The following is a 57,508-nucleotide window of genomic DNA, read 5'->3' on the forward strand; positions in this document are numbered from 1 at the left end:
CCCAATCTTTGGTGTAGACCCACAAAAGGCTGACTCTCGAACTCTTGAGAATTGCTAAACGTTGAATTTCAACGATTTGTAAAATGGTGCGCGATACTGGGTTCGAACCAGTGACCCCCTCCGTGTCAGGGAGGTGCTCTACCACTGAGCTAACCGCGCTTTCCGTTAGCGCCCTTGCGGGCGGGCGAGAAGCTAGGGTGATGATGATGAGGGATGCAATCCCTTTTTTTAGTTTTTCTGCGATCTGTTTTGCAGCCGATGGGAGATCTTGCGCGGATGACGAAAAATGCAGCCCTGATAGGCTTTCAAGAGTTGCAGGCATCGGCAATGCGCAGGCCGTCCATGGCGGCGGAGACGATGCCGCCGGCGTATCCGGCTCCTTCGCCACAGGGGAATAAACCGGCGATTTCCGGATGCTCCAGGGTGTCGTCCCGGCGTGGGATTCGCACGGGCGAGCTGGTGCGGGTCTCGAATCCCAGCAGGAGTGCCTGGCTGCTGACATAGCCGTGCATTTGGCGGCCGAAAAGGGAAAGGCCTTCGCGCATGCGGCTGGTGATCCAATTCGGCAAAATCTCATGCAGGGGCGAGGATACCGCACCGGGGAAGTAGCTTGTTTCCGGAAGATCGGCGGAGATTTTTCCGGCAATGAAATCGGTGACCCGTTGGCCGGGCGCGACTTGGCCGCCGCCACCGGCGATTTTTGAGGCGCGTTCGAGTTCTTTCTGGAATGCCAGCCCGGCGAGGATGCCGTGTTCTTTTTGCAGCGGTTGCAGGTCTTCCGGTTCAACCGTGGAAACCATGCCGGAGTTGGCGAAAGGGGAGTCGCGGCGGGACAGGCTCATGCCATTGACCACCACTTCGTCGTTTTCCGTGGAAGCTGGGACGATCCAACCGCCCGGGCACATGCAGAATGAGTGAACGCCTCGATCGCGGATTTTGGTGGCGAGGCGGTATCGAGCGGCAGGCAGCAGGTCCGGCCGCGCTGAGTTTTTTGGCAGGTGGTATTGGACGCCATCGATGAATGGCTGCGGATGCTCGATCCGGAAGCCGACCGCGAAGGGCTTGGCTTCTAACAAAATTCCTTTGGCGGCGAGCAGTCGGTAGATATCGCGCGCCGAGTGACCGGTGGCGAGGATGACGGAATCGGCCGTGATTTCGTCACCTTTTGCGGTCACCACGCCGCGGATGCGGTTGCCGGTGAGGAGGAAATCGGTGACTTTGGTTTCGAATCGGACTTCGCCTCCTGCGGCGATGATCGATGCGCGGATGGATTTCACCACGTTCGGCAGCAGGTTGGAGCCGATATGTGGGTGGGCATCGGTCAGGATGCGTTCAGGAGCTCCGTGGGCGACGAGGATTTCGTAGACCCTGGCAACTGGTCCGCGTTTGGTGGCGCGGGTGTAGAGCTTGCCGTCAGAAAAGGTTCCTGCACCGCCTTCGCCGAAGCAGTAGTTCGATTCCTCGATGACGCGGCCCTCGCGTAGAATCGGGGCAAGGTCGAAGCGCCGGGCGCTGGCATCTTTTCCGCGTTCGAGAACGATGGGCTTGAGGCCGTTTTCAAGGCAGCGCAATGCGGCGAAAAGTCCGGCTGGGCCGCAGCCGATGATGATGACGGATTTCGCACCCGCAGGGAGGGCGGGGGCGCTCCAATGTGGCGCGGGTTCTGGCTCGAATGGTTGGTCGATTGCGACGTCGAGTCGCAGCTGGACCTTGATTTTCCGCTGGCGGGCATCGATCGAATGCTTGCGAAGCTTGGTATCGACGATGCGTTTTGGGGAAATGCCTAATTTTTTGGCGGCGGCATCGCGCCGGGCGGATTCAGTTTCGGATTCTTCAAGCGGAAGAATGATGTCGACGGTCTCGGTCATGGGGCCGGGCGAATCTAGCGATCTCAGGGCGCGGGCTGGATTTTCACTTTGTTGCCGGAGTCATCGACAGCGACGAAGGTCGAGCGGGTGGAAAAGATCGGGATTTTCTGATCTTTCTGCTGCTTGTCGAAAACTTCGACCGAGTAGGTGACGCTGGTATTGCCCTGACGGATGTTTTTGCAATGGATTGCAAGAATCGTCCCTTGGCGGACCGGATGGTGAAACTCCACGGTATCCAGGCCGATGGTGACGAACTTGTGGTCCGGATAATCCAGGCTGGCGGCGATCCATGCAGCCTCATCCACCCAAGCTAGCAGGCGGCCCCCGAACAGGAATCCGTAGTGATTGAGATCTCCGGGGAGGACGAGGCGATGATTTTCCATAACAGACCGGCGTTACCAGCGGCGGCGCTTTTTATCCTGATAAATGGCGGCGTCCAGTGAGTATTTGCCGGGGCCGGCAAGGATGATGACCACTGCGATGAGGAGGTAAAGCAATGCCGGTTCTTTGGCCGCAGGCGAAGTGGCACCTAAGAACAATGGCGCGTCATGGAGAACCTCAAACGCTGCCACCACCATGGCAAATCCGAGCACAAAGGCAGCGGGTCGTGTGGCCAGGCCAATCACGATCAAGGCGGCGGCACCTACTTCTGCACCGATAGTCGCCATCAGACTGATGGGTGGCGACATGAACTTGAATGGCAAGAAGTGAGGCACGTGCCAGTTGTCCTTCAATTTATCGAATTGGTGATACTTTCCCATGCCATGGCCCAGGAGCATCATCAGTCCGCCGGAAACGCGAAGCACCAGAAGTCCAAAGGAGGCGAGGGTATCGCGTGTGCCGCAATCAAAGAGAAGTCGTTTCATTCAGGAGAGACAGATTGGTTTTTCGCAGAAATGAGGATTCGCTTCAGCCGATCATCCCCGTCTGGCGAATGGGAAACCACATCCGGGTCTTCGACGAGAACATTGTGCACCAGACGGCGATAGTAGGCGTTGAGTGGTCGCATTTTGAAAGACTTGCCGGTGGATTTCACACGCTCGGCGATGCTGCGGACTTCCTCCTGGAGTCGGTCTTCCTGGATTGCGCGGAAGTGTTCGCAGTCGACCTTGACGCGGATTGCTTTGGAATCATGCCTACGGAGGATACGGTTGACGAGATATTGCAGATCATCCAGTCGATCGCCATCTTCGCCGATGATGGCTTCCTTTTCGCTGGAGTGAATCTGCAGGCAGGGACCGTCGTCGGTTTCCTGCTGCTCGATGGACGCGGTGAATCCAAGATGCCCCAGCATCGTATCGAGAATTTTGTTCGCAGTGTCCACAGTCGTCATGCTGGCGAATCTAGGTGCAATCAAGCATCGGGTCAATCTCTGGAGAAGGCCGAGGCGATTTCCTCCGCGTGCTTCGCGAGCTGCTGTTTTTCCTCGTCGGAAAAGTCGTAAGGCGTGTATTTGCCGACGCCGAGAGTGCCGATGACCTTGGCTCCATCGGCTGAGAAAATCGGCACAGCGAGGGAACCGGAGACCCCGGTCGCGCGTGCGCCAGCCTTTGCCACTCCTCCGAGATCTTGCTGCAGGTTGCAGAGCTCGACAGGTTCGCGGGTTTGTGCGGCAACCCCGGCAATGCCTTTGCCAAAGGGAATTCGGGTGACTTTATCCATCAATGATTCCGGGATTCCAACGGCTGCGACAAGATCCAGAAACTCACCTGTTAGATCGGTTTTATGAATGGTTCCGGATTGGCAGTCAAAGTGTTGGAGTGCCTTGGTAAGGTAGGATTGATAGACGGATGAATCGCTCATGGGAAAGGGGTAGCACGGGCTTGTCGATTCGTCACGCGGAGCCGGTTACGAAAATGGAGCTTGGCAACAGGGTGGGTTCGATTAGTAAAACCCTCCCACGCATGAAAACCCATTTACTGCTCATCCCGGCGATAGCTTTGGCTATATCCTCCTGCAAAGAAAAACCCGCAATGACTCAGGACAACGAGATCAAGGAAGAAGTATACGGAAAAATGCCAGACGGTCGTGAAGTGAAGATCTTCACCCTGAGCAACAAAAATGGCTATATCGCGAAAGTAACCGAATACGGAGCGATCCTCGTTTCCGTGGAAGCCCCCGATAAAGACGGCAATGTCGAGGACATCACTCACGGCTTTGACGATCTCAAAGGCTGGCTCGGCAACACACCGTATTTCGGCGCAACGGTCGGACGTTTCGGCAACCGCATTGCCAATGGCAAATTCACCCTGGATGGCAAGGAATACACCCTTCCAACCAATAACGAGCCTGGTGGCATTCCATGCTCACTTCATGGCGGTACGGAAGGATTCAACCAGAAGCTCTGGACCGGGAAGGAAACTGACGATGGCGTGGAATTCACCTACGTCTCGAAAGACGGCGAGGAAGGTTACCCCGGCACTCTCACGGTGAAGGTGACTTACAGCCTGAATGATGACAACGAATTGAAATGGCATGCGGAGGCGACCACCGATGCGCCGACGGTCATCAACATCGTCAACCACACCTACTGGAACCTTTCCAACGATCAGAATAGCAAGATTCTCGATCACATCGTGACCCTGAATGCGGATCATTATCTGCCAACCAATCCTGGTTTGATCCCTACGGGTGAAGTCGCTCCGGTTGCTGGCACTCCAATGGATTTCACCAAGCCGACCGCGATCGGAGATCGTGTCGAAGACGATTTTGAAGCGTTGAAACTTGGCGGTGGTTACGACCACGCCTGGGTCTTGAACAAAGGTGAAGGCGTTCGTTTTGCGGCGAAAGTCGAAGATCCGAAATCCGGTCGTGTGCTTGAGATCTCCACCGATCAACCTGCAATCCAATTCTATTGCGGAAACTTCCTGGACGGGACCGTGACCGGTAAAGATGGCATTGCCTATGGCAAGCGCACCGCGATGGCTCTGGAAACCGAAGGCTATCCGGATGCACCAAATCATCCTGAGTTCCCATCCTCGGTTCTTCGCCCTGGCGAAAAATACGAGCACACCATGATCTGGAAATTCTCCGTGGAGTAATTTGCCTTATTCGAGAGTCCTCAACTCAAGCGATTTCATATGATCATAAACCCTTGTGTGCAGTGGTTGGCCCAGACTACGCCAACGACAACCGGGCCGATGAGTACGCTTGATGTCGTACTTTTCCTTGTGGCCGTCATTGGTGTCATTGCGTTTGGCATTTGGCAGGGAAATAAAGAGAGCGGCGCCCCATCGGATGATGGTGCCGCTGGCTATTTCCTCGCCGGCCGCGGTCTGACTTGGTGGCTGGTTGGCTTTTCCCTGATTGCGGCGAACATTTCGACAGAGCAATTCGTCGGCATGTCCGGGTCTGCAGCCGATTGGCTGGGGATGGCCATCGCATCCTACGAATGGATGGCTGCGATTACGCTGGTCGTCGTGGCATTCGTTTTCCTGCCGAAGCTGTTGCGCTGCGGAATCTATACCATCCCGGAGTTCCTCGAATACCGCTACGGGCTGTTTTCCCGAAACGTCATGGCGATCTCGACTCTGGTCATCCTGGTCGGTGTGCCAACCGCGTCGGTGATTTACTCGGGAGCGAAAGTGATCTCGGTATTCTTTGCCGGATATCACCTGATGGGCATGGATCTTGGATCGATCACCGTTGGCTGCTGGATCATTGGCATCGCCGCTGCCATCTACGTTTTTGTGGGCGGCTTGAAAGCATGTGCCTGGACGGATTTGATTTGGGGTGCGTCTTTGATCGTTGGCGGCGCCATCGTCATGTTTCTCGCATTTGGAGTCATGCGCGATGCAGATCCTGCAGAGCTGATTCTGACGAAAGTTGAGAACTCAACCGCGACTCAGGAAGATATCGCAAAGGCAGGTCCATTTGAGCGCTTCATGTTGCTGAACAATGGCAAGCACGATGAAGCCAAGGCAGTAACCGGAGAAAACCTTTCCGGTGGCAAGCTTCACATGGTTCGTCCACACGATGATCCGACCATTCCATGGCCAGCATTGCTGCTCGGACTCTGGATTCCCAACTTCTTCTATTGGGGGCTGAACCAATACATTGTGCAGCGAACTCTCGGATCGAAGTCGCTGGCAGAAGGACAGAAGGGTATCGTTTTTGCGGCTGCCCTGAAGTTGATTGTGCCGTTCATCGTCGTCATCCCGGGTATCCTGTGCTTCAACCTGTATAGCAGTGATCTGCGTGCGCAGGGGGCCATGAAGAATTCGAAAACCCTGAAGGAAATGCGCGCGGCAAAGGACACGTCGATTTATCCATTCACGGAAAACTTCGCGCTGACCGAACCTGACTTGGCGCGTGAAGTAATCGCCCATAACGAGACGATTTCAGGACTGAAGGCAGCAACGCTCGCTCCAGATGCGAGTGCTGAATCCATCACAAAAGTGAATTCGGATTTGCTGAAAGCCGCAAAGGATAAAAAAATCATGATCAAAGGGAAAATGAAGAAAATCCCGACGGGCACGAAACTCCTGGGCTACGATTATGACTCAGCATTCCCGACCTTGCTGAAGAACCTGCTGAAGCCCGGATTTACCTGGTTCGTTCTTGCGGCGATCTTCGGAGCGGTCGTTTCGTCATTGGCTTCGATGTTGAACTCCGCATCGACGATCGCGACCATGGACATCGTTCGCAAATTGAAGCCGGAAAGTTCGCAGTCCAATTTGGTTGCCTACGGTCGTGGCTTCACGTTGCTGTTCGTGCTGATTGCCTGCGTCATCGCTCCTTCACTGGGGAGTCCGGCGTTTGGTGGGATTTTCAACTTCATTCAGGAGTTCCAAGGTTTCATCAGTCCGGGCATTCTTGCGGTGTATCTCTTCGGATTCCTCATTCCGCAGGCACCCAGATTCCTCGGATGGTTGGGCATCAGCATCAACATCGTGCTTTATGGTACCTTGATGTGGAAGCTGCCGGATATGGCATTCCTCAACCGGATGGCGATCTGCTTTGTAACAGTGCTCATCGTGTTGACCATCAGTACGCTAGCTAAGCCGCTGGATAAGCCGGTTGTCATGCCTACCACCGATTTGATTGTCCTCGAATCGTCAAAGGTCGCCAAGATCTGCGGCATCGCAGTCGTGATTTCGACTTTGATCCTCTATTTCATCTTCTGGTGATTTAAATCCGGATTCCGAAATTTCCAAAACGCTCCGTTCTCTATTGGACGGGGCGTTTTTTGTTTTCAATAATTCGGCATGAAGATCACGGCTTACACTGGCGGGTTTGCGCAAACGAATGCTTACCTGGTGGAAACCCCGGAAGGCACCTTTCTCATTGATGCTCCGGAAGGAGTGGCTGCATGGTTGGCGGGTAAGAATGTCCAGCCGGAGCATGTGTTGCTCACTCACCAGCACTACGATCACGTGCTCGATGCCGCAGCTCTGCAAGATGCAGGCGCGAAGCTGCATGCGTTTAGCGACTATTCTCAGGATTTGACTCTGGAAACCCTGATGCGTGCTTCCGGCGTGCCGATCTCGGTGGCACCGTATTCAGTGGATTTCAAACTGGATCCCGCAGATTCACCGTGGAGTTACGCTGGGGTGGAAATTTCTCTCACTCATCTGCCCGGCCACTCGCCAGACAGTGTGATCCTGCACGTTCCTGCGGAAAAGATCGTGTTTTCGGGGGATACGTTGTTCACAGGTTCGATTGGCCGGACCGATTTGCCTGGTGGGAGCCAACGCATCTTGCTGGATGGAATCGCCAAGCACTTGATGGTTTTGCCTTCGGAAACCCGTGTTTTTCCGGGCCACGGCCCTTCTTCGACAATTGGTGCGGAATCTGCGAGCAATCCGTTCCTGCAATGATTCGTCTGTCATTTTTGCGGTTTCGTGAAATCCGCTGGATATGCGACGTATTGTTTGGGACTTTTAGTCTGCAAATCCGAATGTTGGAGTTTGTCTGATTTTTTCCATGCCTGATCCATCCGCTCCTCTTGAATCCACAGTTGCCATTCCGGAGAGCCTCCGGAAGCAACTGGAGGAATTCCGTCGCGATCTTTGGCGGGTCAAGGTATTGGAAGCGATCATTGCCGGGCTGATTGGACTGCTGGCGTCCTTCCTGCTCGTATTTGTTCTTGATCGGTTTTGGACCACGCCGGGATGGGCGCGCCTGGTCATTCTCATTTCTGGAACTTCGCTGTTTGCGATTTTTGCACCGTTTTGGCTTCACCGCTGGGTTTGGCGGCATCGACGCGAAACGCAGTTGGCCAGGTTGATCGCACGCCGCTACCCCGGCCTGGGGGATCGACTTCTGGGCGTCATCGAGCTGCAAGGGCAGACGGGCAATGAAGATTCGCTCTCCCCACGACTTCGGGCCGCTGCCATGGAGGCTGTTGCTGCTGAAGCCGGGCGGCGGAAATTACGGGACGCATTGCCACCGCAGCGCTATCGCCGATGGGGCTGGATCGCCATGGTGCTGGTGATCGCTACCGGTGCGGTCTTGGTGATCGCGCCGCGAGCGGGCTGGAATGCGTTTCAACGTTGGGCAATGCCGTTGTCAGACACGGATCGATACACCTTTACCGTGTTGGATCATCCACCGAAGTCATTGGCTGTGCCATTTGGTGAAAGTTTCGAAGTCATCTTGCACTTGGCGGAGAGTTCGGAGCGCAAGCCGGCCGTGGCAGATGCGCGGTATGGCTTGCAGCCGATGATTTCCGCGAAGCTGGACCACCATGCCTATCGCTTTTCATTCCCCGGGCAACAGGAGCCTGGCACGGTGGTGTTCCGGGTTGGCGATGTGAAGCATCTCTTGCGGGTGGAGCCCGTGCAACGCCCGTCAATCATGAGCACCACGGTGCAGGTGACGCCTCCTGCTTATTTGCAAATTCCCACCAGTGAGAGCGATCTCAGCTCCGGAACCATTAGCGTGGTCGAAGGCAGTCGCCTGAAATTTATCCTCAAGAGCAACCGGGCGCTCGCGGCGGCGACCTACGGGCCAACTGTGGCCTCTGGCAGTCAAGATTCCGGAAAATTCCAGAGTGAATCAGGATCGCTGAGCCTCAAGGGTGATGCATCGACAACGCCTGAATTTACCATTGGCAAGGTGCCTTTCGAGATTCCATTTGAGTGGACAGACCAACTCGGACTTTCTGGCGCGGAAGGGTTCAAGCTTCGAGTCGATGCGCTGCAGGACGTCGCGCCGACCGCATATTTGCAAGGGATCGATCGGCAGAAAGTCATGCTGCCGGAGGAAACGGTCGATTTCGAAGTTCTCACGGAAGATGATTTTGGGGTGAAGGCGTGCGGCCTGGAATGGCAAGGCGAGTTCACCAAGCCAGCCCCGGGCAGTCCTGCAAAAGGTGAGATGTTACTGGCCAAGGGCGCACCAACCAATCGGCGACTTTCGAAGACCGCGTCGTTTTCACCTGCGGCGTTTGGCATTTCTCCACAGAAAATTTCACTTCGCGCCTTCGTGGAAGATTATTACCCGGAACGTGGACGTGTGTATTCCGAGCCTGTCACCATTTACGTCCTCACTCGTGAAGAGCATGCCCAGTTATTGAAGAGCCAGTTTGACCGGACCATCAGCGGGCTGGAGGATTTGGCGCGCAAGGAACTGGGCAACTATGAAGAGAATCAGCGCCTGGATCGGCAGGACGGCTCGAAGCTCCAGGAGGAGGAAAATCACAAGCGGATCGAAACTCAGGAACAAGCGGAGGCAGAAAACACCCGCCGCATGAAAGAGCTGACCGAAACCATGGAGAAGCTTTTCAAGGATTCGACTCGCAATGGTGAAATCGACAAGGAGACGATGAAAAAAATGGCGGAAGCCATGAAGCTGATGCAGGAGCTATCTTCAAAAGATATGCCGGACGTGCAGCAGAAGTTGCAGGACGCTGGCGATGCTTCCAATACGGAGGAGAAGACCAAACAGGACATGCAGGAGGCCGTCGAGCAGCAGAAGAAGGTGGTCGAAAAAATGCAGGAGGCGGTTGAAAAGGGCAGTGATGCGAGCAAAAACCTCGAAGCCGGGACATTCGTAAGTCGTCTGAAAAAAGCCGCGTCCGAACAGGATGGCATCGCCCGTTCATTGATTGATCGTTTCAGCGAGGTTTTGGGCGAGGCGAAGCCGGACTTGGACCCGGCCGATTCGCGTTCGCTGGATCTCGCCGTCCAGCAGCAGCTTTCGACAGCCTCGGACGTCCGTTGGATCCGGGAAGATTTGGAAAATTATTTCGCACGCACCGAGAAGCCGGTTTTCAAGGAAATCGCGGATGCGATGAATGAGACTCAAATCGACATGGGCTTGGAAGAAGTCCGTTCACGCCTTGTCGCGAACTATTCGTTCCGTGCCACCGAAGGTGCGAAGAAATGGTCAGACCAGCTCACTGCATGGGCGAAAAAGCTGGATGATGAAATCAAGAAAGACCAAGGCGGTGGCGGCGGCGATGGAGCTGGTGGCAGTTCGGAAGATGAGGATTTCGAGTTTATGCTGCGCGTCATGAAAATGGTCCAACAAGAACAGGATCTCAGGGCGCGGACGCGCACCCTGGAGCAGTTGAAACGTTCTCTGGAAGTTGAAAAGGAACCAACCCAACCATGAAATCGAATGCATTATCACTGATCCTTCTCGTTGGATTTCTAGGTCCGGTTCATGCGGAAGAGAAATCCACGGATGATTCTGCAAGCACGGAAGAAGTGTTGGAAAAACACTCCAAAGGCGCGGAGGAAGTGGCGAATGATCAAGACGAGTTGTCGGCGGATGTCCAACAGCTCGCGATGGAGCAAACCGATCCTAAGGTGATCGACCTTTTCAAGCAGATTGAGACGATCATGGACGAGGCGACCGACCAACTTCTTGAGCCGGACACCGGTGGCAAAACGATCGCCGCGCAAACCGAGATCATCGAGAAAATCCACGAGGCTGCAAAGGCGCGTCAAAACCAGCAAGGCAACAGCCAAGCGGGTGGGGCCATGATGGATATGTTGGAACGCATGATGGGACAGGAGCCCAATCAGCAGGGACAACCCAAAGACGGACAACAACCGGGCGACACTCCGGGGACCGGAAACAAGTATAACGAATCGGATGCGCAAAATCAGGCAAGTGGTGGCTTGTCCAACCAGGCAACTGAAGAACGGCGTGTCCCCAAGGCATCGGGTAAAGCCGGACACACCTTGCCAAGCGAATTTCAGAAAGCGCTGGATGCCTATAACCGGGGTCTTGAAAAAGTGAAATGAGACTCCTGAGTTACATCCTCTTTTGCATGTTGAGCGGTCTCATTTCCGCTTCATCGCAACCCATGCCTGGACGGCAAGATGATGTCATTCCACCGCAGGTTGAATTGATTTACGGGCGCGGCTTGGAATATCTGGCAAAATCTCAAAACGACCGGGGTTGTTGGAATGATAATACCGGCACTGAGCCAGGAGTGGTCGGCTTATGCGTAGCCGCGTTTTTAGCACATGGTGAGGATCCCAATACTGGACCCTATGCGGGGGTGATCGGCAAAGCATTGGAATACATTCTGTCCGAGCAAAACCAGACCAACGGCTACATCGGAAATAATATGTATAGCCATTGTTTCGCGACCAAGGCCTTGGCGGAAAGTTATGGCATGGTCGATAATCCTAAAATTGCACCAGCTTTAAGAAAGGCGATTGATTTGATACTTTCGGCCCAGAAACGAAATAATTTCAAGGCGTGGCGCTACACTCCGGAAAGCAAGGACGCCGATACCACCGTGACCGGAGGTCAGATGGTCACGCTCTTTGCCGCACGTAATGCCGGACTGGAAGTGCCTGACGAAGCGATCAAGAATGGTCTGGCATTTCTCAATAAATGCCGCACGGATGATGGATCGATCGGTTATACCTCGGCCATCGGCGGCAAGCCTTCACTGACTGCAATTGGTGTTTTATGTCATTGCCTTGCGAAGGAGCCGGTTACCAAGGGGTATGAAAAAAGCCTCAGCTTTCTCAAAAAGAATCTCGAATTCCGCGACCGCTATTACCCGTACTACTACGAATACTATATGTCGCAAGCGCTCTTCCATGCCTCCGATGAAGCGTGGCAGGAGTGGAACGCGTCTAACATCCGCTATATGGGTGCGCTGCAAACGCGGGACGGTTCATTTCCAGGAAATCAGGGCGAAGCATTCAGCACGGCGGGTGCTTTGCTGTCACTTGCTCTCAATTACCGATACCTTCCGATTTACGAAAAATGATTCGAGGTCTATTAGCACTAACATTTCTGCCTTGGCTTGCGATGACTGCGGTTTCCCAGTCGTTGAAGGATGAAACCAACATCGAATCAGAGTCGCTACAGCCACAGGATGATCTGCTGCGTTTCTCCAATGGAGATCTGTTGCACGGGACATTCAGTGGAATCGGTAATGGCACATCCATCGTCTGGCAGCGAGAGGATGTGAATGCACCGGTAGAATTCAAATCATCGGAGGTTCGCCAGGTTGTCTTGAGAGGCGGTCGTCCTGAAGCGAGTTTGCCTTCGCTTTCCAACATCACCTTGGTGAATGGGGATCGGATTGCAGGTGAGATCAAGCTTCTGGATTCCGATAAGGTAACAATCGACACATCGTATGCCGGTATTCTGCAATTTCCCAGAGCGAGTGTCTCAATCCTGGCGCCGTGTCCATTGGGTGGACGTGTGCTTTATCAAGGTCCATTCGCGAATGACGACTGGAAGCTGATCAATCCATCCGAAGAAAGCACAAAGGACGCAGAATCGGATTCGGAATCCCCCGGGTGGAAATTTTCTGGAGCCGCTTGGTATGGACAGAAGGAAAATAATGGGACGGCACTGGCGCAAAAGGAAGGCATGCCGGATCGGGCTCTGCTGCGATTTAACGTTGCCTGGCGCAATCGTTTCTCATTGGCCGTCGCTTTCCATGCGGATTTTGCGAAGCCGGTAAATGAGGATGAAGATGAGGAGGATGGACCCGGAAAAGTTCGCCGTGCCGGTGATGCCTCATCGTTTCCATGGATTTTTGGCAATAGCTATGTGATTCAGATTTCACAAAGTTATGCGATGCTTTATCGGTCAGGTTTTGATGCGGATGGCAAGCCGACACTCGATCCCATTCGCTCGATCAATTCCAACTTGAGATTGGATGAATCGGGCGAAGCGATTGTTGAAATCCGATGCGATCGTTCGACGGGAGAAATTTCATTATTTGTGGACGATCAATTTGTATCACAGTGGAGCGAGCCAACTTCTGAAGAGGATGATGGAAATGCTTACGGCGGAAAAGGGAGTGGATTCGGGTTTTTCGTGAGTCCGAACAATACCAAGGTTCGCATATCAGACATCGTGATGGCGGAGTGGAACGGCATGCCGGATGCCGCTCGAAGTTTACAAACGGAGGGATATGACATCGTTCTCCTCACCAATGGAACAGATCGCTTTTCCGGAAAAGTAACGGGTGTTGCGGATGGAAAGGTCAACCTGGAGGGGCGATATGGGCCATTTGAGTTTCCACTGGATGAGGTCGCTGAAATTCGCTTCGCGAAGAAGAATTTACAAAAATCAGAAGCTCCTTCGGGAAATCAACTTTCGATACGGATGAAACCCATAGGAAAAATTTCTGGGAAACCGATTTCGGGCGACGCCAATTCCATTCGGCTCTTACAACCATTCACAGGGGAAGTTCAGGTGGATTTGTCTTCAGTGGTGATACTCGATTTTAACCCTTCCGATAGCTTTTTGGATGATTGGGATGAACAATACTGATCGAATTGCAGCATATCTAACGATTGCAATGGCGGTTCTTCCGAACTTCGTCACGCGTGCTGATGTGATTGAACTAAAAGGGAGCGATCGTCTGGATGGGATTGTTAGAGGGATCAGTCCAGATGGAGTTGAACTCGAATCAGAACTTTCACCAAAGCCGGTCATGTTGCGCGGCGAAGCAATTCGCCGTGTAACATTTAGTTCCGAGGGGATGCCTGAAGACATTCCATCAAGCCAAATCGAATTGAGTAATGGGGATTTGCTGGCGGTAAATCTGGAGTCCCTCGATGGTGGTCACTTGATCGCCAATACGCCTTACGCTGGAAAAATTGATTTTCCCAGGTCTGTGATCCAAACGATGCAGATGGGCGTATTCCAGCAAAGTGTCATCTACTCAGGTCCGGGACCACTGAAGGAATGGCAGGGAGGAGCAAATCTCAGTACTGCATGGACATGGGAAACCGGAAGTTTGCACATGGAAGGACCTGGGATCATTTCCAAGGAGCTGGAATTACCGGATCAATTTGCGATCAAATTTGATCTCCATTGGCGAGATACGCCGAATATCGATATCAGATTTGCGGATCCTCTCGTGGAAGATGGCAAACCTTGTGATCGATATATTTTTCGCTTTGCAAGTAATGGGATCGAAGTTCGAAGGGAAGCTGAGTCAGGTAAGCGATATACCACCATTATTCCACTATTCCGGACGGCAGATTTTTATCCGGGTAACCAAATTGAAATTGAGATCCGCGTGGATCGCCCAAAAGCCATGTTATATCTCTTCCTAAATGGTGAGCGAGAAGGACGATATCATGATCCGGTGCCAAATGTGCCGAGTGGTAACGGTATATCGATCGATACCAGCCGGGCAGGAAGAAATGGAAGTCATGAACTGACAAACCTTCAGGTGCTTGATTGGAATGAACAAAGCGACCGGTACAGAACTGAGGAGCGTGGAAATGCATTGACTGATTCGATGATTGAGCGATATGGAGATCGATTCAGTGGCAAACTCCAATCAATTCAGGATCGGGGGCAGGGCATGGAATTCGTTTTTCAGACAGATTTTCAGTCGGCTCCTATTGTTCTGCCGGAACAAGATGTTTCGACCATTTTTCTCAAAGAGGAAAGTGGATCCACTTCCAAGCAGGAACAGGCTGACTACATCCTTCGATTGAAAACTGGAGGATTTCTCCATGTTACTGCCTGTAACTTTGATGGTGAGAAGGCAGTTGTTCAGCACCCATTATTAGGTGAATTAACGATCGATCGCTCCGGAGTTACTGAATTGGAAAAAATCGCAACTAGAACATCAGGAGGTAAAAGATGAAGAGATCGGTTTTCATTTTTTGGTCTATTGCTAGTTCAATGGTTCTGGCTGCAGAGGAGACTGCACCTGCCAATTCAATGCTCCGATTTGTCAATGGCGACCAACTCTCTGGTCACATGGAGAAAATAGACCACGACCAACTGGTGTGGAACGCTCCGATCTTAAGCCAATCGGTTCCGTTTTGGCTGAAAAAAGTTTTGGATTTGAAGCTCCCGTCGAAAATTCAGGATTCGGAGGGTAGTCACGAAGCAACCATCTTTCTGGCTCGCGGTGACTCGATTCGAGGTCAACTGGTATCTGCAAATGAAAACTGGGTGGAACTTCAAACTTGGTATGCTGGCCGATTGAAGTTCAAACGGGCTTGGATTAGAAAAATCACCATCGAAGAAAAATCGGAGTTAATCTATCGCGGGCCAAACAGCATGTCCGAGTGGACCAAAGCTCGAGAAGCATCCGCATGGAATTATGAAGAGGGATCATTGATCTCACGCAAGAGCGGTGGAATTGGCAAAGATTTCGAATTGCCCGATGAGTTTGAGCTGTCTTTCGATTTGGCTTGGCGGGGGAGCTTGCGATTTAATTTGTCGTTCTTTACTGAGGATGTTGAAACGATCCGTCCCAAAGAAGGCTACGAAATCATCTTCAATAACCGGAATTTGAATTTTCGCAGATGCAACGGCTCGGAATGGCTGAATGATGCGATCGTTCCTGAACTCTCTGAAAATGAGAAAGCACATATCAAGATACAGGCAAGCCGGAAGACAGGGACTGTCTGCTTCTATGTTGATGGACGTATCATTGGGGTTTGGAAAGATCGTGCCGTGGTAGGTGCAAAATTTGGGAAAGGTATTAACTTTTCTGCTCAGAATACGGCACCTTTGCGCATTTCTCGAATCGAACTTACTTCTTGGAATGGGCTGGTGACTGAACAGCCTACTCCTAACCTGGCTGGTATAGTCGGACGTGGGATGGCCACGAATGACGGGACCAAGCACAAAGATGACATGGATGTTGCCGAGTCTGAAGGTAGGATGCTGTTACGAAATGGTGATAGCTTGCTGGGTGAAGTTGAGTCGGTAAAAGATGATCAGATCACGGTGAAAACTCCATATCGAGAGGTAACGCTGCCGTTGAACCGATTCAAAAATATCAGTCTGAAAGAAGCAGACCTCGAAGAACCGAAACGCGAAAAGGGCGATATCAGGGCGTGCTTTTCAGATGGCACATCCATTGTCTTTCGAATGGAATCAATGAATGAGAAAACCATAACCGGCTATAGCCAAAATTTTGGAACAGCTGAATTTGATCTTTCCGCATTCAATAAAATCGAATTCAATATATACGATCAGAAATTCGATTCGATGAGGGTTAAATCCGAATGGTGACAGCGCAAAGTTTGTAGTTTGGCTGTCTTGAGTATGGGTCGAATGATGAGTGCGTGAGGGTATTGACCTGAGGATAATGCATCGGGATGAACAATTGCCCTGATTGAACGGTCGGAGCAATGTAGGCTTGGGCTACGATGCTTCCACGTCGTGAGGTGATGGTTATTTGTTGAAGGTCTTCAATGCCTAATCTCGCAGCATCTTTTGGATGGATTTCTACATAAGCCTCAGTGGGATAGAGTTTTTTGAGAATGGCGGATTTGGCGGTTCTGGTTTGGGTGTGCCATTGGCTACTCGTTCCGCGCCCGGTCAATAGCTGAAACGGATAGTCTGCATCGATAGGCTCCGGGTTTTCCGCTGGTGAGGAAAATAATAATTTGGCTTTTCCACTAGAAGTATAATATTTGCGATCCGCAAAAAGTCGCCGTTCCTGCTCTTGCTCGAGGCTGTCTTTTGGGTAGGGCCATTGAATCCCGCCTGCATCGTCAATCTGCTGGTAGCTCCTGATACCGGTGATGTCACAAGGTCGATCTTTGGTGAGATCGCGCAGCAAATGAAATGCTGATTCAGGATCCGTCCATTTCGAAAATAAATCCCCACAACCCCAGGCATGTGCGATGAGACGGAATATCCTAAAATCGGATAATGCCATGCCTGGTGCCTGATGGACGGCTTTGATCGTTCCAATTCTTCTCTCGGAATTGATAAAACATCCGTCCTTTTCGCCCCATGCAGCGGCAGGGAGGATGAGATCAGCAACTTGTGCTGACTCAGTCGTGCGATACATGTCCTGCACTACGAGAAAATCCAGTTTTTCTCTCAGACGAGCAAGGCGTCCTGAATCGATCCACGAGTGGAATGGATTCGTGGCAACAATCCAGAGCCCTTTGATTTTTCCCTCTTCTGCGGCTGCAAGAATTTCATCATATGCCATCGAGGCTTGGGCGGTTATTGAATCTTCCGGGATACCAAGGCCATGCGCGACTTTTCGGCGATGCTCAGGATTTTGAAAATCATGTCCGCCTACGAGGGATGTCGTATTCGAGAATAGCCGAGATCCCATTGCATTGCATTGCCCTGTAATGGAATTGGGTCCGGTTCCTGGCTTGCCGATGTTACCGGTAATGAGGCAAAGATTGATGATCGCCTGTGCGGTCCGCACTCCCTCATAAGATTGGTTTACGCCCATGGTCCACCACCATGAAACGCGTTTGCCAGGTTCTGAAACAAGTCGCGCTAATGACTCAATCTGCTCATTTTCGAGGCCTGTTTTTGCCGATACCTTCTCGGGGGCATATGCTCTGACAAACTCACGATATTCATTGATCCCTTCAGTCGCCGAGATTGAGTCTTTATCAATCCGTTCATCCCTGAGAATGCAATGTGCAAGGGCATGGAGAAGAGCGAGATCCCCTTTTGGTTTTAATTGAATGTGCTTGGTCGCAGCTTGAGCAGTTTCGGTGGAACGTGGATCGATGACGATGATATCAGGATTGCGTTTGTTCCGCATGACCCTCTGCCATAGGATAGGGTGAGCAATGCAGAGATTCGAACCGATCAAAACGATCACGTCTGATTCTTCGAAATCTGCATAGCATCCAGGTGGTGCGTCGAAACCGAATGATTGTTTATAAGCAGTCACCGCGGTTGCCATGCATTGGCGGGTGTTCGCATCTCCGTGGATGAATCCCATTCCAAATTTAAAGAGACAGCCCAAAAATGCCATCTCTTCGAAAGAAATTTGCCCGGTGGATAGAAAAGCTACCGATTCATTGCCATGCTTCCTTTGAATGCTCTTGAGGCGCTGGGTGAACTCAGAGAGTGCAATTTCCCAACTGATTTCGCAAAGATCGCCATTGGCGTTCCGTAGCAACGGGGTAGTGGCTCGATCCTCCGAGTGTAATACATCCAGAGCCTGCCAGCCTTTCGGGCATGCCATGCCCAAATTCACCGGATATTTTGACTGAGGTGTTAGATTGATGGCGTTTCCACCTTGATCGCGATGGATTTTTAATTGGCAGCCAGTAGCGCAGTATCCGCAGATGGAGGTTGTAGTGCTGGTTGGCTTCAATCTTGAGGGAACATTCCCAAGTCCAAAATTGCCCGGTTCCTGGACCAACTCGCGAGTTAATGGTCCGCTATGCTGTTTTAAGAATTGATGAATCATGGGGCAATTCGGTTAATGCGATTTTGACGGTCCAAAATTACCTGGCATCTTCGGCGCATAAACAGCTTGGAAAAATAGCTGTCGTTCCAGGATTTCAGAGATGCACAGGACAAGTGCAGTAAGCCAAGGAGAGATGATCGCTAGAGCAATAGCCACAAATGGGAGAATAATTCTTGCTGCTAGAATTTTTCTTAATGGGCCACATTGCACTTTAGCGCTGTGCAAATCAGGCGACCAGCTATCATGGCTATTCCAAGTGTTGCGGATGATTAGTAATTCCGGAATCAATTTCATCGAAACGATTCCTGTAAGCAGGAGAGCACTCAGCGCAGATGGAGTGATGATCAGAATGCCAGCAGCTGCGAAGGTGAAAAGTGTTCCGTAGAAACGCGCTGCAGTCAGCTGAATCCGCCAGGATATGCGGTGCGTATCCACATAAATCATCACACTGGTGAATATGGCAAGCAGACCAACTGGAAGGACAGAGTAACTAACTGCTAGATTGATCAAATCTTTGAATGGGAAATCAGGAGTCAAAAACAAGGCGCTGTAGATAACAGGGATGGGGGCAAACATCGAAAATGCGAGAATTTCGCGTGATAGCCAGGATGTCCGCAGCCCAAGGAAAAATCGCCAGGCCTTAAGTGGTTGACCAAGGTGGAATAGACTTGCAGCCATGCCTGCCATGAAAATTGCTGTTCCAGCCCATGCGAGAATAGGTGAATGATTTTTGCCGACCAAAGCAGAAGTTGATAATAAGCCGATTCCAGCTTGTGTAAGAGTAAGCATGAATATCAGAGGCCAATGAGCATGCTGTGGGGTTAAAGCTGACAAGTCAGCTGCTTTGATCCGATCGGGCAGATTTCGGCCAACATATCGAGTGGCCGGCCGGGTCACGCAGGAATTGGGAATACCCGATGGTAATTTGTAGTTTTTTGAAAATAGTGAGATTCGATCAGGTGCAAGAGGGGACTTTGTAGGCACCTTTACGATCCGGATCGCTTCTGTTGGACACGCTTGAACACAAGCCGGTGCTTCACCTACAGCAAGTCTTTGATGGCACATGTCACATTTTCTAACAATACCTCGTTTCTTTGAAAACTTCGGAACATCGTAAGGGCATTTCAAAATGCAATAGGAACAACCAATGCATTGGTCATCTAGGTGCCGGACAATTCCTGTGTCGGGGTTTTTTTCATAGGCGCCGACCGGGCATCCGTTAAGACAACCTGGATCTGCGCAATGATGACATGCAGTTGTAATGGTCTGCTGCCATCCAGAATGTTCTTCAGGTTCAAAGATGGTGCCAACGTCTCTCCATGATTCGTCATCATCGAGCCCATTCAAAGAATGACAGGCGGATACACACGATTTGCATCCCGTGCAGCGATCTAGTGATACCTCAAATGCGTATTGCTCTCCGAGCTGTGGTTTTGACAGTGGAATGAGTGATCGGTATTGCTCAGCTTGATCAGGATCAGACTCGTATACCTCAGCATATTTGGCGATAGGCGTTTGCAAGCGCTTCTGTTCCGCGAGTAGCGAATCGATTAACGTTCTGCTTCCTGAATTCGTCCCAAATTCTAAGGACTCCAGTGACGGACCCGTTGGTCGTTCGAGAATCGTTTTCAAGATCGTATTGGTTGAGGGTGGGAGACGACTATGCGGCGGATAAACCAAGCTCGATTTGAGAAGTCCAACTTTCAAAGGGATCATCATAGTCGACGTCACATTCGACAATTGGAGTAATCCGTTTAGCCCCAAGGGCAGCGAGGCGCTGATCGAAGTCGCGCCCGCATTTGCAAAATTCCGCGTAGGACGAATCACCTAGCGCTAGAACCGAATAGGCCAATGTGTTGAGTGGAGGAGCAGTTTCTTCGTGGAGTAAGCGGTGGAATGTGGCTGCGTTGTCCGGTGGTTCTCCGTCACCATAGGTTGAAGTAATTAAAAGAAGGTGTTCGATATTTTTGAGATCATCTGGCGTCATGCTGGCGAGGTCTCTTATCGAGGAGATGCAGCCCTTTGAATTGAGTTTTTTTGATAGTTTTTTGCTGAGTGATTCGGCCGTTCCAGTTTGGGATCCAAATGCAATCGTTATGGATTTTCCTGATGCTGTGGAAGGCTCTGTAAGCGAAGGCTGTGACGGATTGGATTGCTGTTGAATGGTCGAATTGATCCCGTCTAGAAATCCTTTGATCCACATTTTTTGTGAACAACTAAAGGGTGCATTTTCAGGTAATGTAAGTTTCATGGTGATAAACTTGAATTAGTCTGTAAGGGCGCGTAACTCGTCTTCCTCATGCCGGTTGGTGAATTGAGAAAAGGTTTCACTTGGCTTGCGTTTCAATTGATAAGCTCGCAGTAGCTTTTCGATCAGTGGAGGGACATCTGTGAATGCGATGCCTTTCCAGATTTCTCGAGCGATCGCCTGTGTGTCGTCGACGCCACCACCAAGAACAATATGATAACCATCGACGCTTTCGCCCGATTCAGTTTTAACGCGAACCCCCATCATTCCAATGTCGCCAATATAATGTTGGGCGCATGAATTCGGGCATCCTGTCAGGTGAATGTTGATCGGGGTGTCGAGTTCCAATTTTGAACTCAAATGATCCCCAAGTTGGATCGCACTGCCTTTTGTGTCGGCTGCTGCATATTTGCATCCACGGCTTCCTGTGCATGCGATGATGCCGCCTGTAACGGCAGCTGCCCGATAGTCTAGCCCTGATGCGATCACTGCAGCAGCTGCTGCTTCGATTTGTTCGTCGGGTACGCCCGGGATGATCAGATTTTGCCAAACTGTTAGACGAATCTCGCCACGGCCATATCGATCTGCAATCGAGCAAATCTGTTCGATCTGATCGCAACTCATTCTGCCAACAGGCGTCAAGATGCCGATATAATTTTTGCCGTCACTTTGTGGGTGAACTCCAAGATGTCCATGTTTTGACTTGGGACGGGATGGTTCACAGCCATCAAGCGGATAGCGGCGAAGTTTGAAAGTCAGCTTCTTTTCCGTTTCGGAGAGGGTTTTTTCAATACCCCATGCGTCTACGAGATACTTGAGTCGAGCTTTCTTGCGATTGGTTCGGTCTCCATTTTCAATAAAGACACGGATAAGAGCTGCGGCAACTGGTAGTGTTTCCTCAGGCTTCAAGAGAATTCCACTATCAGTCGCGAATTGTTTGTGACCGGTGATGCCACAGAGTTGCATCCTGAAGTAAACACCTTTCTCCAGGCCATCAATCGACTCTGCCAAACGGACTGCTTGAAATCCGATGTCGTTGGTGTCTGTGCAGGCAGAAACTGCTCCGCCTGAATCATAGGAGATGTTAAATTTTCTCGGCAAACCGTAGAGATCTCGGTTTTTAAGGATATAGTGATGCATTGCGCGGGCATATGGCATGACATCGATCAGTTCATCCGGATCGAATCCACTTGTCGGGCTTGCGGTGATGTTCCGAATATTGTCCGCACCGGATCCTTGTGATGTCAGTCCCAAGTCCGTCAATTTCATCAAGACATCCGGGCAGTTCTTTGGCATGAGCTCCCTGACCTGGATATTTGCTCTCGTTGTTAGATCAATACATGCATTTCCCCAGTCTGCTGCTATTTCGCCGATTCCTCTGAATTGGGAAGTTGTTAGTGAACCCCCAGCGATGCGGCATCTCAACATGATGCTTTCCTGAGCAGGGCTTACAAAGAAGAGACCATGGTATTTGTAGCGGAAAACATCTCCAGCTTCCGGGAATAGATTGTGTGCCGAATTTTCAAGAATGGCATCGTAGCAATCCAAACCATTCTTTTCATACTTAATGATCTCCTCCTTACAGAGATCATCAATCGGTGTTCCGAACACGGATTCTTCGACTGCCACGGCAGGATCATGGGTAAAGCGCCGTTCATTGTCCTGGCCAAGGAATGGCATTTGGCGTGACTGGAGAACTCCGGAGATGAATCCTGATAGATAATTTGTTTGATCTTCTGAGAAGCCTGAATTTTGAAAATTGACCATGGCGTCTTTGAGTTTGATTAGACTTATTTAGTAGCATCAACGAAACCATCTCAACTCGTCGTCCTCTTCTGAGGGGGAATCTTATCAATCCTGCTCATGAGTCTTGCTCATACCGCTGGTTGCTAAGGTTGAATCAGATTCAACTCATCAAGAACCAGGTGATTAGCCACCCTGTTAGGGCGGCAAATGCGAGAAGTTTCCAAAACAGTAGGGGGTTGCGCTGCGCAAATGGCAATGGCTCAGCTGTTAGATATTCTCGGTCAGGATGTTGTAAATTCTGATAAAAGGATGACATGGAATCCTGACGGTGCTCCGGCTGCACCGATAGCGCTTTTCTCAAGACGGCATCCATCCATAGAGGCACCATGGGGTGATGGGCTACTGCAGGTTCATATTTTAGATCGTAGAAATCACGTGCTGTCCGAGCCAACTCCCACGCTCTTCCATATGGATGATGCCCCCTCGTCAAGAGGTGGTAAGTGATTGCGGCGATTGAAAATAAGTCGGAGCGTGTCGTGGCTTTGCTTCCTAGCCGGTATTCCGGGGCCGAAAAATCGAGTGTTCCGAGTGCACTGCCACGATCATATGGCGCTGAGATTTCTTCGATTCCGCCGACACGACACGATCCATAATCGATGATTTTGATCACTCCCTTTTCATCGATCATGATATTGTCCGGCTTTAGATCCTGATGAAGCGTATCTTTGCGATGCAGTGCACGAACTCCAGCGACAATCTGGCCGGTAATCGCAATGACTTCCTCAATAGCCGGTCGAGATTTTTGCTCACACCATGTCCCAAGGGGAATTCCTTGCACCGGCTCCATGAGATAATAAAGAAATCTTTTTTGATGATTTCGCCGAACCGCCTTCGCGAGGTTCGGATGATCGGTGCGCAATCCGATCCATTCTTCGAGAATGAATCTTTCCAGATAAGCTGGGTCATTCTCAAAAGTAACTGATGGTGCCTTCAAAATGTAGGATTTTCCATCAACTTCATCGACCACTTCATATAGCTGCGAGTGCCTCGAAGCCGAAATGAGCCTCTCGACTTGCAAGCCATCGATTTTTTGCCCGGGAAGGAGATCTGGCGGGAAAGGTAGGGCGTTTAGCTCGCGGAATGCATCGTCGATGTTGCCATCAGGTAAATCATTGATATCGATAACGATGCATGATCGGTTGTCATTTGAGTTTTCCGTTGCCGCACCCAAAGCATCTGCACACTGTTGTGAGTTTTGTGTTCCAACAAGAATTTCTCTGAGATGGCTTTTGTTGATGAATTCATGGATGCCATCGGTTGTTAGAATAAGGCGATCTTTCGGTTCCAGTGGGATTGTATGATAATCAATCTGCGGGCTCAGTTCGAGTCCCATTGCCCTCGTTAGATAATTGGTATCTGCAGATATTTTTATCGAATGATCTTGTGTGATTGCTTCAATTTTTTCTGATCGAATGCGATAGAGTCGACTGTCACCGATATGAAAAATATGAGCACTTCTTGACTTGAGAATGATCGCTGTGAACGTGGTTAGCCAACCTTTCTCAATGTTTCGGATTTGACTGCCTTGTGCGTAAAGCCAACGGTTAAGAGCTGTTAAAACCCTTTCGCCCGCCGTTTTGGTAGACCATGGTTCCGGGGTTTCGAAATAGTCTGTAATGAATCCGATGACGGCGGATTCAGCGGCTTCTTTGCCGGAGGTTGCTGCAGAAACTCCGTCAGCAATGCAGGCCACAATTCCTTTCGTCCTAATCAGCGAAGCATCCGGAATGTGCACGCCAAGGGCATCTTCATTCCTGTCCTTTGGACCGGTGGAAGTGAAGAGTCCTGTGCTTATGCTCAGGTTACCCTTTGCGTGCTTGTTGTCCGACATTCCAACTGAATTATGAAACTTCGATCAGTTGCACGGATCCGTCTTCTGCAACTTCGCTGATATGGCCTTGTGGCTCTTTTAGAAAGCAGGATGCGACCAAACCGACAATTGAGGAAGCGGCGATGATCATGAAGAAAGTTGGTGTGGAGACGAATGAATACACGGTGAGAAAGATAACACCTCCGACATTTCCATACGCTCCTGTCATGCCTGCGATCTGGCCTGTCATGCGGCGCTGAATCAATGGCACCATGGCAAATACGGCACCTTCTCCGGCTTGTACGAAAAAGGAGCATGCCATGGTCGCGATTACCGCCAGGGCAACCGGCCAGGAACTATCGATCTGCGACAATGCCAAGTAGCCCAGCGCCAAACCGGCGAGAAGAATCAACATGGTTTTTCTTCTCCCAAATTTGTCTGAAATCCATCCTCCACCTGGACGTGCAGCGAGATTCATGAAGGCAAATCCTGATGCCAGAAAGCCTGCCTTGACGGTTGAAAGTCCGAATGTTTCTCCGAAGAATGAAGGCAGCATCGATACCACTGCGAGTTCAGAACCGAAAGTAATCAGATAGTTGATGTCGAGAATGGCAACCTGACGGAATGGATACCGCTGATGTTCGGGGACTTTTCCAGCTTTCAACATGGGCGCGTTGACACGGTAGATTTGCCATGTCTGGAAGATGAACAGAACGATCAATAATCCGTAAATGAGCTGAACCAAGCCTGCGGAAAGGAGGTTTACTCCACTTGGAGAAAGCTTCCATGCAAGCACACCCAAAGCTGCAAACATGGGCAAATTCATCATCAGCAGGAAATAAAAGTCTCTTGGTGAGGATACTTCCAAACCTCCTGATTTCTTTGGCTTGAAGTAGGTTGATCCTTTCGGGGTGTTCTGAATGGTTTTGTAGAATATTATTCCGTAAACGAAGGATATGCAGCCGACGCTAATAAATGCATATCGCCACCCATCGTCACCACCAAAGGCAAGGGCCAGTGAAGGAAGCACCATGGCTGCAGCGGCAGAGCCGAAGTTTCCCCAGCCACCATAGATTCCTTCCGCAAGCCCTACCTGTCTGGCGGGAAACCATTCGCCTACGAGGCGTATCCCGATGACAAATCCAGCACCTGCAAAGCCCATCAAAAAGCGCATCAGCGCTAACATCTGGAACGAGGTCGAAAGGGCAAAGCCAACACAGAATAGCCCCGAGATCATCAGGAGTAGCGAGTAGGTGAGTCTTGGGCCGAACTTATCTACCAAGATACCAATCACAATCCGCGCTGGTATTGTTAGAGCCAAGTTCAGAATCAATAATGCCTTCCATTGTGCTCCGGTTAGATTGAACGCACTTGAAATTGCTCCTTTGAACGGAGCATGCGCAAACCAAAGCACGAAGGTCATGAAGAACGCGATCCAGGTAATATGGAGCGTGCGAATGGACGGGCTTTTCAAAGCCAGAACATCCAGTTTTCCGTCGGGTGATATCGACATGTTAATACTGGTTCGGGTTGACAATGGTTGGTTTTTTAGGGACGTGCGGACTCCTTCGGACGTCCATACGGCGGATCTGGCGATAAGTAGGGTGCGAGGTGGTTTTCATGGTTTTTACATCACCATTCATGAAGCCACATCGGTGCCGGGAGAAAGAAAACGGTCGCTCCGACGCCGTATCATTCTTCATTTTCCAGATGAGCCTTGCTCATGCTGGTGCGCCTGCAGCGATCGCCTCCTCATACAGATCATTGCGATAGATTTCAGAGAGTATTGCAGAAGTGCCCTTTGGCACCAGGCCAAGAGACCGCAATCCTGCGAGTGTCCATGATGCTTTATCCAAAGTCGGCGGATTGACTTGAGGTCCGTGGAAGAGATGAAACGGAGTCATGTTTTTCGTTCCACCGCCAGAGTTGAATGGTTGGCCCATGCTGTTGGCTAGCACTTCAACAGGCGCGCCGGTGTATTCCTTGCGAGCAAGAATCTGGATCATTTCGGAGCGGAAATCAGGTTCGTCGCAAAGCTTGCATGCCTCCAACAAGGCGGCAGTTAGAGCGACGGCATCTTCCCTCCTGGAATCGGTGAAACCTCCATCGAGCAACAAGACTTTTTCAGGATGACCATGGGAAATATCTGCTGATACGGCGGGGCACCATGCTTCACCAGTGAGAATCGAGGCAGAGTTCCACGGCTCACCTACGCAATAGCCATCGATATGTCCTGCCTTCAAATGGCGTGGCATGAGAGGCGGGGGGAGGAAGATGATCTCGACCAGATCGGGTGAGGTGATTCCTTGTCGCTGCAGCCATGTATTTAGCAGAATGTGATGTGAAGAAAAGCGATGGGGAGCAGCCATGGTGAACGGCCGGTCCTTCTTCCATGAATGTGTTAGGTAGGAAAGCAGTCCCTCTCCGGTGCCGATGAGCACGGGATCCAAGTCCATCGAAAGTGTGATGGCGTTTCCGTGGAGATTGAGAACCATCGGCACCGCGACCTTACGCCGAACATTGCCGGCACCCATGGCCAGTGAAAATGCGATTCCCGATATGCACTGGGCACCATCCAAATCGCCATAGAATATTTTATCTCTGACAGTGGCCCATCCTAATTCACGCGATAGTCGAACTTTTAAATGATGTTTTCGGAATATTCCCATTTCCTTTGCCACGGCCATGGGGGCGCAATCACTCAAAGGCACGAAGCCCAGTCGGATGTTTGGATTTTCAATAAGGGATGGGTTTGCGGGCATACCCGATCCACAGCGCGATGAATGCCAATCCAGACCTTTTGGCATGAGCCATGCTGGTGAATCGCTGTCTTCCACATGAAGGCGATTGATGATTATGGATTGGGTTCCTGATTTACGGCAGTTGAGGGCGTTTGTTGCTGTCGTCGAGGAAGAAAGCTTTACGATGGCTGCGAGACGGTTGTTTGTCACGCAGTCAGCAGTCAGCCATTCGTTGCGCGCGCTGGAAGAACAGTTGGATTGCAAGCTGCTGGATCGCGCGGGGAAACGTGTTGCTGTTACGGTCGAAGGTGAATTGCTGTTGAAGCGTTCCAAGCTGGTTTTACAGGAACTGGAGCGAGCCAGCCGTGATCTGGATGGACTCAGACGCTGGGGACAAACACGCATTCGAATCGGTGCACCTCACACGCTGTGTCATTTTGTGGTTCCTTCGGTGTTACGGGAATTCCGAGATTGTTTTCCGAGATGCGAGCCAGTGATTGAGGCTGCGGATACCACCATTTTGTTAGATCGACTTTCTAACGCGGAATTGGATCTCGTGGTTGGGCTTAAACCACGCGGTAGGAGCGCTGATGGTTATCGACCGATGTTTAAGGATAAACTTTCGTTTGTCGTTTCACCATTTCACCCATGGGCACCAGGAGGTGAAGGCAATCGGGATGATTTGGAAGACCAGCAATTCATCATTTATGCCAAGGCTTCCGAGACTTATCGCTTGATTGAAGAATGGATGGGAGATCGCGCGCATCGGGTTAAGAAACCGCTAGTGCTTGGCGATATGCAGGCGATCAAGGAAATGGCGAAACTTGGAATCGGCATTGGAATTGTCGCACCGTGGGCTGCTGCTCGTGAGATCGATGAGGGAAGTTTGATTGCTGTCGAAATCGGTGACAATGGAATCAGCCGTGAATGGGGAGTTTTTCATTCACCCAAAAAAGATCCCAGCTTGGTCGAGGAAGCGTTCATCGGGCTGTGTGAAATGGCTTTTGCGGCGATGCCGCCTGGCATCGCCGAGCCGATCTGTTAGAATGAATAATTCATTTCCACCGAAAACCGGGTGGTGGTTGGTAGTTTTCCTTCAGATTCGAAATGCGCAAATTTCGCAATTGCGGTGAATGACTCGTCGAACTTTTTGACTAAGACCGAGTCAAATTCCCATCCCAGATCCGTTGAAATCGCATCATCGCCGAACGCGTGTGCGACATTTGTCCATTTCAACCCGGCGACAAGGGGCAGCGTATGGGACAGATAAATATCTGAAATGCCGCCATGTGTTCCCGCAATCCGCTGCCCAATGAATGCATCTGCATATCCGTTGAACGCGTGGACGGTTGCCAGAGGTGTCTGGAATCCGGCGTCGAGATGTTCCAACCCGATGGTGACGTTTTGATCGCCAAATTTTTTACCAGCCGTGCCATGATAATAACAGGCGTTCAGCGAGTTGGCTGGACCGGCGTCTTGCTGATATGCGAATTCACCGTATAAATCGAACCCTAACAGATTTCCTGCTGCACTGAATCCGTAAGTTTGATTGTTCCAACCAGATGGCTGATCGAAATCCATCAGATAAACATACCCGCCAAGCTGAAGCCCTTCGAAACCGGTGTAGGCGGCGTTAAACAAATGTAAGTTGGAATCGACATTTCGAGCAATGCCAATCGCGTCCGAGCCAAAGATTCGATTCACTTGATCGACAAAAGCATAATTGAGAGTCAAATCCGTAATCGATTTGTTAGAGATCGAGAAGGCATCAAAGGTTTGTTCATTCTGGCGCCATCCAACGTTTCCGACAAAAGCTGCGTTGTCATAAATGATTCGTTGGCGGCCGAGTCGCACCATGCTTTCGAAGCCAGAGTATTGAAGAAATGCCTGATTCAGCTCGTTGGTTTCCGGATCTCCGATGACCGAGTTATTCAACACAAAGGGTTTCGCGCCCGCAGCCCCGCCATTGTAATCATCGATTGCCGCTTGGGAGAATTCTCCTTCCACGAGCGCGCTGAAGCCGTTCCAGTCTCTCGTTTTTAGACCGAGTCGTTCACGAATCGTCAATGCATGCGAGGCGTCGAATCCATCAACATCTGCAAATTCATAACGCGCCCGGATATTGATGGTTGGTGTAATCCAGGATGGTTCTTTGGCGGTGGCGGGTAGCGTGGTGAGCAAATCGGGTGATCCTGCTGTGGCGAAGGAACTGGTGAAAAGCAGTACGGCAAATTGGTTTTTCATCGAATTCAGGTTCTTGGTTCTGCTATCAAGAAGAGCCAAAAACTTGCCAGAGTCAGTCCGAAGCGAATCTAACTGCTTGAACGCTTTTCCCGCTGGACATGAGCGCGACTCATGTTTGAACCAGCTTCATCGATTTGGTGAGATCGATTTGCTGGGGAATCGGCAAGATGATTGCTTCAGAACCAACGATGATCGAAGAAGTGACAGGTTATATCCCGGTGGATGGCTACCGGGTTTGGTATCGCAAGATTGGCAGCGGGGGAATTCCCTTGCTGGTTTTACATGGCGGACCGGGAGCGGGGCATGATTATCTGGAAACACTGGAGGAACTCGCCGTCGATCGAACGGTGATTTTTTACGATCAGTTAGGTTGTGGGAAATCGGACCAGCCGGATGATGTTTCATTATGGCAAATGGATCGGTTTGTTCGTGAAATTGACACAGTTCGTGATTTTTTGGGACTAAAGCAAATTCACTTATTGGGCCAATCCTGGGGAGGTTGGCTGGGGATTGAATACATGCTCACGCAGCCATCCGGGATTGTAAGTTTGGTATTGGCCAGCACCTCGGCGAGCGTGCCTCAGTTTGTCAGTGAAGCTGCTCGCTTGAAGTCAGAACTTCCGGGAGATATTCCCGCAATTTTGAATCATTACGAAGCATTGGGAGAATGGCGAAACCCGGAATACGAAAAAGCCGTGAGCGAATTCTACAAGCGCCATCTGTGTCGCCTGGACCCATGGCCCTCGCCTTATCTTCGAACTTTGGACAATCTTGACGGCAATGCGGTTTACGAAACGATGAACGGCCCCAATGAGTTCATCGTGATTGGAAATCTATCCAATTGGAATCGTGTGCCTCGTTTGGGTGAAATTACAGCACCTACTCTCGTCACCGTTGGGCGTTACGATGAGATCACACCGGCTTGTTCGCAAACCATCGTCGATGGGATACCAGGTGCGCGGATGCTGATTTTTGAGGAAAGCTCGCACACTGCGCATCTTGAGGAAAAAGAGGCTTACTTGGCTGCAGTCGGCAGTTTCATGAAAGAGGCCGAGCAACAAACTCAGTCAGCGCCATCGCTTCCATAACTACTATGAATGCAGTAGTGGTGGACGGCCAGGCATTTTGGGACGCAGCTGCGATGTGCATCTAATTCCTTGATCGACAAACACCAGCTGGATATCTACATCCCGTTGGTGTGGAAGAACTCACAACCATTCTGAAGTCTGCAAGCGGTGACAGTGGGCTTGTGTCGACCGAGCTCCTGCCTCTTGTATACGACGAATTGCGAAGCTTGGCGAAAAAGCGGATGTCTCAGGCTTCGCCCGGTGAAACTCTTCAGGCCACGGCGCTCGTCCATGAGGCTTGGTTGAAAATATCGGGAGATGCGAGCCGCTCATGGAGCAATCGAGCCCACTTTTTCCGCACTGCGGCTCAAGCAATGCGGCATATCCTGGTCGATCGCGCCAGGGCCAAAGCGAGCGCGAAACGCGGAGAAAACCCAAAATTTTTGGACATCCAAGTTCACGGTCTCGAGGTGGCGGATACGACACTCGATGAGCGTGTTTTATTGGTGGACGAGATGCTTGAGCGATTGGAAAAGGAAGATCCGGAGAGTGCTCGTGTGATCGCACTCAAGTTTTTCGGCGGCTTGACGAACAAGGAAATTGCCACCATGGACGGAGTGGTGGAGCGGACGGTTGAGCGCCACTGGGCCTATGCGAAGGCGCGGCTCTATCAAATGATCCGTGAGGAATCAGTTAGATGAAGCCATCGATCGACCGATTGCTTTTCACGGCGGCTGCTGGGTTTGCCAGCCAGGCTGAGCGCAAAGCATTTTTGGAATTTGCGTGCCGGAATGATCCGGATCGATTGATGCGGCTTGAGGAGCTTCTGGAAGTTCGCCGCGATGCGGAGGATTTTTTCGAATTCCAACCGAAAGTTCAAAAAGAATCCGATTCGGAAGATGAGCGGGGGTTGGGAGCGCGCATCGGTCCATATCGTTTGATAGAGCGTCTCGGTTCGGGCGGCTGTGGAGTTGTTTATTTGGCTGAGCAACTGGAACCTGTGAAGCGAAATGTCGCGCTGAAAATCATCCGGTTAGGGATGGATACGGAAAATGTCATCGCTCGCTTTAATTTGGAGAGGGAAGCGCTTGCTCTGATGGATCACCCAAACATTGCGCGGGTTCTTGATGCGGGGACCACCGCATCCGGACGCCCTTATTTTGTGATGGAGTTGGTGGATGGTGAAAAAATTACGGAGTTTTGCGATCGGCATCGACTTGGATTGCGTGAGCGCCTGGAGGTTTTTCGATTGGTTTGTGAGGCGATCCAGCATGCCCACCAAAAGGGCGTGGTTCACCGCGATATCAAACCTTCCAATGTTTTGGTGCGGGCACATGAACGGCGGTTTGAACCAAAGGTGATCGATTTCGGAATTGCGAAGGCGACTGCCGGCGGAATCGACCCTGCTGGAACAGCGACCAAGTTCGGAGAATTCATCGGAACTCCTGCCTACGTTAGTCCTGAACAGGCCGAAGGAAACGTTGATATTGATACACGAAGCGACATTTACAGTTTGGGCGCATTGTTGTGTGAACTTCTAACAGGAAGCCCGCCATTGCCATTCGAGCGTTTTGATCGGAGAGGTGTGGAAGAAATCCGCGATCTCTTACGTGAGAGTTCGACAAGTGCTCCCTCGATGAAGCTGCTCAACATTCCTGATGGTGAGATCGAAGAAGTGGCGAACAGTCGCGGTGTGGATGCGCAACGCTTGAAAAGCATGCTTTCCGGTGATCTTGACTGGATTGTGATGAAAGCAACCGAGAAAGATCGTCAACGTCGCTATGAAACAGCCGATGGATTGGCGATGGATGTGGGGAGATATCTCCGCGAGGAGCCAGTGCTTGCACGTCCCCCGAGCCGTCGGTATTTGCTAACAAAATGGGTTCGCAGGAACCGGGTCACGTTTGCTGCAGGCAGTGTGGCTCTGTTTGGAATCCTGAGTGGATTTGGCATTTCCACCTGGTTGTTTGTTAGAGAGCGCCAAGCCCGGCACGAACAGGCAAAGCTAAGAATTGTAGCCGAGCAGGCTACAGCCAACGAAATTCGATTGCGCGAGGATGCCAAGGTTGCTGATCAAGTCCGCCAGGCTGCGGTGCTCTTGAAATACAACGACGTGCAGCCTGCAGACGCGTTGCTGGACGGTTTACCGGCAGAGAGGGTTCCGCATTCCCTCGAAGCCGCGGACACTTTCATGAAAGTGGCGAACTGGAATCTTTCCCAGGGCAGATGGGAGGCAGCCGCACAGCGGTTCTACGCTCTCGGCTATGTGCTCACCAATGTCGATATGTCGGATTCAGAGCATATTTCGTTCGACTTATTATCGGTGATGACTGCAGTTTGCGAATGGGGAAGTGATGAGCAATTTGAGAATTTGCGCAATTTGGCGATCATTCGATTCTCAGATTCAGCGAATCCAATTGTAGCAGAGCAGGTGATCAAAGCGACATTGTTGAAGCCTGCAACGCCCGAAATTTTATCAAAAATCCAGCCTTTGGCTAAAATTCTCGAATCTTCGATCGATGAAAAACGCGGCCCAAAAACTCCGCATATGGTTGCGTGGAGACAGTTTTCTCTAGCGTTACTTGCTTACCGCGGAGAAAATCTCGAAATGGCAGCGAAGTTGGCCGCGAGCAGTTTGGTAATGGCGGCAAATAGCGAACCCCGGACTGTGTCAGACGAGCTGATTCTGGCGATGGTGAATCTTAGGCAAGGACGCAAAGAATTGGCCCGGGAAAAAATACAAACTTTGCGTGGTGAGGTGGACGAGTGGATGCAAGAACCATTTAAAGTGACCAATTCCGATGGCACGCTCTGGTACAACCAAGGGGCAGTGCTTATTCTTCTGAAAGAAGCAGAGCGCATGCTCAAGAACTCGGGGGGCTAATACTTTCAGGGGTTTTGGGACTAGAAGTGGTCGTTTGTTTCTGAGTATTCGGACGACTGATGGCAAATTCATGGTCTTCCAAATTTATCTGTCGGGTTCCGTGAGAGGAATTCGTTGTTCATCATGGAGGATCGTTCTCGGCGAGAGCGAACACCCATTACCTCCTTTTTAAATCCAACGAAAACCCATTGATGAAACAAAAATTCCTTGCCGTTTTATGGTGTGTCCTTGGCACCTGCCTCCATTCCAAAGCAGCCTTGGTTGCTCATTACCGATTCGACGAAGCGACTGGAGCGACCGCTGCCAATGATGAGTTGGCAGGTACCGCAGGTGCCGTTGGATCTGGCGTCACAACAGGCGTAGCGGGAATTTCGGGAAATGCTTATAGCTTTGCAGGTAGCTCCGCGAGCCAGGATGGTATTGTAGATATGGGAAATGCTTCGTTTTTCTCAGCAATCACCACAAGCGGTGAGTTTACTTTTTCGGTTTGGGTAAATACGACGGATACCACTGGAAATCGCAATACCGTGATTTTTGCCGGAGACAATACAACCAGCAATGTTTACGCGGATCTTGGAGTCGCAGCTGGCCAAGCAGGCTATCTAGGTTCTGCTAGTGCTCGGAATCGGCCCGTCGGAGCGGATATATCTCAGCAGACCGGAATCTACAGCTCACCAACGGTTGATCCTGTAAACGATGGGAATTGGCATCTTCTGGTGATGACAGTCAGTATTTCCTCAGAAATCATGTCTCTCTACGTGGATGGCGTTCTGGCAAATACTCAAATCATGACGACATCCGCATTGCCAAATTTCAATAACTTTGAAATCGGACGACTTGGTCGATCATCTCCTGTAGATCCATATCAGGGATTGGTTGACGATATTCAAATCTATGATCAGGCCCTTACAGCAAGTGAGGTTGACTTTCTGTATGCAAACCCAGGCGTGGCAATTCCGGAACCTCGGATCGTGGCTTTGTTGGGATTAGGGATGTCACTGTCAATTCGCCGCAAGAGAGGTTGATATCTCAGATTTGCGATCAATTGCCTTAATGATTCGAATCGCTCCAATGGGATGGAGTGAATTTCGTTCAATTGTGTCGCAATGACATGGTTTAAGGTCTGGTTATCTAATTTATTAAAATTAAAAAGGTGATGTTTTTCAATTATCGAATCGCACCATTGCTGCTTCTGGCGACATCCAGTTATTCCATTGGGGATATTGTTGCACATTTCAGATTTGATGAGGCCAACGGAGCTGTAACGGCAGCCAATGCTGTGACTGCCTCGGCTACAGGCTTGATCGGATCGTCGGTAATCACGGGAGAAGAGGGGATCTCAGGAAAGGCATTTCGCTTTGGAGGGGAGACTTCGACTCAAGATGATATCGTTGATATGGGAAATCCTTTGTTTTTCTCGGCGATCAATGCAAGCGGCTCCTATACACTTTCAGCCTGGATCAAGACAACCGATACTACGGGCAATCGCAATTGTGTCGTTTTTGCGGGTGATGATTCAGCCTCCAATATTTATGCAGATCTGGGAGTTGCCGCGGGTCAGGCGGGTTTTCAAGGGGCTGCCACAGCTCGCAACCGGCCTCTAGGCGCAGGCATCGCTCAACAAACGGGAATTTATAGCTCTCCTGCCGTGCCCACCGTGAACGACGGAAACTGGCATCACCTTTTGATGACCTTTGATACCGTATCTGCATTGCTGCAATTGTATGTGGATGGAGTTTTGGCAAATACCCAAGAAGGCGCATCTTTGCCAACATTCAACAACTTTGAAGTCGGTCGGCTGGGTCGATCATCGCCAACGGATCCATTTCAGGGCTTGATTGATGATGTTCAAGTCTACGATCGTGTATTGTTGCCCTATCAGATCAATTTTATATTCAAAAATCCAGGCATGGAATATATCGAAAAAGACAATGATCATGATGGTCTGGATGATTCTTGGGAAATCCTCTACTTCGGTAACATAACATCGCAATCGGGAGCGGATATCGGTCCGGACATGGACGGGGCGACCAATCTACAGGAGCAAAATGCTGGGTCAGATCCAACTGTTGCGGATACTGACGGTGATCAACTGAACGATGGAGCTGAAATCAACGGCCCACCGACCAGTGATCCGACCAATCCAGATACCGATGGAGACGGTTTGACCGATGGTGAAGAGGTAAATCTCTATGGGACAAACCCTAACAGTTCTGACAGTGATGGTGACGGGCTTCCCGATGCATGGGAGGTTTTGCATTCTCTTAACCCTAACAGCAGTGCAGGAACAGATGGAAGTGGGGGAGATCCAGATTCAGACGGACTGGTGAACAATGATGAATATCACGATGGTGTGGATAGCACCGATCCCAACAATCCAGATACTGATGGAGATGGCTACTCGGATGCGGTGGAAGATCGCTTCGGTTCATGGTATGATGTGACTTTAACGGGAACGGATCCTTTAAATCCAGATACCGATGGTGATGGATTGTTGGATGGTCAGGAAAATCCGGATATGCCATTCAGCAGAGGGGTTGCACCTGGCAGCGATCCAAACGTATTCGATACCGATGGTGACGGATTTGATGATCAAGCCGAATTCGTGGCTGGTTCAGACCCGAGTGATCCAGAATCTTTACCGCAAGTGGCCAGAGGATTGGTCGCGCATTATCGATTGGATGATGCCGCCGAGTCCGATATTGCTGTCGATGAATTAGGAAATGAGGCTGGCGTGGTTGGTGCTGCGATAGTTCGCGGGATTGATGGGATTTCAGGGGGTGCATTTCAATTCAACGATTCGTCCGGGCAGGAGAACATTGTCGATATGGCACAGGCGGCGTTTCTGGCAGATTTAATCTCCTCGAAAGCCGTGACTTTAACTGCATGGATTCAATCGACAGATGTATCGAGTGGGAGAAATACTATCATTTCCATAGCAAACAATACGCTGGCTAACAGTTACATTGACATGGGAATTGCCGGTGGGGCTTCTCATGTCGGGGCCTTTAGCAGTCGAATTCGGCCCAATGGGGATACGAATATCACGGAGATCTTCAGTGATACCTCAGCCAGTCCTGTTTTTGTGAATGATGGGATGTGGCATCATGTCGCGATGTCAGTGGATTTGGCAAATCATCGAATCCAAAACTATGTGGATGGGGTTTTGGTCGCAGAAAGCAGTGCGGTGACAGTAGATACGATGCCTGCATTCAACAACTTCGAGATCGGTCGATTGGGGAGACAATCGCCAACAGATGCTTTCGCAGGAGTGATCGATGACGTTCAGGTCTACAACGAAGCCCTTTCAGCAGATCGCATCGCATCCCTTTATTCGATGCCCGGGATCACGACGGATGAGGATCACGATCGGTTGGACGATGCATGGGAAATTCAACATTTCGGGAATGTTGCTGCTCAAGATGGTTTCGGAGATCCAGATGGTGATGGAATTTTGAATGAGGAAGAAGAAACGCTCGGCAGCGATCCGGGATCTATGGATTCAGTGGTCGTACACCCGGCAATTCGTTCTGTCTCGTTTTCAAATACTGGTGATTTCGTGATCCATTATTCAGGTATGCCAAACACTACCTATCAGGTTTCGAATTCGCGTGATTTGGTGGAATTTGTTGGTCTGGATCCCGAGGTTTTATCGACAACAGATAGTTCTGGAGAAGGAGTTGTTGCGGTGCCCGCGAGTCAACTTCCACCGAATGTCGGTTTTTTCAGACTTGAAGAGGTGGATTGAGCTTCGTCGATTTTACTCGATTTCATTACAGCAAAAAGCCGGTTGGGTAATTCAGCTCCAACCGGCTTTTTCATGAATCGATATGTCCTAATCTTGCGAGAGTAGTTTCGGATGACCGTAAACAGTTTGTTTGTCTCCTTGCTGTTCCATCCACGATTTCAGGTCTGCGCGCATCGCCTCTAGACGATCTGCACAATCAGGATTATCGGCCAAGTTGTGTTGTTCAAGCGGGTCTGTTGCCAGATCGTAGAGTTCTTCCTTGGGACGTTGCTGATATCTTTTCACTTTCATCGCTGCGTCAGCATTGGTTTTCGCTTTTTTAACCCAGCTATTCCAGTAGGGGATGCCCAATTTATCTTTGAGGGTTACATGGCTATTGAATTCAAACTCGGGATGAAGATTCAGGATATACTTCCAACGGGCATCCCGCACGCAACGTGATGGGTAAACGTTAAAATCACCATCACCACTATGAGTGGCGTAGATTTTATCACGATGGGTCGTGGTTTTTCCTTCCAGAACATCAGCAAAGGATTCTCCATCGATATCCTTTGGCGGAGTGCCACCAGCAACATCGACCAGTGTCGGTAATACATCAATCAGGGAAACCATCGCGTCGCTATGCGATGCCGGTTTGACGTGACCCGGCCAGACGGCGAGTAACGGCGTGCGTAATCCATTATCATAAAGGCACCACTTGCCGAATGGCCACTGGGCGCCCTGATCGCTGAATTGCATGAAAAATAAGTCTTCCCCGAACTTCTCCTGGGCCAGGTCATACACTTCGCCAAGTTCATCATCCATTCGCTTTACCGCTGCGTAGTAGCTCGCACGGGCATTTCGTGTCACAGGTGTGTCCACGTGATTTGCTGGAATGGTAATTTCTGCAGGATTATAATCCTCGTGTTTTTGCGGCCATGGGACATGCGGCCAGTTGGTTCCGACAAACAGGCAAAGTGGCTTGTCGCTTTTCCGGTCGCGCAGCCAATCCAATGCAGCGGGAATGGCGATGTCTTCGTGGAACTTGTTGTGCTCACTCAGATCGAATCCATAATCCTTGGTTTGAACGTAGTGGCCTACTTTTCCAAAGGCGACGACTTCGTAGCCAAGTTCTTGCAGATAGGCTGGAAGCTTCTTAATTTCTGGGCGTGGTGCGGCATGGTTGGGTTCGGCACCATTTTTTGCAGGCATCAATCCTGTTAGAATCGCCGCGCGGCTTGGTGCGCAGCTTGGTGACGCTGCGAATGCATCCTCAAAGGTCATGCCTGCGGCTGCCACGCGAGCCATATTGGGTGTTGCTAGATCTTTTGATCCATACACTGAGGAATCTGTTAGCGTATGGTCATCTGAGATGAAAATTACCATGTTAGGCAGCTTGGTGGCCTCCGCATGGAGAAAGCTGTTTCCAACCAGTGCCAGGATGCACAGATTGACTGCGCTTTTCCTTAGAATTCCGAAATTCAATGGTCTCATTCGATTTGTTTGTTTTCGAGATCGCTTCATTGCTGAAATAGGTGTCGTCAAAAAGTCAGTTGTTCTCAAGCCAACGCATCATGGCCTTACCTTGATGAAGAGGTTCGGCAATGATGCGAATTTACGCTGATTTTCGCGCTGATCTTACGGCGACATATTTCTAACGAATCGGTGCTGCTGCAGGTCCTTCGTCGTTTGGAATCACTTTTTTGATCGTGCCGTCCTTCTCAAAAGTCACTGGCTGGATGGCTGTCTGGCGGATTCCTTCGAGTGGTCCTTCTGGCTTCGTTGATGGCCAGTAGTGGTAGGCGATATACCATTGTCCAGTGGATGGGTTTTTAAAAAACGAATGGTGACCGGGGCCTTTGTGAGTGCCATCGGAATTCAGGATCGCTCCTTTGTATTCCCAAGGTCCGGTAGGTGATTTTGAAATCGCATAATGCACCGAGTAGTTAGGAAGATTCCAGCCACCGTGACTGTACGACAGATAGTAGGTTCCGTCGATTTCGTGCATGAATGCACCTTCGGTAAACTCTGGTGGGGTATCGACTTTGATTTCTTCACCGAGTTCGATCAAGTTCGGCTTCAGCTTCCAAACGCGGAGTTTTGCTCCACTACTACCGCCGGCGTAGAAATAGGCGGTGCCATCCTTGTCCTGGAACACCATCGGATCAATCGCTTCGAATCCATTGCCTCCTGTTAATAGCGGCTTGCCACTGTCTTTGAATTGGCCAGCGGGACTGTCTGCCACGGCAACTCCGATTCGGCTTGGCGCAGGGTTCTGTGGCCCCACTGAATAATAGAAATAATACTTTCCGTCTTTCTCGGTGATCCCAGGTGCCCATAGCCAGTGATCCGGCGCGCCATCATCCTTGATCCATGAAATGTCTTCAATTTTCAGTATAGGCCCATGTTCCTCCCAATGGACCAGATCCTTGGATGAGTATGCCATGAAATCGAATGCATGAAACTGTGCCTTCGCATCGGTTGTGTGAGTCGGATAGCCCCAGTATTTCCCATCAAACACCGTGACGTGCGGGTCTGCACCCAGAAATACAGGATTCGCCAGTGATGCGGTTGTTAGGCACGCTGGTAACAAGAGGAAGAAGATACGACTTAAGTTGGGTTTCATCAAAGTTGAGATTAGGGTGAATTTCTACTCTGTTACAAGGGTATACATCAATTGATTTGATCGATGGATTTGTTTGGATTTTTCCGATTTCTTTTGAAACGAAAGCTAGCCCGGTTGGTTTTATCTATTCACGCGGCTGCGTGATCCTTGCTTATGGCCATTATAGACACATTTTTGAAGTTAATGCTTGAAAGGCGTGCTGAGAAACTGGTGCTGGTTTCCGAACAGACGCCATTTCTTTTGCGAGGAGGTGAGCATGTCGAGCTTTCCATGCCATCCTTGCCCGATGAGATGATGCGTCGGCTCGCAAATGAAATGCGCGAAGGTGATTCGGCTGACAAAGGAACTTATCTAGCAAGTGATGGTGATTTGTTCGGGTACCGTATTTCAGAGGGAAATCCTGGCTGGCGAATTGAAATGTTCATGGCTGGAAATGAATCTCTCAATCCACGCCAGCATCAGGATTCCGTGAAACTCCAGCCTGCCGCAGATGAGCACGATTTCGAGGCTTCGCGTTCCACTGCTCCTGATCCTGAACTGCTAGCCTTGTTAGATCACGCTCTGTTAAAAAATGCCTCGGATTTGTTTATCTCATCCGGCAAGCCCCCGCGGATTCGATTAAATGGCAAGATTGTCGCCCTGAACGAAAGCTCACCTCATGCTAAACAGATTTTAGATCTTTTGCCGGATGATGAGGCGCACCATGAGTTGACAAAATCCGGGAGTGTGGATTTCTCCGCTAGCTGGAAAATGCCAGATGGACCACACCGGATACGCATCAATGTTTTTCAACATCTCGATGGAGTTGCAGCGGCATTGCGACCGATCCGCCGCAAAATTCCTTTGTTGTCAGAACTTTCCTTGCCGGAGAATCTTCACCAATTAGCGACGTTTTCAGACGGTTTGGTCTTGGTGACCGGAGTCGCCGGTTCGGGGAAATCGACCACGTTAGCGGCATTGGTTGATTATCTGAATCGCACTCGATCCAAACACATCATCACGATTGAAGATCCCGTGGAGTATGAGCATCGTGAGATCCAATGTTTGATTCATCAACGTGAGGTTGGTCGAAATGTCGACAGTTTCGCCGGAGGTTTGCGGGCCGCGTTACGAGAGAGTCCTGATGTGATTTTGTTAGGAGAACTGCGGGATCTGGATACCATTTCCGCGGCATTGACGGCTGCCGAAACGGGGCATCTCGTTTTGGCGACGCTACACGCCGGAGGTGCATCAACCGCGGTGAACCGCATTGTCGATGTTTTTCCCGGGCACCAACAAACCCACATCAGGATGCAGTTGTCTTTGTCACTTCGAGCCGTTTTATCGCAGCGTTTGTTGCCTTCCAGGACGGGTGGACTGGTTCCTGCCATTGAAAAATTGCTCGTTACCCCTGCAGTCGCGAATGGCATCCGCGAGGGGCATGATCATTTCATGAGGAATGCGATGTTGGCTGGTACTGATTCGGGCATGATCACCCTGGAACGCTCACTCGCGACCTTGGTGCGGGATCGTCTGATTGATCGTGAAGTTGCTCTACGAACGGCTGTTGACCCTCAATTATTACAACATCTGTTGAACAGTTGAGATGCTGGATATCGAGCCGGTTTTGTTGCCATATCACGCAACCGGTAAGAATTCGAGTTCCATGTAAGCACCGGTTGCATTGGCATCTGTCACAAATTGTGGGATGCCATTCATCACATCAAGAGCGGCTCGATGAGTGTGGCCCGCGAAGACTCCTAGTAAATTGCTGCACGAAAATACTTCTCGATGGAAATCCATTGTGACTTTGGTGTGACCGCCTTCGCGCCATTTTTGACGCCGCTCCAGCTGATAGCTATGATCATTCTTTGCACCCCACTCTGGATTTCCACAGCCGTAATCCAGATCCCTTCCAGGTGCGTAAAGCGGGATATGAACAAATAACACCAAGGGGGCACCTGTGGCGACTTGCTTGCGGAAAAATTCCAATTGTTCCGGCAGGATTTCGTAGGTTGAATTGTCAATGGAGATGATACGTGTCCCGTTCAATTCACGAACCGACATCAGCCGACCATCGTTCTGATAGAAAGGAGCCAATCGCTGATCGATCCATTTTGCTCGCAGCGAATCAGCTGAGCCTTCCATTCCTTCATAATGCCAATCGTGGTTACCTGCGGTATAGAACCATGGCAGGCCCGTTTCCTGGATTCTGGCCATCGCCCATTCGATGGCGGCTTCCGAGGGGAAACTTACGATGTCACCGACCAATGCAACGAGGTCGGCTTGTTGTGCTTTGGCTTTCTGAAGTGCTTCTTTCAACCCCTCTTCCGGATTGGTGGTTTTGCCTGTCTGGAAATGCTTGGTCTGGTTGTATGCCTTTGCCATTCTCGCGCTGAACTCGCGATATTTCTCGCCGCGTTCATCATCGCGGAACAGATGGGTGTCCGCGATCATCAGAATTTTGAACGGCTTCCTGATGTGCGGTGAGTAGATGTGAACCCGGTTTTTGTCTTGGGAAAATGAGCCGGATGTTGATGGTGTCGCACTTGATGGAGCAGTTACTTCGTCAGAATTTGCCGCATTTGCTGAGATTGCCAATGCACCTGAAATCATTGCCGCACGTCCCATGAATCCGCGCCGGTCCATCGATTTTTTCATGTCTCAACCAGCCAATTACCCAGGCGGCTGTCAAACCTTGAAGGCGAAATTCGATGATGTTGGGCGGGCGTGATCGAGTTGCTGACCCGTGCCAATACGAAGTCGATTCTTTCAATTATATCATCTACGATCTATTTCTGAATTGATCGCTCAAGCCAATTCAGATATTAGGCAAGAGATGTTTTTTCATGATCGATCTACGACGATTTCATTAGCGATTCTTTTCCGTTTTCGCTCATGGATTGCGATTGGTTTTGCCATCCATGCTGCTCCCATTTTTGCGCAAGGTAATCCTGCTGTGATTTTCACAGGTGAGGGGACTAGCTATGACCGCGGCAGTGTCTCCGGTCTCTACGCTATACCCGAATCAGAAATCTCTCCTAGATATGCCGCGATGAATGAGGTCCAGGCGGAAGGTGGAAAGTGGAGCGGTGCATGGCTGGAAGTCACCGGACCGGCAGGGAAGTCGATAGTTCAGGTGATTGATATCGCACCTTCCCTTGGCGAAGGGGATCTCGATATGGGGCCTATAGCTTTCAGTGAAGTCACTGGAAATAGTGAAGGTCGATATCCCATCACCTGGCATTGGATATCCGCACCCGGTGACATCGGGCCGATTCATTTCTATTCTCAATCGAGTAACCCCTATTACCTGAAGTTGCAGGCGGCGAATATCGTCAATCCAGTCGAAAAAATGGAGATTCTCGTGAACGGCGTCTATACGGACATGCCGGTGACGACGGATCACTTTTTCGTTTATAGCGGGAACTTGATCGCTGAGCCTTTCACCATTCGGGTGACCGACATTATCGGGAATCAGGTGGTTTCTTCTGGGCTGACCATCAGTGATACTGCTGGGGGGCAGAATGGCAGTGGCAATTTTCCCGCAGTTGAAGAGTCTGCGATTTCACTGGAACGCCCAGCTGGAACGGTCATTTCGAATGATGGTGGATATGCTTTGGGCTATTCCATGGATGGTGCTGCACTAGCTGTAGATTTTATCATTCGGAATACAGGAACTGCGGATTTGTCAGGATTGGCGGTGACGATTGATGGAACCAACGCAGCGGATTTTTCGATCACTGCGAATCCTGCCTCCAGTTTGGCGAGCACTGCAACTACGAGCTTTACCATATCTTTCGCAACCACCCAGCCAAGCGCCCGTTCCTGTGTTCTTCATATTACGACGAACGAAGGAAAATCAATCGATCTGGAGCTCAACGGCACTGGAATCTCTTCCACATCGGACAGTGACTCGGATGGGATGAATGATGCTGCGGAGGTGAAGCTGGCAGACTTTGGCTTCGACTGGAAAGTGAATCAGAGCGACCTGGTGGCGAAGTATTATCGGAACGCTTCAAGTGCAGGGCTGTATTCGGCCGATCAGGTGCACGCCATGCAGGTCGGCACTCCATTGATTCAGCGCAATTCTACGGATGGGACATTTACCTTGAAGATTGCTCTGAAGAAATCGACGGACCTGACGTCGTTTTTACCCTTGCTGCTGAAGCCTGAGGAAACTTCCGTCAACGGGTCGGGAGAAATCGAGCTACAGTTTTCTTCGCAAGATGATGCCGCATTTTTCCGCGTGGAAGCTCAGTAGGGACTCGGCTTCGCAAGCTGGAAAATGGCGGCATCCTCTGAAGATAATCGATCAGTGGATTTCCATCCCACTTTTCGGCCAGATCCAGCGTGCGACTTCGCCGTTCTTGATCAGAGCTTTGGCTTGGATCGCTTTGACGCCGAAAATGGTTTCGGCTTTGTAGGAAACGAGCCCGGTATCGAAGTTCTCGCCATCGATGGTTTCCTTTCCACTGGCTTTCCATTCAACCACTTGGTCGGACTTGAATTCCTTGATGTCACCATTGCGGATGCTGTCCTGCATGATCTTGATCACGGCATCACCATCGGCTGCTGCCGTATCTTCGGTCTCGTTCGTGGTTTCCTCGGTTGGCTCAGGGGCTGGGGGCTCTGGTTCCTTTTGCGGTTCTGGCTCTGGGTTGGTGGAATGGTCAGATGGTTCAGGTTCCAGAGCAGGGGTGACTTCAGTTGGCGGAGTCGGCTCGACTGGCTCAGGTTCTGGGGCTGGCTCGGGCGTAACCTTGGGCACCGGAGGTTTGGGTTCCGGCTGTGGTTTCGCAGGGGCAGGAGTTGGCTGCGGCTTGGTCGAAGTTTCGGCTTGGTCCGAATCAGCAGAAGGAATCTCGAAAAAACGGTCGAGATCACGTCTCAGGGAAGGCTCGGCGATGTAGCCTAGAACGGCCGCCACTGCCACACACACAATACTGAAGAGGACTTTCATCGGGGAAGGATTACAAGAATGTGGGGAAAGATTTGCACTGAATTTTCAGATTTCTTCCAAATGAGCGAGCGCTTTTTGGTAACTGGCATTGCTGAGGTAATGCCGCAGGCGGGCGTCGAGCACGGATCGATGCGTCTCTGTCCAATCGGTGATTTGCACGGAAACCTGCTTAAGCGCTTCTAAATGCGCAGCCGGATCGCGATCTCGCCACGTTAGATCAGAGATGATCGATAGGCGTTTGCGAAGTAATTCGGCCAGATCGGGATGCATGTGGGATTGGAAAATCAGTGATGAGAAGGTGCGGGATGCTGGTGGGATCAAACCCGCAAATCAAACCGATAGTTGCACAAATTGGTCGCCTGGATGTGACCGGGTTGCAATCGATTCACATTCCCCATGCCTGGCACTTGCGCACCGAGTCTGATTGCCTCAACTTCACCAGCGTGAGCCACGTCATGATTGAGACCAAGAACCTGCATCGGAGCTACCGAATTGGACGCAAGTCGATCGAGGTACTTCACGGGATTGATCTCCAGATCCAGCGTGGTGAAAAAGTGTTTCTTTGCGGTCCCAGCGGTGCTGGTAAAACGACGCTGCTTTATACCCTGGCAGGGCTTGAGCGACCGCAGCAAGGCACTGTGGAAATCGACGGCAAGGATCTCTATGCGTTGCGCCGCAAGCAGCAAGCACGCTTCCGCAATGAATCCATTGGCTACGTTTTCCAGAACTACCATCTGCTCCCGGAATTGACGGCATTGGAAAATGTAGCGGTTCCAGGGGCGATTGCCGGCAAGGATCTGATGGAGGATGCGATGAAAGCCCTGGAGCGTGTCGGTTTGAAGGACCGGTCAGACCATTTACCCGCAGAGCTTTCCGGTGGAGAGCAGCAACGCGTTGCGATCGCCCGTGCGATCGTGAATAATCCCAAGGTGCTTTTTGCAGATGAGCCTACGGGAAACCTCGATTCCAGAACCGGCTCCGAAGTCATGGAAATTCTCATGAGCTTGGCCGAAGAACACGCCGTGACATTGATCGTCGTGACCCATGATGTCAATCTGGCCAAAGTGGGGAATCGGACCCTGGTAATTCAGGATGGTTCGATTCATTCTGGAGATCTTTGATTTTCAAAGGCATCCAGCGAGCAAAAGTGGGTTTTTGTGGGGAAACTTTGGCTCATTATAAAAACAATTGTTTGACTCGTCTATTTACGAGGCATACTTGGAGCTTTCGAAGCAATGAAAGAGTCATCAACTGTACTAAGTGGTCCGAAGCTCCGCATTATAGACGCTGCTGAAAAGCTATTCGCGGCTAAGGGATTTGATGCGGTATCCGTAAGAGATATCACTAAAGAGGCTGGTGCCAATGTTGCAGCGGTTAATTACCACTTTGGTAGCCGGGAGGGTCTGGTATCCATCGTGGTATCGCGCTACATGGGACCGGTTAATGAAGAACGGCTCCGGCTCCTTGATGAGTTGGAAGCTAAGTGGGAAGGTAAGGTTCTTCCTATTGAGGAAGTTGCAGAAGCTTATGTGCGACCACTAGTTAGTCAGGTTCGGAAATCCGATTTATCTGAGAAGCTCTTCTGTAAACTAGTTGGACGTATTTTTGGTGAGCAGTTTGATTGTATGCCGCCTGAAATTGAACGCCAATTCGTCACCTTGATTGGGCGTTATGGTCGTGCTGCAGCCCGCTCACTCCCGCATTTGTCGGTAGAAGAAGTGATTTGGCGGCTCAATCTGGCCAGCGGTTCCATGATCCATATGCTCACTTATGAAGACGCACTTTTCCGTCTGACGAAGGGTGCTTCCGGCTCACCATCCATCGAAACCAACATTTCTCGCTTCGTTCGTTTTGCCGCTGCCGGGATGAAAGATGGGGCTCCGACAGAGCAAAAGTCCGATTCTGGGACTGAAAATTCGTTTGAATTTGAATAAAAACGCGAAAAATACTCAAAAATGCTAGCTTATGGCCGTTTTTGGGACTTTTCATAGCGGTGCCGACTTGCATGAATTGCCGACATGAGACTATAATCTCTTGCGAGTGAAGTTTCACATGGGCTTCGAAACATTTTCGATTCCAAACGCTAGTCACACCAAACACTAAAATGAACCAAACAGTATCGTATAATGCCGGGGGGCCTAAAGCTCGACTTTTGGAAGCCGCCGAGAAGTTGTTTGCCGAACACGGCTTCGAGGGTGTCTCAGTTAGAGATATTACCAAAGAGGCGTCAGCTAACGTGGCAGCAGTTAACTATCACTTCGGAAGCCGTGACGGTTTGGTCAGAGCGGTTGTTACGAAATATGTTGCTCCGATTCATGAGGAGAGATTTTTGCGTTTGGAAGAGGTCGAGAAAAAGTTCGGCGATAACCCAGTGCCAGTAGAAGATTTGCTGGTCGCCTTCGTCGGCCCGTTGCTTGAGCAAGTCCGTAAGACTGAAGGATCTAGCCGCCTCTTCGGTAAAATCCTTGGCCGCGTTTTCAGTGTTCCTGGCAACACTTCCCGCGAAGTGGATACCGGGTTCGATGGTCTCACCGTCAAGTTCGCCAGAGCCTTGGTGAAGTCCGTGCCTTACCTTTCACTGGACGATGCCATGTGGCGCTTGAATCTCTCCGTTGGAGCGATGACCCACGTTCTCATCCAATCGGAAACTCCACACCGTGCGCTCCGCGGCTATGATTCCGCCGATGATGCGGTCGACGAAGGAATCGATCACTTCATTCGCTTTGCTTCTGCTGGCATTCGCGAAGGTGATCCAACCAAAGTTCCAAGCGATCAGAAGAAAGAACCGAAAAACTTCTTCGGACTTTAATCCTAATTGGACTGATCAAGGGGGCGGTTACCGCCCCCAGCTTTATTTAAACGTTGAAGCGGAATTCGATCACGTCGCCATCCTTGACGACGTATTCCTTACCTTCAATTCGCAGTTTCCCGGCTTCTTTTGCCGCGCTTTTGGATCCCAAGGTCGAAAGATCGTCAAAGTGGACCACTTCAGCCGCAATGAAACCGCGTTCGAAATCGGAGTGGATCACACCGGCCGCAGCCGGGGCTTTATCACCAGCGATGATCGTCCAAGCACGGGTTTCTTGAACACCGGTGGTGAGATAAGTCCGAAGTCCAAGCAGATGGTAAACGCCGCGGATGAGCGAGGATACGCCTGAGTCCGTAACACCCATGTCTGCAAGAAATTCAGCGGCTTCTTCCGGCGGCAGTTCACTGAGTTCTTCTTCAATCCGTGCGGAGATGACTACCGCCTGAGCGCCGGAATGAGCTGCAGCATAGGCGCGCACCCGGGCGACTTGCTCATTCGAATCCGGATTTTCAATCGCAGCCGCCAGTTCGTCTTCCATCACGTTGCAGGCGTAGATCGTCTTTTTGGATGAAAGCAGGAAGAAATCCCGCACAATTTCCCGATCGTCATCGCTGAGATCGAAGGTGAGTGCTGGGTTTCCTTCGTTGAGGTGAGGAAGCAAGGCATCAATCAGCTCAACTTCTTTTTTCGACTCCTTGTCACCGCCCTTTGCTTTCTTTTCGCGCGAATGGCGGCGTTTTTCCAGAGATGCGATGTCGGCGAGAATCAGCTCGGCGTTGATGATTTCAATGTCTCGCAAAGGATCCACCGAGCCGAGTTCATGGATGATGTCGTCGTTTTCGAAACAACGAACCACCTGAACGATGGCATCGGTCTCGCGGATGTTGGCGAGGAATTGGTTGCCCAATCCGGCACCTTCGGAGGCACCTTTCACCAGGCCGGCGATGTCGACGAATTCGATCGCTGTCGGAACCAGCTTTTGCGAACCGGAAATTTTCGAAAGCACAGCAAGCCGTGGGTCGGGAACCGTGACGATGCCGACGTTGGGATCGATCGTGCAGAACGGATAATTCGCCGCTTCCGCTTTGCGGGTACGAGTGACGGCATTGAAAAGAGTCGACTTTCCAACATTGGGGAGACCTACGATTCCGGCTTTGAGCATGGCGGCGGGAGGGTGTGGAGAGGATCGGGTGGAGACGAGAAAAATCTTTGCTGAGCACAAACTCCGCCGAACTTAGTCGACCAGGTGAGCACCACGCGAAGGGCGTGAGGCAAAAATTTGCGGGGTGATACCTGTGGCTTTTTTGTAGTCGTCCGCCATGGCAGCTGCGATTTCTGCGGCCTTGTTGGATTCGCAAAGGGTGACGGTTGAGCCACCAAATCCGCCACCGGTCATGCGAGCGCCGATGACTCCGCCTGCGCGGCCGATTTTGCGAGCGGCTTCTACCATGAGATCAAGCTCGGTGCAGGAAACTTCGAAATCGTCCCGCAAAGAATCATGACTGGCAGCCATGAGCGGCCCCAGTTTTTCGAAATCGTTTGCCTTCAAGGCTTCAGAGGCATCGACAGTGCGGGCGATTTCACCGACGACATGGCGGCAACGGCGGTTGATCGGTTCGCCGAGAGCTTCCCAATGGGCGGAAATATCGGCTTCAGTGACATCGCGCCATGAGGATTTACCGATTATGGCGAGTCCGTCTTCCGTGTGTTTGCGGCGCAGGGCGTAACCGCCATCGGACAATTCGTGATGAACCATGGTGTTGGATATCAACACGGTGAGGTCTGGGCTCTCGAAAGGCACCAGCTCTGGTTCTCCACTCTGGCAATCGATGAGAACCAATTGGTTGGCCTGGCCAAATGCCGAAGCAAATTGGTCCATGATGCCGCATGGAACGTGGGCGAAATCGTGTTCAGCCTGTTGGCAGAGCAATGCTTTTTCCCGGGTCTGGAGCACGGTGTCGAGCAGCCCCTCCAAGAAGGTGGCAGTGGCGCACTCCAGGGCTGCGGATGAGGAAAGTCCTGCTCCGCCCGGGACGGACGAAACGATGTAAGCGTCAAATCCCGGAATGTGATGACCGCGATCTTGGAAGCCGCGAATGACTCCACGCAGGTAATTGGCCCATTTCGGATCTCCGGGTGTTTGTGGATGCTCGATGTCGAAAACCACAATTTCCGAGTTGAACGAAGTTCCTACCCTGACTTGCTGTGTACCGTTGGCGCAACCTGCGATGACGATGTAGCGATCAATCGCAAATGGCAGAACGAAGCCGTCGCAATAGTCGATGTGTTCGCCGATCAAATTGACTCGGCCTGGTGCGGCAGCGGTGATGGTCGGTTCGGCGCTGAGGTGCTCACGGAGTCCAGCGGCGGCGTCGGAAACGATATCGGACAGATTGGGATTGATCTCGAACATGGGTTTTTCAGGAGCTTGGAAGGCGAACCAACTTGCCTATGATCCTGATTCCCGCACAAGAGGTTTCTTTCAAGCGGTTGGAGGATCGAGTCGTCTGCGATAGCTTTCCACGGCTTCTGTCCAGATCGGGTGAATGCCTTCAGCAGGGCGAACCCAAACGGCCCGGTGCATGAGAAGCATAGCCGGAGCGAGGTAAAGCAGATCGGAAAGTTCGTTTTTGGTAAGGGCTGATGGCCCTTCTGTGAGGCATCGCTCGGCTATATCCTGTTCTTCCTGAGAAAGTTCAGAGAATTCCAGGAGGGTGACGTGGACGCTGTTGACGTAGGGGTCAACCACCGCCGCAATCAGGCCGGTCCGATTTTTTACCCCTGCATCCAGTGCTGGATCGACCGCTGCCTTTGCCGCATCGGCGAGCAGAACCACGGGTGGTGGCGACAGCTCTTCGGGCGTGGAAAGGATTTTGTAACGGGCCAGTGCTTTGCCCAAACGGACGCGACTGGTGAAGACGGATACCGGAATGCAAAGAATGAGGCCGATCAGGATCGGTGACATCCACGCGGCAAAGATCCAACCGATCTTGATGGCGACCACGCTCCAGACGATTCCCAAAAGAGTCGGGAAAGCATGGAACCGGGCGGCATCGCTCCAGGTGGTTCCGTCGGTTTCGCGATTTTGGTTTCCCCAGCCAACTGCTTTTCCAAGAACAATGCTGAGAACCATCAGCGAGTGCGAGGCCATCATGCACGGCGCTAGCAGGATGGAAATCAAGGTTTCGAAAACCAGGCCGACGCACAAGGGGATGATACCGCCAAAGGAGCGGCGGATACTCGGCACCAGGATCGCCCCGCAGAAGGCGAGAATTTTTGGCAAGAAAAGCAGCGTGAAAACGGCTCCGGTCAAAATGAGGCTCTGTTCCGTAACGTTGATGTGAAACAAGCGGAAGACGACGTTTTCGAAAGGTAGCTGGCTCAGGTGCGAGTGCTCGCGATCCCAGGCGAGCCAGGTGCCTTGCAATAGAAAGAAGAACCAAAGCGGGCTTCCCAAATAGGCCATGATGCCCATGAATAGGTGCATCCGCACGGTCAGAGGCAACTTGCGGGCGAAGATGAGCCAAAGGTGCTGCAGGTTGCCCTGGCACCACCGGCGATCACGGATCAAATGGTCCGCCAAAGTAGGTGGAGCTTCTTCGTAAGTGCCCGCGATGTCCCACGCGAGCCAGACTTCCCAGCCTTCCGAAACCATCAGGGCGGCTTCGACGAAATCGTGACTCAGGATGCGTCCGCCAAACGGTTCGCGACCCGGTAGGGCAGGGAGTTCGCAGAATTCTGAAAACGGTTTCACGCGGATGAGCGCGTTGTGGCCCCAGTAGCTGCCACCGCCGAGTTGCCAGAAATTCAGACCGCGAATGAAAAGCGGTCCGTAAAGTCTCATCGCAAATTGCTGGAGACGTGTGAAAACGGAAGAGCCGCGGATCAACTTCGGAGGAGTCTGCAGGATACCCAGGCGCGGGTAGGCTTCCATGACCCTGGCCATGTTCACGATGTCGCCTCCGTCCATCAGGCTGTCCGCATCCAGCACCAGCATGCCTTCGTAGCCGCCGCCCCAGGTGCGGACGAAATCCCCGATGTTTCCGGCTTTCCGGTTTTCATTGGTTCTACGGCGTCGGTAGTAGATGCGGCCAAATGCACCGAGCTGGCGACAAAGATTGGTCCATGCGGTTTCTTCCAGCACCCACAGGTCGAGATCGCGGGTGTCGCTGAGAATGAAGAAATCAAATGAATCGAGATGCCCTGTCGCTTCGATCGATCGGTAAATTGCCTCAATGCGGCCACAGGTTTTGACGCTGTCTTCGTTATAGACCGGCATCACCACGGCGAAACGCTTCGCCAGTGGGCCTTGCTTGCCCTCTGCCAGTTCCATGATGCGGACCGATCGTTTTTTCCCGGCAAGGATATCGAAAAATCCGAAGATCGCGTGGAATGATCCGAGGACCAGCAGTCCATTCAGGATGAAAAAGCAGACCAGCATCGCGTAGTGGGCGCGGTGCATGCCCATGTGCCAGAACAAATCGGCCAGCCACAAGCTGGCGATCACGTTCACCACAAAGACACTGAAGAAGAAAACAAAGCGGCGCAATCCACTGCGGAACGGACCGTAAAAAGGTTTCGCGGCATCCCGCGGTGATGAATCGGCAGTTCCCATTTACCAGTAATAGATGAAAGCAGCGGCTAGACCAATCAGGGTGAGTAGAACGGTGATGAAGACGGTGCGGACGATCGGGCGGCGGTCCATGGTTTCCCACCACTGTGCTGCACCGCTCCCGAGGGCGTTGAATTCGAGCGGTTTAGGTTCCATTTTTAGCTCAGCAAAGCAGGGGCCTGCTGCCAGGTAGGATTGTTTCATGGATTCAACAAATTCCTGCGGCCATGGCGGCGGAGTTAGAAAAACACCCTGCCATTTGCCCGGCATGCCGGCGAGCAGAAGGGCCAGTCGACCACGAGCTGCGAGTCGACGGTTTTCCAGAGGTTCATCCAGCACTTGCTGCGTCCAGTCTGCGAGCTCCTTGAGCGTTTCCTCCATGGCCAATAGACGGGCCGGTTTGTCCGGTTCCTGGAGTCGGCGGGTGGATGCGCGCCAAAGAATGCCACGAACCAGCTCCGCAGCCAGCAGCCGATTCCGAATGCGCAGGGCTTGGAGGTATGCTTCGACTACCGCGTAGGCTTCTTCCCACTCGTCGAGTTCGACATCCGTCAGTTTGCCCGGCGAATTTTCTATGGCTTGATGCGGTAGGCCCATGTTTCGGTGAGGAAGGCATCGCCGCGTTTGAGTGCACAGCGCAACTCGACGGGGCCGATATCGGAAAGTTTGCCGTTTTCGTCAGCTGGGGCGATTTGGAAGGCCGCACGCCAGTGTCCTTCTGGCAGTGGTTGTACCGTCACGCCTTGGATTTTGATTTTGTCGGCATTATCGCCCAGTGCCTGGACTTCTGCCGTTGGCGGCTTTTCATCCGGCATTTCCAGCGCTCCGCCAGCGAATTCCACGATCATCGTCCGCTGTTCCGGCTGCCATTCGTGGACGCCGGTGCGGGTGGCGATGACTCGACCACCGGCTTGGGACGGATCTGCCGCCATGGTCCAGTGTTGTTTGTAGGAAAACTCGATACGATCGCCCGCTTTCGGGGTTTTGTCCGGCTGCCACATCGCGACGGTGTTGTCGGAAAGTTCATTCGTCGTGGGGATTTCCATCAGCATCACACTGCCAGGGCCCCAATCCGATGTCGGCTCAATCCAAAGTGATGGGCGCAGGTTGTAGGCGGCTTCTCCATCCTCGTAGGAGTGGAAATTTCGGTCGCGCTGCAACAGACCGAAGCCTTCGCACTTGTCCATTTTGAAAAAGCTGAATTCCAGATTGCCGCTGTCATTCGTGATCGGTCTCCACAGGCGCTCGCCAGTGCTCATGCGGATCGAAAGGCCATCGGAATCATGCACTTCAGGGCGGAAATCATCGAATCGGCGGCGTGAATTTTCACCGAACCAGAACATGCTGGACATCGGGGCAATGCCGAGGCGTTTGACCTCGTGCCGCGCGAAAAGCACCGCTTTGACATTCACCACGGTGTCATCGCCTGGATCGACCCGGAACGAATAGGCGCCTGAATAGGAAGGGCCGTCCAACAAGGCATAAAAGGTGGCCGTGGTGTCATTGGGTTCCGGTTTCTTGAGCCAAAATTCGCGGAAACTTGGGAATTCCTCGGTGACTCCGTCGGCTCCGGTATTGACGGCGATCCCGCGGGCGGAAATGCCGTAGCGCTGACCTCTGCCCAACGCTCTCCAGTAGCTGGCACCCTGGAACACGGCGACTTCGTCGTAGTAATCCTTGGAATTCAGTGGGGCGTGCAATCTCCAGCCGGCGAACCCTCCATCGGATGGAAGATCGCCGTGATTTTTAATCAGCGGGCCGTAGTTGAAGAAGGCTTCGGAAAGTCGGATGCGCTGGGTGTGGGTGTCCGTGAATTCGTTCAGCATCACAGGCTCGCGAAACAGGTAGCCCGGGTGGAAAAAGTGAGCGCGGAAGGGGAGTTTTTCAGCGGCCCAAAGCGCTTGGTCGGGATTAAACCGGATGTCCCGATACTGATCATAAGTCAGCTTGTTCATCCAGTCCGGGAGACTGTTCTTGTCCGGCGCGACGTAAGGTTTGTTAGACAGATCGAGCGCTCGACTTTCAATCGACTCAAAGTTGATCTCCTCCCGCTGCCAAGTTTGAGCAAACGCGGATCCCGAGAAAAGGGCGATCGTGGATATCAGGAAAAGGTTCCGAGGCACACGTAGTGTTATGTCCCGGATTCGCTCAAGGTCAAGGCGCGCTACGCGGGTTTTACGGAATTCTTTCAAAATGGTCCGAATTTTTTCTAACAAGTCCGGGCATGGAATGTTACGATTCCTTGGAATTCTGGATCATCCAATTCCGCAGCCGGTCCCGGTGGGTTGAAATCGGAAAAACAATCAACAATTTCATAACCAGCTTCTTCGAGGAGTTGTGACATTTCGTCAGGGTCATACCAGCGGATGACTTGGATCGATTGATGGTGTCTGGAATCCCCGGAAATCTGGTATCGATGTTCCCGGCGGAGGATTTTTGCCGCCAGATCAATCTCATGACGGGTTTCCATCACCGCGATCCGTCCATCCTGCAGGGTTGCTTCGTGATCGCGGTACCAGGTGTTTTCCGGTTGATCGCCTTCAATTTCTGAGAACGGGATGAAAATCGTTAGATAAAGACCGCCGCCTTTTTCGAGCCAGCCATGCCATCGCCTCAAAGTGGCCAATGCATCGTCGGCGAGTTGCAAGGTGAATGCTGGAGCCAGAAGGCTGGCGTATTTCCGCTGCGGTGGCCAGCAGGTCATGTCGCCCAAATGCAGCGTTGGCTTCAGACCCTCGCGAGCGGCTGATTTTTTCGCGAGGTCCAGCATATCATGGGATAGTTCGAGGCCCTCGATTTCATGACCTTGTTGCAAAAGTGGCAGCAAAAGTCGACCGGAGCCGCAGCCGATTTCGAGGGCTGGGCCGGGGTGTTGCTTCAAAAAAGCGGCCATCAGAGACACTTCACTCGCGTCATCTTCTGCGGCCCAAAAGGCATCGTGGAGTTCAGCTTCCAGCGAAAGATAAGGTTGCGACATGTCAGGACAGAAATCTGAAGTCCTCCGCGCGGAGATTCAAGTGCGGGGCGATGATTCCTGTGAATTCCTATCCAGCTTGAGCTTGCTCTCAAGCGGCTGGTGGTCAAGCTTCGCGCTACGTGAGTTCCATACCGGTTGAGCCAACTTTGGAAAACTTCGTCGAGCTGGCGGAGCGCGGCAATGTCGTGCCCGTTTATACCCAGCTCGCCGCGGATTTTGAGACCCCGTTGTCCGCTTACTTGAAGCTGCGGGATAATCGTCATTCGTTCCTTCTCGAAAGTGCCGAAAGCACCGAGAAAGGTGGCCGATGGTCGATTCTTGGAAGTGGCCCTCGTTTGGTATTCGAAGCCCGTGGTCATGAAATCACCATTCGTGAAGGCTCCAAGTCGCGCAGTTTTACCGCAGAAGACGATGTGCTGGCTGCGCTGGAACGTGAGATGAAACCGTATCATCCGGTGACTCATGGAACCTTGCCGCCTTTCACAGGTGGAATGGTCGGCTACCTTTCCTACGACGCCGTCCGGCAATTCGAGCCGACGATTGGCCCGCCTCCACCGGACACTCTCGGGGTTCCTGATGCGATGTTCATGTTGGCGGACACCTTGGTGGTATTCGATCACCGCCTGCGGCGTTTGCAGATCCTTGCCAATGCGATCGTCGATGATTTTGCATCGCCGGAAGAAGCCTATGCTGCGGCACGCGGGAAAATCGCGGCAATTGTCGAGATTCTCAATCGTCCCTTCCATGTTCCGGCATTGAATGGCCTGGTTGAAGTGCAGCCCACGGATGCTGTCAGCAACACGACGCAAGCCGAGTTCGAGCAGATGGTGCGCGATGGCAAAGAATACATCGCCGCGGGAGATGTGTTTCAGTTTGTCCCAAGCCAGCGCTTCGAGACCGATTTCGATCGTCCGCCGGTCGACCTGTATCGTGCCCTGAGGTATGTCAATCCATCGCCCTACATGTTCATTCTGGAACTTGGCGACTTTGCCTTGGTTGGCAGCTCGCCAGAGGTTCATGTGCGCTCGATCCAGGGCCGCATCGACATTCGCCCGATTGCCGGAACTCGTTGGAGAGGAAAGACACCGGAAGAAGATGATGCTTTAGCTGCGGAATTGCTGGCCGATCCCAAAGAGCGGGCTGAGCATTTGATGTTGGTCGATCTTGCCCGCAATGATGTCGGCCGGATTGCCAAGCATGGTGGCGTGCATGTCGATGACTTCATGGTGATCGAGCGTTACAGCCACGTCATGCACATCGTTTCCAATGTCACCGGCGAACTGGACCCGGAGCACAGTGCCTATGATGTGCTGCGTGCCACGTTCCCTGCTGGAACTGTCAGCGGAGCGCCGAAGATTCGCGCGATGCAAATCATCAACTCGCTGGAGAAAGCCAAACGTTGCACGTATGCCGGCGCGGTGGGATACTTCGGTTTTGATGGTTCGCATGATTCCTGCATCACCTTGCGGACCTGTCTGATCAAAAGCGGAAAAGCCTACGTTCAAGCGGGCGGGGGAGTTGTAGCGGATTCCGATCCGACCTATGAATTCAACGAAACGGTGAACAAAGCCAAGGCGGTGCTGCGGGCGATCTCCCTGGCAAAAACACTCGGATCTGAAATCTAACCAATCATTCGATGATTCTCATTTTAGATAACTACGATTCTTTCACCTACAACCTGGTTCAGTATTTCGGCGAGCTCGGGGCGGAGATGAAAATCGTGCGCAACGATGCTCTGTCTGTGGCTGAGGTGAAAGCGTTGGCGCCGGAACGCATTTGCATTTCGCCGGGTCCTTGTTCGCCGAACGAAGCCGGGATTTCATTGGAACTGATCAAGGAAATGGGACCAAGCACGCCGATTCTCGGGGTGTGTCTGGGCCATCAATCCATTGGTCAGGTGTATGGCGGCGATGTCGTCCGCGCGGACCGGCTGATGCATGGTAAGACATCTCCGATTTTGCATGAGGGGAAAAGTGTGTTTGCCGGAATGCCCAGCCCATTTGAGGCCACCCGCTATCATTCCCTGATCGTCAAACGCGAGACCTTCCCCGATAGCCTGGAGATCACGGCTTGGACCGAAGAAGGAGAAATCATGGGCCTCAAGCACAAGGAGTATCCAGTGCACGGGGTTCAGTTCCATCCGGAATCGATTCTCACCCAGGATGGCAAAAGACTGCTGGAAAACTTTCTGAAGTTGTAAGTCCATCAATCCGTGTCATTTTCGCGGCGGGGAGAGGTTTCCCGTCGCGGTATGATTTGGATTAAACTCGGACTGGTATTGTTTTTGATCTTGTGGTCGTTGTTCGGCATTTGGGGGGTGATCCGCTACGCCGTACTTTTCGGGCCACATCCAGACGACCCTGCGGAATCACCCGGTGCACGATCCTTCGGTGTCGCACACGTGGTTGCCGTGTGGATCGGTTTTTTCGCCTTGGCCTTTTATTTCCTGATCCGCTGACCCCTAGACCGTTTGCCAAAAATAATTGCCGAAAAATCTCATAAAAAGCTGGTACGACTATTTGAAGCCTATTAGCTTTCCTCATCTGCCGTCCCCGT

Annotated in this window: 47 protein-coding genes and 1 tRNA gene; 23 read left to right on the forward strand and 25 right to left on the reverse strand. The window is 51.5% G+C overall.

Annotation, left to right across the window (positions count from 1 at the left end; genetic code table 11):
- Nucleotides 1-84 precede the first annotated feature (84 nt).
- The 6 genes from JIN85_RS15320 to JIN85_RS15345 form a co-directional block, all read right to left on the reverse strand.
- Nucleotides 85-159 (reverse strand) — tRNA-Val (locus JIN85_RS15320).
- Nucleotides 160-305: 146 nt separating this feature from the next.
- Nucleotides 306-1,868 (reverse strand): NAD(P)/FAD-dependent oxidoreductase, encoded by a 1,563-nt coding sequence (locus tag JIN85_RS15325; RefSeq protein ID WP_200272301.1) that lies wholly within the window; start codon nucleotides 1,866-1,868, stop codon nucleotides 306-308.
- 23 nt (nucleotides 1,869-1,891) lie between these two features.
- Nucleotides 1,892-2,251 carry an acyl-CoA thioesterase gene (locus tag JIN85_RS15330; protein WP_200272303.1) on the reverse strand — a complete coding sequence of 120 codons (360 nt, stop codon included), beginning with the start codon at nucleotides 2,249-2,251 and terminating at the stop codon, nucleotides 1,892-1,894.
- A gap of 12 nt (nucleotides 2,252-2,263) precedes the next feature.
- A complete protein-coding gene (locus tag JIN85_RS15335) occupies nucleotides 2,264-2,734 on the reverse strand; it encodes a DoxX family protein (protein WP_200272304.1) in 471 nt (156 codons plus the stop codon).
- Nucleotides 2,731-3,201: a Jag family protein gene (locus JIN85_RS15340; RefSeq protein WP_200272306.1), complete on the reverse strand. Its 471-nt coding sequence runs from the start codon at nucleotides 3,199-3,201 to the stop codon at nucleotides 2,731-2,733. The genes JIN85_RS15335 and JIN85_RS15340 overlap by 4 nt, the downstream gene beginning before the upstream one ends.
- Nucleotides 3,202-3,233: 32 nt before the next feature.
- Nucleotides 3,234-3,671 (reverse strand): GAF domain-containing protein, encoded by a 438-nt coding sequence (locus JIN85_RS15345; protein ID WP_200272308.1) that lies wholly within the window; start codon nucleotides 3,669-3,671, stop codon nucleotides 3,234-3,236.
- Between the two features lie 101 nt (nucleotides 3,672-3,772).
- On the opposite strand from JIN85_RS15345, the gene JIN85_RS15350 reads away from it, so the two are divergent.
- The 9 genes from JIN85_RS15350 to JIN85_RS15390 all read left to right on the forward strand — a co-directional run bounded on the left by JIN85_RS15350 (nucleotide 3,773) and on the right by JIN85_RS15390 (nucleotide 16,292).
- Entirely contained in the window at nucleotides 3,773-4,909 is a 1,137-nt protein-coding gene (locus JIN85_RS15350; protein ID WP_234047457.1) for an aldose epimerase family protein, read from the forward strand.
- 99 nt (nucleotides 4,910-5,008) lie between these two features.
- Nucleotides 5,009-6,997: a sodium:solute symporter family transporter gene (locus tag JIN85_RS15355; protein ID WP_200272310.1), complete on the forward strand. Its 1,989-nt coding sequence runs from the start codon at nucleotides 5,009-5,011 to the stop codon at nucleotides 6,995-6,997.
- Between the two features lie 78 nt (nucleotides 6,998-7,075).
- Complete coding sequence (locus tag JIN85_RS15360; protein ID WP_200272312.1) at nucleotides 7,076-7,687, forward strand: MBL fold metallo-hydrolase; 612 nt, start codon at nucleotides 7,076-7,078, stop codon at nucleotides 7,685-7,687.
- A 106-nt stretch (nucleotides 7,688-7,793) separates the two neighbouring features.
- Nucleotides 7,794-10,427 (forward strand): hypothetical protein, encoded by a 2,634-nt coding sequence (locus JIN85_RS15365; protein WP_200272314.1) that lies wholly within the window; start codon nucleotides 7,794-7,796, stop codon nucleotides 10,425-10,427.
- On the forward strand, nucleotides 10,424-11,065 hold the full coding sequence (locus JIN85_RS15370) for a hypothetical protein (protein WP_200272316.1): 642 nt from the start codon (nucleotides 10,424-10,426) through the stop codon (nucleotides 11,063-11,065). Before JIN85_RS15365 ends, JIN85_RS15370 begins: the two co-directional genes overlap by 4 nt.
- A 62-nt stretch (nucleotides 11,066-11,127) precedes the next feature.
- The gene (locus JIN85_RS15375; RefSeq protein ID WP_200272318.1) at nucleotides 11,128-12,051 is read left to right on the forward strand and encodes a prenyltransferase/squalene oxidase repeat-containing protein; all 924 of its coding nucleotides are present in this window, start codon (nucleotides 11,128-11,130) and stop codon (nucleotides 12,049-12,051) included.
- A 41-nt stretch (nucleotides 12,052-12,092) separates the two neighbouring features.
- Nucleotides 12,093-13,574: a hypothetical protein gene (locus JIN85_RS15380; RefSeq protein ID WP_200272320.1), complete on the forward strand. Its 1,482-nt coding sequence runs from the start codon at nucleotides 12,093-12,095 to the stop codon at nucleotides 13,572-13,574.
- Nucleotides 13,561-14,907: a hypothetical protein gene (locus JIN85_RS15385; RefSeq protein ID WP_200272322.1), complete on the forward strand. Its 1,347-nt coding sequence runs from the start codon at nucleotides 13,561-13,563 to the stop codon at nucleotides 14,905-14,907. The genes JIN85_RS15380 and JIN85_RS15385 overlap by 14 nt, the downstream gene beginning before the upstream one ends.
- On the forward strand, nucleotides 14,904-16,292 hold the full coding sequence (locus JIN85_RS15390; RefSeq protein ID WP_200272337.1) for a hypothetical protein: 1,389 nt from the start codon (nucleotides 14,904-14,906) through the stop codon (nucleotides 16,290-16,292). The genes JIN85_RS15385 and JIN85_RS15390 overlap by 4 nt, the downstream gene beginning before the upstream one ends.
- On the opposite strand, the gene JIN85_RS15395 is transcribed toward JIN85_RS15390, so the two are convergent.
- From JIN85_RS15395 to JIN85_RS15425, 7 genes are all read right to left on the reverse strand, one after another.
- Nucleotides 16,276-18,459 carry a molybdopterin oxidoreductase family protein gene (locus tag JIN85_RS15395; protein WP_200272339.1) on the reverse strand — a complete coding sequence of 728 codons (2,184 nt, stop codon included), beginning with the start codon at nucleotides 18,457-18,459 and terminating at the stop codon, nucleotides 16,276-16,278. The two genes, JIN85_RS15390 and JIN85_RS15395, sit on opposite strands and share 17 nt — an antisense overlap.
- A 12-nt stretch (nucleotides 18,460-18,471) precedes the next feature.
- Nucleotides 18,472-20,091: a DmsC/YnfH family molybdoenzyme membrane anchor subunit gene (locus JIN85_RS15400; protein ID WP_200272346.1), complete on the reverse strand. Its 1,620-nt coding sequence runs from the start codon at nucleotides 20,089-20,091 to the stop codon at nucleotides 18,472-18,474.
- A 28-nt stretch (nucleotides 20,092-20,119) separates the two neighbouring features.
- Nucleotides 20,120-20,710, reverse strand: coding sequence for a flavodoxin domain-containing protein (locus JIN85_RS15405; protein WP_200272348.1), 591 nt, complete (start codon nucleotides 20,708-20,710; stop codon nucleotides 20,120-20,122).
- A 15-nt stretch (nucleotides 20,711-20,725) separates the two neighbouring features.
- Nucleotides 20,726-22,474, reverse strand: coding sequence for a NirA family protein (locus JIN85_RS15410; RefSeq protein WP_200272350.1), 1,749 nt, complete (start codon nucleotides 22,472-22,474; stop codon nucleotides 20,726-20,728).
- Between the two features lie 139 nt (nucleotides 22,475-22,613).
- A complete protein-coding gene (locus JIN85_RS15415) occupies nucleotides 22,614-24,344 on the reverse strand; it encodes a bifunctional protein-serine/threonine kinase/phosphatase (protein WP_200272352.1) in 1,731 nt (576 codons plus the stop codon).
- Between the two features lie 10 nt (nucleotides 24,345-24,354).
- A complete protein-coding gene (locus tag JIN85_RS15420) occupies nucleotides 24,355-25,836 on the reverse strand; it encodes a NarK family nitrate/nitrite MFS transporter (RefSeq protein ID WP_200272354.1) in 1,482 nt (493 codons plus the stop codon).
- 208 nt (nucleotides 25,837-26,044) lie between these two features.
- The gene (locus JIN85_RS15425) at nucleotides 26,045-27,130 is read right to left on the reverse strand and encodes a CmpA/NrtA family ABC transporter substrate-binding protein (RefSeq protein WP_325109590.1); all 1,086 of its coding nucleotides are present in this window, start codon (nucleotides 27,128-27,130) and stop codon (nucleotides 26,045-26,047) included.
- Nucleotides 27,131-27,179: 49 nt separating this feature from the next.
- Here JIN85_RS15425 and JIN85_RS15430 point away from each other — a divergent pair, with 49 nt between their 5' ends.
- Nucleotides 27,180-28,109 (forward strand): LysR family transcriptional regulator, encoded by a 930-nt coding sequence (locus JIN85_RS15430; protein WP_200272358.1) that lies wholly within the window; start codon nucleotides 27,180-27,182, stop codon nucleotides 28,107-28,109.
- Here the strand turns inward: JIN85_RS15430 and JIN85_RS15435 are convergent.
- Nucleotides 28,106-29,308 (reverse strand): alginate export family protein, encoded by a 1,203-nt coding sequence (locus tag JIN85_RS15435; protein WP_200272360.1) that lies wholly within the window; start codon nucleotides 29,306-29,308, stop codon nucleotides 28,106-28,108. The genes JIN85_RS15430 and JIN85_RS15435 overlap by 4 nt on opposite strands.
- 167 nt (nucleotides 29,309-29,475) lie before the next feature.
- Between JIN85_RS15435 and JIN85_RS15440 the strand changes: the two genes are divergently transcribed.
- The 5 genes from JIN85_RS15440 to JIN85_RS15460 all read left to right on the forward strand — a co-directional run bounded on the left by JIN85_RS15440 (nucleotide 29,476) and on the right by JIN85_RS15460 (nucleotide 37,007).
- Nucleotides 29,476-30,396, forward strand: coding sequence for a proline iminopeptidase-family hydrolase (locus tag JIN85_RS15440; RefSeq protein ID WP_200272363.1), 921 nt, complete (start codon nucleotides 29,476-29,478; stop codon nucleotides 30,394-30,396).
- Between the two features lie 110 nt (nucleotides 30,397-30,506).
- Nucleotides 30,507-31,076 carry an ECF-type sigma factor gene (locus JIN85_RS15445; protein ID WP_200272365.1) on the forward strand — a complete coding sequence of 190 codons (570 nt, stop codon included), beginning with the start codon at nucleotides 30,507-30,509 and terminating at the stop codon, nucleotides 31,074-31,076.
- Nucleotides 31,073-33,259, forward strand: coding sequence for a serine/threonine protein kinase (locus tag JIN85_RS15450; protein WP_200272366.1), 2,187 nt, complete (start codon nucleotides 31,073-31,075; stop codon nucleotides 33,257-33,259). Before JIN85_RS15445 ends, JIN85_RS15450 begins: the two co-directional genes overlap by 4 nt.
- Nucleotides 33,260-33,450: 191 nt before the next feature.
- Nucleotides 33,451-34,284: a LamG domain-containing protein gene (locus JIN85_RS15455; RefSeq protein WP_200272368.1), complete on the forward strand. Its 834-nt coding sequence runs from the start codon at nucleotides 33,451-33,453 to the stop codon at nucleotides 34,282-34,284.
- A gap of 131 nt (nucleotides 34,285-34,415) precedes the next feature.
- Nucleotides 34,416-37,007 (forward strand): LamG domain-containing protein, encoded by a 2,592-nt coding sequence (locus tag JIN85_RS15460; RefSeq protein WP_200272370.1) that lies wholly within the window; start codon nucleotides 34,416-34,418, stop codon nucleotides 37,005-37,007.
- A gap of 87 nt (nucleotides 37,008-37,094) precedes the next feature.
- Here JIN85_RS15460 and JIN85_RS15465 read toward each other — a convergent pair whose 3' ends face one another.
- Together JIN85_RS15465 and JIN85_RS15470 are read right to left on the reverse strand one after the other, a co-directional pair.
- On the reverse strand, nucleotides 37,095-38,480 hold the full coding sequence (locus JIN85_RS15465; protein ID WP_200272372.1) for a sulfatase family protein: 1,386 nt from the start codon (nucleotides 38,478-38,480) through the stop codon (nucleotides 37,095-37,097).
- A 160-nt stretch (nucleotides 38,481-38,640) separates the two neighbouring features.
- The gene (locus JIN85_RS15470; protein ID WP_200272374.1) at nucleotides 38,641-39,612 is read right to left on the reverse strand and encodes a family 43 glycosylhydrolase; all 972 of its coding nucleotides are present in this window, start codon (nucleotides 39,610-39,612) and stop codon (nucleotides 38,641-38,643) included.
- A 183-nt stretch (nucleotides 39,613-39,795) separates the two neighbouring features.
- Here JIN85_RS15470 and JIN85_RS15475 point away from each other — a divergent pair, with 183 nt between their 5' ends.
- Complete coding sequence (locus tag JIN85_RS15475; RefSeq protein ID WP_200272376.1) at nucleotides 39,796-41,196, forward strand: type IV pilus twitching motility protein PilT; 1,401 nt, start codon at nucleotides 39,796-39,798, stop codon at nucleotides 41,194-41,196.
- Between the two features lie 33 nt (nucleotides 41,197-41,229).
- Here the strand turns inward: JIN85_RS15475 and JIN85_RS15480 are convergent, their stop codons facing one another.
- On the reverse strand, nucleotides 41,230-42,252 hold the full coding sequence (locus tag JIN85_RS15480; RefSeq protein ID WP_200272378.1) for a metallophosphoesterase family protein: 1,023 nt from the start codon (nucleotides 42,250-42,252) through the stop codon (nucleotides 41,230-41,232).
- Nucleotides 42,253-42,430: 178 nt separating this feature from the next.
- Between JIN85_RS15480 and JIN85_RS15485 the strand changes: the two genes are divergently transcribed.
- Nucleotides 42,431-43,855, forward strand: coding sequence for an expansin EXLX1 family cellulose-binding protein (locus tag JIN85_RS15485; protein ID WP_200272380.1), 1,425 nt, complete (start codon nucleotides 42,431-42,433; stop codon nucleotides 43,853-43,855).
- A gap of 51 nt (nucleotides 43,856-43,906) precedes the next feature.
- Here JIN85_RS15485 and JIN85_RS15490 read toward each other — a convergent pair whose 3' ends face one another.
- Together JIN85_RS15490 and JIN85_RS15495 are read right to left on the reverse strand one after the other, a co-directional pair.
- A complete protein-coding gene (locus JIN85_RS15490) occupies nucleotides 43,907-44,554 on the reverse strand; it encodes a hypothetical protein (RefSeq protein WP_200272382.1) in 648 nt (215 codons plus the stop codon).
- Between the two features lie 45 nt (nucleotides 44,555-44,599).
- Nucleotides 44,600-44,824, reverse strand: a complete 225-nt coding sequence (locus tag JIN85_RS15495) for a hypothetical protein (protein ID WP_200272384.1) — start codon at nucleotides 44,822-44,824, stop codon at nucleotides 44,600-44,602.
- A gap of 95 nt (nucleotides 44,825-44,919) precedes the next feature.
- Here JIN85_RS15495 and JIN85_RS15500 point away from each other — a divergent pair, with 95 nt between their 5' ends.
- From JIN85_RS15500 to JIN85_RS15510, 3 genes are all read left to right on the forward strand, one after another.
- Entirely contained in the window at nucleotides 44,920-45,675 is a 756-nt protein-coding gene (locus tag JIN85_RS15500) for an ABC transporter ATP-binding protein (protein ID WP_325109599.1), read from the forward strand.
- Between the two features lie 114 nt (nucleotides 45,676-45,789).
- Complete coding sequence (locus JIN85_RS15505) at nucleotides 45,790-46,488, forward strand: TetR/AcrR family transcriptional regulator (protein WP_200272386.1); 699 nt, start codon at nucleotides 45,790-45,792, stop codon at nucleotides 46,486-46,488.
- 170 nt (nucleotides 46,489-46,658) lie between these two features.
- Complete coding sequence (locus JIN85_RS15510; RefSeq protein ID WP_200272388.1) at nucleotides 46,659-47,363, forward strand: TetR/AcrR family transcriptional regulator; 705 nt, start codon at nucleotides 46,659-46,661, stop codon at nucleotides 47,361-47,363.
- Nucleotides 47,364-47,409: 46 nt separating this feature from the next.
- On the opposite strand, the gene ychF is transcribed toward JIN85_RS15510, so the two are convergent.
- The 6 genes from ychF to JIN85_RS15540 all read right to left on the reverse strand — a co-directional run bounded on the left by ychF (nucleotide 47,410) and on the right by JIN85_RS15540 (nucleotide 54,952).
- Nucleotides 47,410-48,525, reverse strand: a complete 1,116-nt coding sequence (ychF, locus tag JIN85_RS15515; protein WP_200272390.1) for a redox-regulated ATPase YchF — start codon at nucleotides 48,523-48,525, stop codon at nucleotides 47,410-47,412.
- 72 nt (nucleotides 48,526-48,597) lie between these two features.
- Nucleotides 48,598-49,776 carry a galactokinase gene (gene galK / locus JIN85_RS15520; RefSeq protein WP_200272392.1) on the reverse strand — a complete coding sequence of 393 codons (1,179 nt, stop codon included), beginning with the start codon at nucleotides 49,774-49,776 and terminating at the stop codon, nucleotides 48,598-48,600.
- A 69-nt stretch (nucleotides 49,777-49,845) separates the two neighbouring features.
- The gene (mdoH, locus tag JIN85_RS15525) at nucleotides 49,846-51,978 is read right to left on the reverse strand and encodes a glucans biosynthesis glucosyltransferase MdoH (protein ID WP_200272394.1); all 2,133 of its coding nucleotides are present in this window, start codon (nucleotides 51,976-51,978) and stop codon (nucleotides 49,846-49,848) included.
- Entirely contained in the window at nucleotides 51,979-52,572 is a 594-nt protein-coding gene (locus JIN85_RS15530) for a hypothetical protein (RefSeq protein ID WP_200272396.1), read from the reverse strand. It abuts the gene before it with no gap.
- Nucleotides 52,548-54,098 carry an OpgD/OpgG family glucan biosynthesis protein gene (locus JIN85_RS15535; RefSeq protein ID WP_200272398.1) on the reverse strand — a complete coding sequence of 517 codons (1,551 nt, stop codon included), beginning with the start codon at nucleotides 54,096-54,098 and terminating at the stop codon, nucleotides 52,548-52,550. Before JIN85_RS15535 ends, JIN85_RS15530 begins: the two co-directional genes overlap by 25 nt.
- 86 nt (nucleotides 54,099-54,184) lie before the next feature.
- Nucleotides 54,185-54,952, reverse strand: coding sequence for a class I SAM-dependent methyltransferase (locus tag JIN85_RS15540; protein WP_200272400.1), 768 nt, complete (start codon nucleotides 54,950-54,952; stop codon nucleotides 54,185-54,187).
- A gap of 119 nt (nucleotides 54,953-55,071) precedes the next feature.
- Here JIN85_RS15540 and trpE point away from each other — a divergent pair, with 119 nt between their 5' ends.
- From trpE to JIN85_RS15555, 3 genes are read left to right on the forward strand one after another with little or no spacing between them, the layout of a single operon-like run.
- Nucleotides 55,072-56,577 (forward strand): anthranilate synthase component I, encoded by a 1,506-nt coding sequence (trpE, locus tag JIN85_RS15545; RefSeq protein WP_200272402.1) that lies wholly within the window; start codon nucleotides 55,072-55,074, stop codon nucleotides 56,575-56,577.
- Between the two features lie 11 nt (nucleotides 56,578-56,588).
- The gene (locus tag JIN85_RS15550) at nucleotides 56,589-57,152 is read left to right on the forward strand and encodes an anthranilate synthase component II (RefSeq protein WP_200272404.1); all 564 of its coding nucleotides are present in this window, start codon (nucleotides 56,589-56,591) and stop codon (nucleotides 57,150-57,152) included.
- Between the two features lie 51 nt (nucleotides 57,153-57,203).
- On the forward strand, nucleotides 57,204-57,410 hold the full coding sequence (locus JIN85_RS15555; RefSeq protein ID WP_200272406.1) for a hypothetical protein: 207 nt from the start codon (nucleotides 57,204-57,206) through the stop codon (nucleotides 57,408-57,410).
- Nucleotides 57,411-57,508: the final 98 nt, after the last annotated feature.

This window comes from Luteolibacter pohnpeiensis (assembly GCF_016595435.1).
Classification (GTDB): Bacteria; Verrucomicrobiota; Verrucomicrobiia; order Verrucomicrobiales; family Akkermansiaceae; genus Luteolibacter; species Luteolibacter pohnpeiensis.

What these genes read in the sequence shown, in the direction of transcription:
- JIN85_RS15325 (WP_200272301.1), bottom strand. Translation starts at nt 1,868, where the DNA reads ATGACCGAGACCGTCGACATCATTCTTCCGCTTGAAGAATCCGAAACT.
- JIN85_RS15330 (WP_200272303.1), bottom strand. Translation starts at nt 2,251, where the DNA reads ATGGAAAATCATCGCCTCGTCCTCCCCGGAGATCTCAATCACTACGGA.
- JIN85_RS15335 (WP_200272304.1), bottom strand. Translation starts at nt 2,734, where the DNA reads ATGAAACGACTTCTCTTTGATTGCGGCACACGCGATACCCTCGCCTCC.
- JIN85_RS15340 (WP_200272306.1), bottom strand. Translation starts at nt 3,201, where the DNA reads ATGACGACTGTGGACACTGCGAACAAAATTCTCGATACGATGCTGGGG.
- JIN85_RS15345 (WP_200272308.1), bottom strand. Translation starts at nt 3,671, where the DNA reads ATGAGCGATTCATCCGTCTATCAATCCTACCTTACCAAGGCACTCCAA.
- JIN85_RS15350 (WP_234047457.1), top strand. Translation starts at nt 3,773, where the DNA reads ATGAAAACCCATTTACTGCTCATCCCGGCGATAGCTTTGGCTATATCC.
- JIN85_RS15355 (WP_200272310.1), top strand. Translation starts at nt 5,009, where the DNA reads ATGAGTACGCTTGATGTCGTACTTTTCCTTGTGGCCGTCATTGGTGTC.
- JIN85_RS15360 (WP_200272312.1), top strand. Translation starts at nt 7,076, where the DNA reads ATGAAGATCACGGCTTACACTGGCGGGTTTGCGCAAACGAATGCTTAC.
- JIN85_RS15365 (WP_200272314.1), top strand. Translation starts at nt 7,794, where the DNA reads ATGCCTGATCCATCCGCTCCTCTTGAATCCACAGTTGCCATTCCGGAG.
- JIN85_RS15370 (WP_200272316.1), top strand. Translation starts at nt 10,424, where the DNA reads ATGAAATCGAATGCATTATCACTGATCCTTCTCGTTGGATTTCTAGGT.
- JIN85_RS15375 (WP_200272318.1), top strand. Translation starts at nt 11,128, where the DNA reads ATGCCTGGACGGCAAGATGATGTCATTCCACCGCAGGTTGAATTGATT.
- JIN85_RS15380 (WP_200272320.1), top strand. Translation starts at nt 12,093, where the DNA reads ATGACTGCGGTTTCCCAGTCGTTGAAGGATGAAACCAACATCGAATCA.
- JIN85_RS15385 (WP_200272322.1), top strand. Translation starts at nt 13,561, where the DNA reads ATGAACAATACTGATCGAATTGCAGCATATCTAACGATTGCAATGGCG.
- JIN85_RS15390 (WP_200272337.1), top strand. Translation starts at nt 14,904, where the DNA reads ATGAAGAGATCGGTTTTCATTTTTTGGTCTATTGCTAGTTCAATGGTT.
- JIN85_RS15395 (WP_200272339.1), bottom strand. Translation starts at nt 18,459, where the DNA reads ATGATTCATCAATTCTTAAAACAGCATAGCGGACCATTAACTCGCGAG.
- JIN85_RS15405 (WP_200272348.1), bottom strand. Translation starts at nt 20,710, where the DNA reads ATGAAACTTACATTACCTGAAAATGCACCCTTTAGTTGTTCACAAAAA.
- JIN85_RS15410 (WP_200272350.1), bottom strand. Translation starts at nt 22,474, where the DNA reads ATGGTCAATTTTCAAAATTCAGGCTTCTCAGAAGATCAAACAAATTAT.
- JIN85_RS15415 (WP_200272352.1), bottom strand. Translation starts at nt 24,344, where the DNA reads ATGTCGGACAACAAGCACGCAAAGGGTAACCTGAGCATAAGCACAGGA.
- JIN85_RS15420 (WP_200272354.1), bottom strand. Translation starts at nt 25,836, where the DNA reads ATGTCGATATCACCCGACGGAAAACTGGATGTTCTGGCTTTGAAAAGC.
- JIN85_RS15425 (WP_325109590.1), bottom strand. Translation starts at nt 27,130, where the DNA reads ATGCCAAAAGGTCTGGATTGGCATTCATCGCGCTGTGGATCGGGTATG.
- JIN85_RS15430 (WP_200272358.1), top strand. Translation starts at nt 27,180, where the DNA reads ATGGATTGGGTTCCTGATTTACGGCAGTTGAGGGCGTTTGTTGCTGTC.
- JIN85_RS15435 (WP_200272360.1), bottom strand. Translation starts at nt 29,308, where the DNA reads ATGAAAAACCAATTTGCCGTACTGCTTTTCACCAGTTCCTTCGCCACA.
- JIN85_RS15440 (WP_200272363.1), top strand. Translation starts at nt 29,476, where the DNA reads ATGATTGCTTCAGAACCAACGATGATCGAAGAAGTGACAGGTTATATC.
- JIN85_RS15450 (WP_200272366.1), top strand. Translation starts at nt 31,073, where the DNA reads ATGAAGCCATCGATCGACCGATTGCTTTTCACGGCGGCTGCTGGGTTT.
- JIN85_RS15455 (WP_200272368.1), top strand. Translation starts at nt 33,451, where the DNA reads ATGAAACAAAAATTCCTTGCCGTTTTATGGTGTGTCCTTGGCACCTGC.
- JIN85_RS15460 (WP_200272370.1), top strand. Translation starts at nt 34,416, where the DNA reads ATGTTTTTCAATTATCGAATCGCACCATTGCTGCTTCTGGCGACATCC.
- JIN85_RS15465 (WP_200272372.1), bottom strand. Translation starts at nt 38,480, where the DNA reads ATGAGACCATTGAATTTCGGAATTCTAAGGAAAAGCGCAGTCAATCTG.
- JIN85_RS15470 (WP_200272374.1), bottom strand. Translation starts at nt 39,612, where the DNA reads ATGAAACCCAACTTAAGTCGTATCTTCTTCCTCTTGTTACCAGCGTGC.
- JIN85_RS15475 (WP_200272376.1), top strand. Translation starts at nt 39,796, where the DNA reads ATGCTTGAAAGGCGTGCTGAGAAACTGGTGCTGGTTTCCGAACAGACG.
- JIN85_RS15480 (WP_200272378.1), bottom strand. Translation starts at nt 42,252, where the DNA reads ATGAAAAAATCGATGGACCGGCGCGGATTCATGGGACGTGCGGCAATG.
- JIN85_RS15485 (WP_200272380.1), top strand. Translation starts at nt 42,431, where the DNA reads ATGTTTTTTCATGATCGATCTACGACGATTTCATTAGCGATTCTTTTC.
- JIN85_RS15490 (WP_200272382.1), bottom strand. Translation starts at nt 44,554, where the DNA reads ATGAAAGTCCTCTTCAGTATTGTGTGTGTGGCAGTGGCGGCCGTTCTA.
- JIN85_RS15495 (WP_200272384.1), bottom strand. Translation starts at nt 44,824, where the DNA reads ATGCATCCCGATCTGGCCGAATTACTTCGCAAACGCCTATCGATCATC.
- JIN85_RS15505 (WP_200272386.1), top strand. Translation starts at nt 45,790, where the DNA reads ATGAAAGAGTCATCAACTGTACTAAGTGGTCCGAAGCTCCGCATTATA.
- JIN85_RS15510 (WP_200272388.1), top strand. Translation starts at nt 46,659, where the DNA reads ATGAACCAAACAGTATCGTATAATGCCGGGGGGCCTAAAGCTCGACTT.
- ychF (WP_200272390.1), bottom strand. Translation starts at nt 48,525, where the DNA reads ATGCTCAAAGCCGGAATCGTAGGTCTCCCCAATGTTGGAAAGTCGACT.
- galK (WP_200272392.1), bottom strand. Translation starts at nt 49,776, where the DNA reads ATGTTCGAGATCAATCCCAATCTGTCCGATATCGTTTCCGACGCCGCC.
- mdoH (WP_200272394.1), bottom strand. Translation starts at nt 51,978, where the DNA reads ATGGGAACTGCCGATTCATCACCGCGGGATGCCGCGAAACCTTTTTAC.
- JIN85_RS15530 (WP_200272396.1), bottom strand. Translation starts at nt 52,572, where the DNA reads ATGGGCCTACCGCATCAAGCCATAGAAAATTCGCCGGGCAAACTGACG.
- JIN85_RS15540 (WP_200272400.1), bottom strand. Translation starts at nt 54,952, where the DNA reads ATGTCGCAACCTTATCTTTCGCTGGAAGCTGAACTCCACGATGCCTTT.
- JIN85_RS15550 (WP_200272404.1), top strand. Translation starts at nt 56,589, where the DNA reads ATGATTCTCATTTTAGATAACTACGATTCTTTCACCTACAACCTGGTT.
- JIN85_RS15555 (WP_200272406.1), top strand. Translation starts at nt 57,204, where the DNA reads ATGATTTGGATTAAACTCGGACTGGTATTGTTTTTGATCTTGTGGTCG.